This window comes from Allobosea sp. R86505 (assembly GCF_042466375.1).
Classification (GTDB): domain Bacteria; phylum Pseudomonadota; class Alphaproteobacteria; order Rhizobiales; family Beijerinckiaceae; genus Allobosea.
In genome coordinates this window covers 339,010-394,349 of sequence record NZ_JAXHPY010000001.1, presented here as the reverse complement: position 1 = coordinate 394,349, position 55,340 = coordinate 339,010, and the positions used below count along the sequence as shown (strand labels likewise).

At 68.6% G+C, this 55,340-nt stretch carries 54 protein-coding genes and 1 pseudogene (2 of these 55 only partly in view); 25 read left to right on the top strand and 30 right to left on the bottom strand.

Features of this window, described 5'->3' with window-relative positions:
- Positions 1-158 carry the 5' portion of a cold-shock protein gene (locus SJY11_RS01875; protein ID WP_066718201.1) on the bottom strand. Its footprint begins 52 nt before the window's first position, so only the first 158 of its 210 coding nucleotides appear in the window; it begins with the start codon at positions 156-158; its stop codon lies beyond the left edge, outside the window.
- Between the two features lie 240 nt (positions 159-398).
- Here SJY11_RS01875 and SJY11_RS01870 point away from each other — a divergent pair, with 240 nt between their 5' ends.
- From SJY11_RS01870 to SJY11_RS01840, 7 genes are all read left to right on the top strand, one after another.
- The gene (locus SJY11_RS01870) at positions 399-1,085 is read left to right on the top strand and encodes a fumarylacetoacetate hydrolase family protein (protein ID WP_376984775.1); all 687 of its coding nucleotides are present in this window, start codon (positions 399-401) and stop codon (positions 1,083-1,085) included.
- Between the two features lie 181 nt (positions 1,086-1,266).
- Positions 1,267-2,196, top strand: coding sequence for a dihydrodipicolinate synthase family protein (locus SJY11_RS01865; RefSeq protein ID WP_376984774.1), 930 nt, complete (start codon positions 1,267-1,269; stop codon positions 2,194-2,196).
- A 110-nt stretch (positions 2,197-2,306) separates the two neighbouring features.
- Positions 2,307-5,357 (top strand): DNA polymerase I, encoded by a 3,051-nt coding sequence (polA, locus tag SJY11_RS01860; RefSeq protein ID WP_376984773.1) that lies wholly within the window; start codon positions 2,307-2,309, stop codon positions 5,355-5,357.
- A gap of 78 nt (positions 5,358-5,435) precedes the next feature.
- A complete protein-coding gene (locus tag SJY11_RS01855; RefSeq protein ID WP_376984772.1) occupies positions 5,436-6,566 on the top strand; it encodes an AI-2E family transporter in 1,131 nt (376 codons plus the stop codon).
- 131 nt (positions 6,567-6,697) lie between these two features.
- The gene (locus SJY11_RS01850) at positions 6,698-7,057 is read left to right on the top strand and encodes a DUF883 C-terminal domain-containing protein (RefSeq protein ID WP_326912345.1); all 360 of its coding nucleotides are present in this window, start codon (positions 6,698-6,700) and stop codon (positions 7,055-7,057) included.
- A gap of 4 nt (positions 7,058-7,061) precedes the next feature.
- Positions 7,062-7,496, top strand: coding sequence for a hypothetical protein (locus SJY11_RS01845; RefSeq protein ID WP_326912344.1), 435 nt, complete (start codon positions 7,062-7,064; stop codon positions 7,494-7,496).
- 67 nt (positions 7,497-7,563) lie between these two features.
- Positions 7,564-8,940: a sensor histidine kinase gene (locus tag SJY11_RS01840; protein ID WP_376984771.1), complete on the top strand. Its 1,377-nt coding sequence runs from the start codon at positions 7,564-7,566 to the stop codon at positions 8,938-8,940.
- Positions 8,941-8,990: 50 nt separating this feature from the next.
- Here the strand turns inward: SJY11_RS01840 and cysK are convergent, their stop codons facing one another.
- The 4 genes from cysK to SJY11_RS01820 form a co-directional block, all read right to left on the bottom strand.
- Positions 8,991-9,977: a cysteine synthase A gene (cysK, locus tag SJY11_RS01835; RefSeq protein WP_376984770.1), complete on the bottom strand. Its 987-nt coding sequence runs from the start codon at positions 9,975-9,977 to the stop codon at positions 8,991-8,993.
- A 91-nt stretch (positions 9,978-10,068) separates the two neighbouring features.
- Positions 10,069-10,521 (bottom strand): RrF2 family transcriptional regulator, encoded by a 453-nt coding sequence (locus SJY11_RS01830; protein ID WP_376984769.1) that lies wholly within the window; start codon positions 10,519-10,521, stop codon positions 10,069-10,071.
- Entirely contained in the window at positions 10,518-11,024 is a 507-nt protein-coding gene (dut, locus tag SJY11_RS01825; protein WP_376984768.1) for a dUTP diphosphatase, read from the bottom strand. The genes SJY11_RS01830 and dut overlap by 4 nt, the downstream gene beginning before the upstream one ends.
- Positions 11,021-12,298 carry a phosphopantothenoylcysteine decarboxylase domain-containing protein gene (locus SJY11_RS01820; RefSeq protein ID WP_376984767.1) on the bottom strand — a complete coding sequence of 426 codons (1,278 nt, stop codon included), beginning with the start codon at positions 12,296-12,298 and terminating at the stop codon, positions 11,021-11,023. The genes dut and SJY11_RS01820 overlap by 4 nt, the downstream gene beginning before the upstream one ends.
- Before the next feature lie 475 nt (positions 12,299-12,773).
- Between SJY11_RS01820 and SJY11_RS01815 the strand changes: the two genes are divergently transcribed.
- The 4 genes from SJY11_RS01815 (at position 12,774) to SJY11_RS01800 (ending at position 15,808) form a co-directional block, all read left to right on the top strand.
- Entirely contained in the window at positions 12,774-13,034 is a 261-nt protein-coding gene (locus SJY11_RS01815; RefSeq protein ID WP_376984766.1) for a hypothetical protein, read from the top strand.
- A gap of 7 nt (positions 13,035-13,041) precedes the next feature.
- A complete protein-coding gene (locus tag SJY11_RS01810; protein ID WP_376984765.1) occupies positions 13,042-14,151 on the top strand; it encodes a methionine ABC transporter ATP-binding protein in 1,110 nt (369 codons plus the stop codon).
- Complete coding sequence (locus SJY11_RS01805) at positions 14,141-14,821, top strand: methionine ABC transporter permease (protein ID WP_376984764.1); 681 nt, start codon at positions 14,141-14,143, stop codon at positions 14,819-14,821. Before SJY11_RS01810 ends, SJY11_RS01805 begins: the two co-directional genes overlap by 11 nt.
- 186 nt (positions 14,822-15,007) lie before the next feature.
- Positions 15,008-15,808 carry a MetQ/NlpA family ABC transporter substrate-binding protein gene (locus SJY11_RS01800; RefSeq protein WP_376984763.1) on the top strand — a complete coding sequence of 267 codons (801 nt, stop codon included), beginning with the start codon at positions 15,008-15,010 and terminating at the stop codon, positions 15,806-15,808.
- A 198-nt stretch (positions 15,809-16,006) separates the two neighbouring features.
- Here the strand turns inward: SJY11_RS01800 and SJY11_RS01795 are convergent, their stop codons facing one another.
- Together SJY11_RS01795 and SJY11_RS01790 are read right to left on the bottom strand one after the other, a co-directional pair.
- Positions 16,007-18,208, bottom strand: coding sequence for an esterase-like activity of phytase family protein (locus SJY11_RS01795; protein ID WP_376984762.1), 2,202 nt, complete (start codon positions 18,206-18,208; stop codon positions 16,007-16,009).
- Between the two features lie 74 nt (positions 18,209-18,282).
- Positions 18,283-18,714, bottom strand: a complete 432-nt coding sequence (locus SJY11_RS01790; protein WP_376984761.1) for a hypothetical protein — start codon at positions 18,712-18,714, stop codon at positions 18,283-18,285.
- Positions 18,715-18,846: 132 nt separating this feature from the next.
- Between SJY11_RS01790 and SJY11_RS01785 the strand changes: the two genes are divergently transcribed.
- Both SJY11_RS01785 and SJY11_RS01780 read left to right on the top strand, forming a co-directional pair.
- Positions 18,847-19,677: a helix-turn-helix domain-containing protein gene (locus tag SJY11_RS01785; protein ID WP_376984760.1), complete on the top strand. Its 831-nt coding sequence runs from the start codon at positions 18,847-18,849 to the stop codon at positions 19,675-19,677.
- A gap of 92 nt (positions 19,678-19,769) precedes the next feature.
- A complete protein-coding gene (locus tag SJY11_RS01780; protein WP_054210530.1) occupies positions 19,770-19,961 on the top strand; it encodes a CsbD family protein in 192 nt (63 codons plus the stop codon).
- Positions 19,962-20,021: 60 nt separating this feature from the next.
- Here SJY11_RS01780 and dnaJ read toward each other — a convergent pair whose 3' ends face one another.
- Complete coding sequence (dnaJ, locus tag SJY11_RS01775; protein WP_267520553.1) at positions 20,022-21,149, bottom strand: molecular chaperone DnaJ; 1,128 nt, start codon at positions 21,147-21,149, stop codon at positions 20,022-20,024.
- Positions 21,150-21,303: 154 nt separating this feature from the next.
- Positions 21,304-23,229 carry a molecular chaperone DnaK gene (gene dnaK, locus SJY11_RS01770; protein WP_326912332.1) on the bottom strand — a complete coding sequence of 642 codons (1,926 nt, stop codon included), beginning with the start codon at positions 23,227-23,229 and terminating at the stop codon, positions 21,304-21,306.
- Between the two features lie 332 nt (positions 23,230-23,561).
- Here dnaK and SJY11_RS01765 point away from each other — a divergent pair, with 332 nt between their 5' ends.
- The 3 genes from SJY11_RS01765 to SJY11_RS01755 all read left to right on the top strand — a co-directional run bounded on the left by SJY11_RS01765 (position 23,562) and on the right by SJY11_RS01755 (position 27,422).
- Entirely contained in the window at positions 23,562-24,455 is an 894-nt protein-coding gene (locus SJY11_RS01765; RefSeq protein WP_376984759.1) for a hypothetical protein, read from the top strand.
- Positions 24,456-24,587: 132 nt separating this feature from the next.
- Positions 24,588-26,744 carry a protein-disulfide reductase DsbD family protein gene (locus SJY11_RS01760; protein ID WP_376984758.1) on the top strand — a complete coding sequence of 719 codons (2,157 nt, stop codon included), beginning with the start codon at positions 24,588-24,590 and terminating at the stop codon, positions 26,742-26,744.
- A 36-nt stretch (positions 26,745-26,780) separates the two neighbouring features.
- Positions 26,781-27,422, top strand: a complete 642-nt coding sequence (locus tag SJY11_RS01755) for a redoxin domain-containing protein (protein WP_376984757.1) — start codon at positions 26,781-26,783, stop codon at positions 27,420-27,422.
- A 113-nt stretch (positions 27,423-27,535) separates the two neighbouring features.
- On the opposite strand, the gene SJY11_RS01750 is transcribed toward SJY11_RS01755, so the two are convergent.
- From SJY11_RS01750 to ugpB, 4 genes are all read right to left on the bottom strand, one after another.
- Positions 27,536-28,615, bottom strand: a complete 1,080-nt coding sequence (locus SJY11_RS01750; RefSeq protein ID WP_376984756.1) for a sn-glycerol-3-phosphate import ATP-binding protein UgpC — start codon at positions 28,613-28,615, stop codon at positions 27,536-27,538.
- A 7-nt stretch (positions 28,616-28,622) separates the two neighbouring features.
- Positions 28,623-29,471 (bottom strand): sn-glycerol-3-phosphate ABC transporter permease UgpE, encoded by an 849-nt coding sequence (ugpE, locus tag SJY11_RS01745; protein WP_326912327.1) that lies wholly within the window; start codon positions 29,469-29,471, stop codon positions 28,623-28,625.
- Positions 29,471-30,352: a sn-glycerol-3-phosphate ABC transporter permease UgpA gene (gene ugpA / locus SJY11_RS01740; RefSeq protein WP_326912326.1), complete on the bottom strand. Its 882-nt coding sequence runs from the start codon at positions 30,350-30,352 to the stop codon at positions 29,471-29,473. Before ugpA ends, ugpE begins: the two co-directional genes overlap by 1 nt.
- Positions 30,353-30,415: 63 nt before the next feature.
- Positions 30,416-31,738: a sn-glycerol-3-phosphate ABC transporter substrate-binding protein UgpB gene (ugpB, locus tag SJY11_RS01735; protein ID WP_376984755.1), complete on the bottom strand. Its 1,323-nt coding sequence runs from the start codon at positions 31,736-31,738 to the stop codon at positions 30,416-30,418.
- A 205-nt stretch (positions 31,739-31,943) separates the two neighbouring features.
- On the opposite strand from ugpB, the gene SJY11_RS01730 reads away from it, so the two are divergent.
- The 3 genes from SJY11_RS01730 to SJY11_RS01720 are packed head-to-tail and all read left to right on the top strand — an operon-like array spanning position 31,944 to position 35,079.
- Positions 31,944-33,122 (top strand): fumarylacetoacetate hydrolase family protein, encoded by a 1,179-nt coding sequence (locus SJY11_RS01730; RefSeq protein ID WP_376984754.1) that lies wholly within the window; start codon positions 31,944-31,946, stop codon positions 33,120-33,122.
- Complete coding sequence (locus tag SJY11_RS01725) at positions 33,119-34,048, top strand: carbohydrate kinase family protein (RefSeq protein WP_376984753.1); 930 nt, start codon at positions 33,119-33,121, stop codon at positions 34,046-34,048. The genes SJY11_RS01730 and SJY11_RS01725 overlap by 4 nt, the downstream gene beginning before the upstream one ends.
- Before the next feature lie 11 nt (positions 34,049-34,059).
- Complete coding sequence (locus SJY11_RS01720) at positions 34,060-35,079, top strand: proline racemase family protein (protein WP_376984752.1); 1,020 nt, start codon at positions 34,060-34,062, stop codon at positions 35,077-35,079.
- A 36-nt stretch (positions 35,080-35,115) separates the two neighbouring features.
- Here the strand turns inward: SJY11_RS01720 and SJY11_RS01715 are convergent, their stop codons facing one another.
- The 4 genes from SJY11_RS01715 to SJY11_RS01700 all read right to left on the bottom strand — a co-directional run bounded on the left by SJY11_RS01715 (position 35,116) and on the right by SJY11_RS01700 (position 37,576).
- Positions 35,116-36,012, bottom strand: a complete 897-nt coding sequence (locus SJY11_RS01715) for a methylated-DNA--[protein]-cysteine S-methyltransferase (RefSeq protein ID WP_376989229.1) — start codon at positions 36,010-36,012, stop codon at positions 35,116-35,118.
- A 187-nt stretch (positions 36,013-36,199) separates the two neighbouring features.
- Positions 36,200-36,580, bottom strand: coding sequence for a GNAT family N-acetyltransferase (locus SJY11_RS01710; protein ID WP_376984751.1), 381 nt, complete (start codon positions 36,578-36,580; stop codon positions 36,200-36,202).
- Positions 36,581-36,684: 104 nt separating this feature from the next.
- Positions 36,685-36,972: a type II toxin-antitoxin system TacA family antitoxin gene (locus SJY11_RS01705; RefSeq protein WP_376984750.1), complete on the bottom strand. Its 288-nt coding sequence runs from the start codon at positions 36,970-36,972 to the stop codon at positions 36,685-36,687.
- 58 nt (positions 36,973-37,030) lie between these two features.
- The gene (locus SJY11_RS01700) at positions 37,031-37,576 is read right to left on the bottom strand and encodes a DUF2244 domain-containing protein (protein ID WP_376984749.1); all 546 of its coding nucleotides are present in this window, start codon (positions 37,574-37,576) and stop codon (positions 37,031-37,033) included.
- Between the two features lie 20 nt (positions 37,577-37,596).
- Between SJY11_RS01700 and nth the strand changes: the two genes are divergently transcribed.
- The 4 genes from nth (at position 37,597) to SJY11_RS01680 (ending at position 41,534) form a co-directional block, all read left to right on the top strand.
- Positions 37,597-38,298, top strand: coding sequence for an endonuclease III (gene nth, locus SJY11_RS01695; protein WP_376984747.1), 702 nt, complete (start codon positions 37,597-37,599; stop codon positions 38,296-38,298).
- 116 nt (positions 38,299-38,414) lie between these two features.
- Positions 38,415-39,452, top strand: coding sequence for a D-xylose ABC transporter substrate-binding protein (gene xylF, locus SJY11_RS01690; RefSeq protein ID WP_376989228.1), 1,038 nt, complete (start codon positions 38,415-38,417; stop codon positions 39,450-39,452).
- Positions 39,445-40,749 (top strand): sugar ABC transporter permease, encoded by a 1,305-nt coding sequence (locus tag SJY11_RS01685; protein ID WP_465247432.1) that lies wholly within the window; start codon positions 39,445-39,447, stop codon positions 40,747-40,749. Before xylF ends, SJY11_RS01685 begins: the two co-directional genes overlap by 8 nt.
- Before the next feature lie 5 nt (positions 40,750-40,754).
- Positions 40,755-41,534 carry an ATP-binding cassette domain-containing protein gene (locus SJY11_RS01680; RefSeq protein WP_324132666.1) on the top strand — a complete coding sequence of 260 codons (780 nt, stop codon included), beginning with the start codon at positions 40,755-40,757 and terminating at the stop codon, positions 41,532-41,534.
- A 105-nt stretch (positions 41,535-41,639) separates the two neighbouring features.
- Here SJY11_RS01680 and SJY11_RS01675 read toward each other — a convergent pair whose 3' ends face one another.
- Complete coding sequence (locus SJY11_RS01675) at positions 41,640-42,296, bottom strand: hypothetical protein (protein ID WP_376984746.1); 657 nt, start codon at positions 42,294-42,296, stop codon at positions 41,640-41,642.
- 231 nt (positions 42,297-42,527) lie between these two features.
- On the opposite strand from SJY11_RS01675, the gene SJY11_RS01670 reads away from it, so the two are divergent.
- Positions 42,528-43,379 carry an SDR family NAD(P)-dependent oxidoreductase gene (locus SJY11_RS01670; protein WP_376984745.1) on the top strand — a complete coding sequence of 284 codons (852 nt, stop codon included), beginning with the start codon at positions 42,528-42,530 and terminating at the stop codon, positions 43,377-43,379.
- 6 nt (positions 43,380-43,385) lie between these two features.
- Here the strand turns inward: SJY11_RS01670 and SJY11_RS01665 are convergent, their stop codons facing one another.
- The 9 genes and pseudogenes from SJY11_RS01665 to SJY11_RS01625 all read right to left on the bottom strand — a co-directional run bounded on the left by SJY11_RS01665 (position 43,386) and on the right by SJY11_RS01625 (position 52,602).
- On the bottom strand, positions 43,386-44,330 hold the full coding sequence (locus tag SJY11_RS01665; protein ID WP_376984744.1) for a 2-hydroxyacid dehydrogenase: 945 nt from the start codon (positions 44,328-44,330) through the stop codon (positions 43,386-43,388).
- Positions 44,327-45,656 (bottom strand): annotated as a pseudogene (deoA, locus tag SJY11_RS01660) (thymidine phosphorylase). The gene SJY11_RS01665 and the pseudogene deoA overlap by 4 nt, the downstream one beginning before the upstream one ends.
- Before the next feature lies 1 nt (position 45,657).
- Complete coding sequence (deoC, locus tag SJY11_RS01655; protein ID WP_376984743.1) at positions 45,658-46,422, bottom strand: deoxyribose-phosphate aldolase; 765 nt, start codon at positions 46,420-46,422, stop codon at positions 45,658-45,660.
- Positions 46,422-47,234, bottom strand: coding sequence for a purine-nucleoside phosphorylase (locus tag SJY11_RS01650; protein ID WP_376984742.1), 813 nt, complete (start codon positions 47,232-47,234; stop codon positions 46,422-46,424). Before SJY11_RS01650 ends, deoC begins: the two co-directional genes overlap by 1 nt.
- Before the next feature lie 103 nt (positions 47,235-47,337).
- A complete protein-coding gene (locus SJY11_RS01645; RefSeq protein ID WP_376984741.1) occupies positions 47,338-47,757 on the bottom strand; it encodes a cytidine deaminase in 420 nt (139 codons plus the stop codon).
- Positions 47,758-47,760: 3 nt separating this feature from the next.
- Entirely contained in the window at positions 47,761-48,735 is a 975-nt protein-coding gene (locus SJY11_RS01640; RefSeq protein ID WP_376984740.1) for an ABC transporter permease, read from the bottom strand.
- Between the two features lie 2 nt (positions 48,736-48,737).
- Positions 48,738-49,838: an ABC transporter permease gene (locus SJY11_RS01635; protein ID WP_376984739.1), complete on the bottom strand. Its 1,101-nt coding sequence runs from the start codon at positions 49,836-49,838 to the stop codon at positions 48,738-48,740.
- A gap of 175 nt (positions 49,839-50,013) precedes the next feature.
- Complete coding sequence (locus tag SJY11_RS01630) at positions 50,014-51,540, bottom strand: ABC transporter ATP-binding protein (RefSeq protein ID WP_376984738.1); 1,527 nt, start codon at positions 51,538-51,540, stop codon at positions 50,014-50,016.
- A gap of 60 nt (positions 51,541-51,600) precedes the next feature.
- A complete protein-coding gene (locus SJY11_RS01625) occupies positions 51,601-52,602 on the bottom strand; it encodes a BMP family lipoprotein (RefSeq protein ID WP_376984736.1) in 1,002 nt (333 codons plus the stop codon).
- 180 nt (positions 52,603-52,782) lie between these two features.
- On the opposite strand from SJY11_RS01625, the gene SJY11_RS01620 reads away from it, so the two are divergent.
- Positions 52,783-53,562: a HesA/MoeB/ThiF family protein gene (locus tag SJY11_RS01620; protein ID WP_376984735.1), complete on the top strand. Its 780-nt coding sequence runs from the start codon at positions 52,783-52,785 to the stop codon at positions 53,560-53,562.
- Between the two features lie 28 nt (positions 53,563-53,590).
- Here SJY11_RS01620 and gshB read toward each other — a convergent pair whose 3' ends face one another.
- The 3 genes from gshB to rsmI all read right to left on the bottom strand — a co-directional run.
- Positions 53,591-54,538, bottom strand: a complete 948-nt coding sequence (gene gshB / locus SJY11_RS01615; protein WP_376984733.1) for a glutathione synthase — start codon at positions 54,536-54,538, stop codon at positions 53,591-53,593.
- A 143-nt stretch (positions 54,539-54,681) separates the two neighbouring features.
- Positions 54,682-55,062, bottom strand: coding sequence for a YraN family protein (locus SJY11_RS01610; protein WP_376984732.1), 381 nt, complete (start codon positions 55,060-55,062; stop codon positions 54,682-54,684).
- Positions 55,059-55,340: the 3' portion of a 16S rRNA (cytidine(1402)-2'-O)-methyltransferase gene (gene rsmI, locus SJY11_RS01605; protein WP_376984731.1), read on the bottom strand. 633 nt of this gene lie beyond the right edge of the window; the window shows 282 of its 915 coding nt (coding positions 634-915); its start codon lies beyond the right edge, outside the window — the gene reads right to left on this strand; the stop codon is at positions 55,059-55,061. The genes SJY11_RS01610 and rsmI overlap by 4 nt, the downstream gene beginning before the upstream one ends.

Sequence of the window (55,340 nt, the reverse complement as noted above, 5' to 3'; positions counted from 1 at the left end):
TCGAGATCATAGCTGATCTTCTGGCCTTCGTTCAGGCCGCGCATGCCGGAGCGCTCGACTGCGCTGATGTGCACGAACACATCCTGCCCACCCTGATCAGGGGTGATGAAACCATAACCCTTGGTTTCGTTGAACCATTTCACAGTACCTGTGGCCACGTGACGTTCCTTTGGTCTCAGTTCAGCCCGGCACATGCCGAGCCGAACCTACTGTAGGGGGCAAATCACTCCGGTTGCAATGACGCGCCGCACAACGGGAATTTGAGTCGCAGGGGCGAGCTGCCGCGGCCGCCGGGCGCGACATGCCGCAGGAGCAAGGCCGGGCGCAGGCGGGGGCCTTGCCCGCCGCGCCGCGCTCACGCATGAACGACACCGACGAGAGCGCAGGAGAGCCTTCCCATGACGACGTATGTGATCGATCCGCCGGCGGTGACGGCCGTGCCGGTGGCGGGCGGCGGGATGTTCCCAGTGCGCCGGGTCTTCTGTGTCGGCCGCAACTATGCCGAACACACCCGCGAGATGGGCGGCGATCCCGACCGCGAGGAGCCCTTTTTCTTCACCAAGCCCGCCGACGCGCTGCTGATCAACGGCGCCGACATGCCCTATCCGACCAAGACCGCCGATCTCCACCACGAGATGGAACTGGTCGTGGCCATCGGCACCGGCGGCAGGGACATCGCCGAGGCCGATGCGCTCGCCCATGTCTTCGGCTATGCCGCGGGCCTCGACATGACCCGCCGCGATCTCCAGGCCGCTGCCAAGAAGGCCGGGCGCCCCTGGGACATGGCCAAGGGCTTCGATCTCTCAGGACCCGTCGGCGAGATCGCCCCTGCGAGTCAGATTGGCCATCCGGCCGCCGGCAAGATCGAGCTCGTCGTCAATGGCGTGCCGCGCCAGAGTTCGGACCTCGCCAAGCAGATCTGGAACGTGCCGGAGACGATTTCCTATCTCTCCGGCCTAGTCGAGCTCGCCCCGGGCGACCTGATCTTCACCGGCACGCCCGAGGGCGTCGCCGCCGTCGTCAGCGGCGATGTGCTCGAAGGCGAGATCGCCGGCGTCGGCACGGTGCGGACCCGAATCGTCTGAGGCCCATGAACCTCCGCCGTCATCCCGGACAAGCCGCTTAGCGGCGCCGCTCCGGGATCCATCGTAGGGCTCGAGAGTACTCTGTGATGGATCCCGGAGCCCCGCTGCGCTGCGCCCGGGATGACGGGGAGGGCATTATTGATGCCGTTTCCAGAACACCACCCAAGCCGGGAGCCCTGCCATGACCCTGACCGCCGACGCCGCTGGCGTCTTCCCGATCGCGCCGACCGCGTTCAACCCCGACGGCTCGGTCGACTGGGCTTCCACCGAGAAGCTCTTCGCCTTCTATGACGAGATCGGCTCGGACGGCACGACGGTGCTGGGCATCATGGGCGAGGCGCCCAAGCTCGAGCCGGAGGAATCGCTTCGCATCGTCAAGACGGCGGTGGCTGGCATGCCGGGCAAGCCGGTCATCGTCGGCGTCTCGGCGCCGGGCTTCGCCGCCATGCGAACCCTGGCGCGCCAGTCGATGGAGCTGGGCGCCGCGGGCGTCATGATCGCGCCGCCGCCGAGCTTGCGCACCGACGACCAGATCACCGGCTATTACGCCCAGGCCGTCGAGGCGATCGGCAGCGACATCCCCTTCGTCATCCAGGATTATCCGCTGACGCTCTCGGTGGTGATGACGCCCGCCGTGATCCGCAAGATCGTCACCGAAAACCCCTCCTGCGTCATGCTCAAGCACGAGGACTGGCCGGGGCTGGAGAAAATCTCGACTCTCCGCAAGTTCCAGAAGGAGGGCTCCCTGCGCCCGATCTCGATCCTCACCGGCAATGGCGGCCTCTTCCTCGATTTCGAGATGGAGCGCGGCGCGGATGGCGCCATGACCGGCTACGCCTTCCCGGAGCTGCTGATCGACGTCGTGAAACTGCAGAAGGCCGGCAAGCGCGACGAGGCGCATGACATCTTCGACGCGCACCTGCCGCTGATGCGCTACGAGCAGCAGCTCGGCGCCGGCCTCGCGGTCCGCAAATACACGCTGATGAAGCGCGGCATCCTCGCCAGCGACGCCCAGCGCAAGCCGGGTTCCGCCATCAGCGCGATGGCCAAGACCGAGGTCGACTATCTGCTGGCGCGCGTGGCGAAGACCGACAAGCGCGCCGCGCTCTAAAGCGGCAGCCGGGGCCGTCCCACGGGGCGGCCCCGCTCCTGACAGCATCTTGCGGATCGGCCGCCCGCGCCGATGGACACAGGTTGCGCCGGGCCACTATGGTCCGCGCCATGAGCGAGACAGCCAAACCCACCGCCGGTGCCGCCGCAGGCCCCGCCCTGAAGCCCGGTGACCATCTCTTTCTGGTCGACGGCTCCAATTTCATCTTCCGGGCCTATTTCCAGTCGATCAATCAGGACCGGAAATACAATGTCCGCTCGGACGGTTTGCCCTCCGGCGCGGTGCGGCTCTTCGCCACCAAGCTCTTCCAGTTCGTGCGCGACGGCGTGCTCGGCGTCCGCCCGACGCATCTCGCCATCGTCTTCGACAAATCCGAGAACTCCTTCCGCAAGGCGATCTACCCTGCCTACAAGGGCAACCGCTCGGACCCGCCGCCCGATCTGATCCCGCAATTCCCGCTGATGCGCGAGGCGGTGCGCGCCTTCGGGCTGCTGCCGGTCGAGCAGGATGTCTACGAGGCCGATGACCTGATCGCGACCTATGCGAAACAGGCGCGCGAGGCTGGCGCCGACGTGCTGATCGTCTCGGCCGACAAGGATCTGATGCAGCTCGTGCGGCCGGGCGTGGCGATGTACGACCCTGCCTCCGGCGACGCCAAGAAGGGCGCGGGCTTCCGGGCCGAGCGCAAGATCGGCGAACCCGAGGTCGTCGAGTATTTCGGCGTCACGCCCGACAAGGTCACCGATGTCCAGGCGCTGGCCGGCGATGCCACCGACAATGTGCCCGGCGCGCCCGGCATCGGCATCAAGACCGCCGCCCAGCTCATCGGCGAATATGGCGACCTGGAGACGCTGCTGGCGCGGGCCTCCGAGATCAAGCAGCCCAAGCGCCGGGAGACGCTGACCAATCCCGAGATCGTCGAGAAGATCCGCATCTCCCACAAGCTGGTCTGCCTGGTCGACGACGTCGCCGTCGAGACGCCGCTCGAGAACCTGACGCTCGGCCAGCCCGATCCCGTCCGGCTCGTCGCCTTCCTCAAGGCGATGGAGTTCACCACCATCACAAAGCGCGTGGCTGAGGCTTATGAGGCCGATGTCGCGGCCATCGACGCCGATGCCGATCTGGCGCCGGGCGGCGCGCGTGCGGCCGAGCTCAAGGCGCTCCATGTCGGCGCGGACGCTGGCGAGGGCGGGCCTTCGCTCGGGCAGGCGGCCAGCGCGGCCGTCACCCAGCCGACGACGGCCTCCGAGAGCGATGGCTGGCTGAAGCCCTCGGACCTCGCGGCCTCGCGCAAGAACGAGGCGATCGCGGCGAAGATCGACCGCACGGCCTATGAATGCGTGCGCGATCTCGAGACCCTGCAGCGCTGGATCGGCTGGGCCTATGAGGCCGGGCAGATCGCGATCGACACCGAGACCAGCGCCATCGATCCTATGCAGGCCGATCTCGTCGGCGTGTCGATGGCGGTCGCGCCGGGCAAGGCCTGCTACATCCCCCTGCAGCATCGCGGCGGCACGGACCTGTTCGGCGGTGGCATGGTCGAGGGCCAGATCCCGCTGGCCGATGCGCTGGCGGCGCTAAAACCCCTGCTCGCCGACCCCGGCGTGCTCAAGATCGGCCAGAATCTCAAATACGACCTCGTGCTCCTGGCGCGCTATGGCCTCGACGTCGCGCCGGTTGAGGACACGATGCTGATCTCCTATGCGCTCGATGCCGGCAACAACAGCCACGGCATGGACCGCCTCTCCGAGTTGCATCTCGGCCATGAGACGATCACCTTCGGGCAGGTCGCCGGCACCGGCAAGGCGCAGGTCACCTTCGACAAGGTCGCGCTCGACAAGGCGACGGACTACGCCGCCGAGGACGCGGACGTGACGCTGCGGCTCTGGCGCACACTGAAGCCGCGCCTCGCCGCAGAAGGCCGCACCACCGTCTACGAGACGCTGGAGCGCCCGCTGATCGCCGTGCTAGCCCGCATGGAAGCGCATGGCATCTCGATCGACCGGCAGATCCTGTCGCGGCTGTCGGGCGACTTTGCCCAGTCGCTGGCGCGGCTCGAGGACGAGATCTACGAGATCGCCGGCGAGAAATTCACGATCGGCTCACCCAAGCAGCTCGGCGACATCCTCTTCGGCAAGATGGGGCTGTCCGGCGCCAAGAAGACCGCGACGGGGCAATGGGCCACCGGCGCCGGCGTGCTCGAGGAGCTGGCCGAGCAGGGCCACCCGCTGCCGTCGAAAATTCTCGAATGGCGCCAGCTCGCCAAGCTGAAATCCACCTATACCGACTCGCTGCCGGCCTATGTGAACCCGCAGACGCAGCGCGTGCACACCTCCTTCGCGCTGGCGGCGACGACGACCGGGAGGCTCTCCTCCTCCGAGCCCAATCTCCAGAACATCCCGATCCGGACCGAGGCCGGCCGCAAGATCAGGACGGCCTTCGTCGCGGAGAAGGGCTACAAGCTCGTCTCGGCCGATTACAGCCAGATCGAGTTGCGTCTGCTCGCCCATATCGCCGAGATCCCGCAGCTGCGGCAGGCCTTTGCCGACGGCATCGACATCCATGCGATGACGGCCTCCGAGATGTTCGGCGTACCCGTACAGGGCATGCCGAGCGAGGTGCGGCGCCGCGCCAAGGCGATCAATTTCGGCATCATCTACGGCATCTCGGCCTTCGGCCTCGCCAACCAGCTCGGCATCGGCCGCGAGGAGGCGAGCGCCTATATCCGCAAGTATTTCGAGCGCTTCCCCGGCATCCGCGACTACATGGACGCGACCAAGACCTTCGTGCGCGCCAACGGCCATGTCGAGACGATCTTCGGGCGCATCTGCCACTTCCCGGCGGTGGCCTCGAAGAACCCCTCCGAGCGCGCTTTCGTCGAGCGCCAGGCGATCAACGCGCCGATCCAGGGTTCGGCGGCCGACATTATCCGCCGCGCCATGATCCGCATGGAGGATGCGCTGGCGGTGGCGAGGCTCGATGTCCGCATGCTCTTGCAGGTGCATGACGAACTCGTCTTCGAGGTTCCGGACGCTCAGGTTGAGGCGGCGCTGCCGGTGATCACCAAGGTGATGGTCGAGGCGCCGCATCCGGCGGTGCAGCTACGGGTCCCGCTCCAGGTCGATGCCCGCGCGGCGGGCAACTGGGACGAGGCGCACTGACGGGAACATTCGCCGGCCAGAGCACGTTGTCGCTGCACACGCGCCGGGGGGCGCTGCTGCGCGTCGGAACCGGACATCATGCTCAACTCGTCTGCCTGGAGGCCGTTTCCGCGCTATATGGCGGAGCCCGAAGTCGAGGCTGAGGACCTGCACGAGGACGTCACTCCGTCCGAGCATGATCTGATCGTCCGCTATGCCATCATCGGCATCTTCGTCATTCTGCTGACGGCCGCGCTCTATCTGACCCGTGTCATCGCGCTGCCCATCACCGCCGGCATCATCTTCGGCCTCGTGCTCGGTCCGGCCGTCGACGGGCTCGTGCGGCGCAACGTGCCCCAGCTTCTCGCTGCTGCGATTGTCGTGCTGCTGTTCCTCGGCGTCATCGTGACGGCGATCACCGTGCTAGCCGTCCCCGTCGCCAGCCTGAGCGACCAGGGTCCGGCAATGATGGCCGCGCTCAAGACCAAGCTCGCCGGCATCTTCGTCATGATGGACGAGGCGAAGGCGGCGATCGGGACGCTCATGGGCAAGACCGGCGCCGAACTCAACGTCTCGCAGGGCAACCCGCTGATCGACCTCGCCATGTCGTCCTCCGCGATCGCGGGCGGCATGCTGATCTTCGTGGCCACCGTCTATTTCTGGCTCGCCACGCGCCGCCACCTCAAGGCCCGGGCCCTGCGACTCTGCCTCGGCCGGGGCGCTAGGAAATCGGCCGGCGTCTTCTTCCAGGAGATCGAGACGCGCGTGGCCCGCTATTTCGGCCTGGTGACCTTGATCAATCTGGGGATGGGCGTCCTCACCATGGGCATCGCCTGGCTGGCCGGCCTGCCCTATCCGATTTTCTGGGGGGCGCTCGCCTTCGTCCTCAACTATCTCGCCTTCATCGGTCCGATCATCGTCACCGCCCTGCTGTTTGCAGGCGCACTGGTCGATGCGCCCAACGTGCTGACGGCGGTCGGGCCGGCGGCGGCCTATTTCGTCGTTCATCTGATCGAGGGCAATGCGGTGACGCCGGTCTTCGTGGGAAGCCGGCTGACGGTGTCGCCCTTCCTGGTCTTCATCGGCTTCATCTTCTGGCTGTGGCTCTGGGGGCCGGTCGGCGCGGTGCTCTCGACTCCGATCCTGCTCGTCGCCATGGTGGCCCAGGAGGAATTTGCGCGCTATCGGGCGGCGCAGGCCGAGGAGCAGGCGGAGGCGAAGCCGGCCTGAATCGGCGCAGGAGGGAACCGGCATGCGGTGCAGGCGTTGGCCCCAGCATCGGACCCGGACCGATGCCGCCAGCCGGGGCGGATCGTCGAACGATCGATCGAGTTGATTCACGCAAGGACAGGATGACCGACATGGCCAACAGCACCACTGCAACCGAAGGCGCAGCCGCTTCCGCGAAGCGGGCCAAGGACGAGGTCGTCGCCGGCGGCGCGGAACTCGCAGGCGAGGCCCGGGAAACCGCCGCCCGCGCCAAGCGCGAGGCCAATGCGATCGAGGACAGCCTCACCCGCGGCGCCGAGGATCTGGTCGCCACCGTCAACGAGAAGCTCCGCTCCGTCGGCGTCGACACCGACCGCATGGCCGATGTCGCGAAGGAGCAGGCCACCGAACTCCAGCGCCTGATCGAGGAGGAAATCCGCGAGCGGCCGCTGCGCGCGCTCGGCCTCGCGGCGGCGGTCGGCCTGTTCGTCGGCTTCCTCTCGGCGCGCTGACGTCATGATCGGTGGCATCGGCGCCTATATCGCCGGCGAAATCTCCGGTGCGGTCCGTCGCAACGTGACGGTCGGCGTCTTCATGGGATTCGGCGTCCTCCTCCTGCTCTGCGCCGGCGGCTATCTGGTGGCGGCCCTGCATACCGCCCTGGCCCTGCGCTATGGGTCGGTCGAGGCCAGCCTGTTCGTGGCGGGCGGCCTGTTCGTGGCGGGGCTGGTGGCGATCGCCATCGGCTTCTACGTCAAGAACCGCCCGCGACCCGCCCGCCCGATGGCTGCCACGGCTCTGGTTGCGGCGCCGCTGGCGGCCAAGCTGGTCGGGTCCGGTCTGACGTCGAAGAAGGGCTGGCGCGTCGCCCTCATCGGCGGTGTCGTCGTCCTCGGCGCGCTGCTGGGCCGGCGGTTCCTGACCGGGGAGGATTCCGATGGCGAAGCCTGAGGCGCGCCGGACCTTGCTTGTGTCATTTTACATAGGTGGGGCCGGCCATTCGCGCTAGACCGGGCTCATGTCGACTCAAGCGCGTCCGCGCATCAGGTTTCTCGCGCCCGCAATTCCAGCCCTGCGGGCGCGCCTTCGGGCCGCGACAACGACCGTCATCGCCATCGGCGTCGTCGCGATCGCGATCCTGCTGGCGGCCTGGATCAACCGGCAGGCGCAGCAGACGGCCGAACAGGTCTCGCGCGCGATCGCAGTGCGCGAGAGCGCCGAGCGCTTCCTGGGCCATCTGCGCGACGCCGAGACCGGCCAGCGCGGCTACCTTCTGACCGGGCTGGCGAGCTATCTGCCGCCCTTCACGGAAGGCCGTGGCGCGGCCGTGCCGGCCCTCGAGGCGCTCGAGGGGCTCGTCGGGGAAGACCCCGCCCAGCGGGAGCGGATTGCCGCTCTGCGCGTACAGATGCAGCTGAAGCTCGACGAACTCGACGCCACCATCGGACTGATGCGGGATGGACGTCAGGCCGAGGCGCTCGCGCTGATTCGCCGTGGACAGGGCATCGGCGCCATGGAGGCGTTGCGCGACCTCGTCCAGCAGATCCAGATCGCCGAAAATGTCCGCCTCGTCTCGCTCAATCGCTACGAGGAACGCCGGCGGCTGCTGGCCAGCATCGGCATCGTCGTCGCGCTGGCTGGCCTGGCCTTCGCCGCCTGGCAGCAATTGCGCCTGCGCCAGCGCCGCAGCACATCCCTCGCCGAGAGCAATGCGGAGCTGGAGCGGATCATCAGCGAGCGCACCCGCGAACTCGAGAACGAGCGGCTGCGCATCGAGGCGCTGCTGCGCGACGTCAACCACCGTGTCGGCAACAACCTCGCCATGGTCTCGGCCCTGCTCAGCGTCCAGAGTCGCCAGAGCCGGGAGCCGGCGGTGCGGGCGGCGTTGCAGCAGGCGCAGTCGCGCATCCAGGCGATCGCGGCCGGGCAGCGCCGCCTGCGCCTCGATCTCGACACCGACGAGATCGAGGCGCGGCCCTATATGGAGGATCTGCTGGCCGAGATCGGCAAGGCGGCCGAGGGCCGGCCGATCGAGATCGCGCTCGCCATGGACGAGATTCGCCTGCCCGGCCGCGACGCGGTGTCCTTCGTCGTGATCGTCAACGAGCTCGTCACCAATGCGATCAAGCACGCTTTCGCCGATGGCGGGCCGGGTCGCATCGTCATCCGCTTCGAGGAGGCGTTCGCTGACGATGCACCCGCGCTCGCCCTGACGGTCGAGGATGACGGGGTCGGCCTGCCCGCTGAGGTCGAAACCAAGGGGCTCGGCCAGACGGTTCTCGCCAGCCTGCTGCGGAGCATGCAGGCGACGATGACCGCCGCCCCGCTCACGCCCGACAGCAGGCGCCCCGGAACCTGCATCACCCTGCGCTTTCCAAAGCGCGACGCAGCCTGAATGCAAAAAGGCCCGGCGCGCAGCCGGGCCTTGGTCGATGGCTGGGTCCGTCAGAGGCCTTCGAACAGGGCGCTGGAGATGTAGCGCTCGGCGAAGGAAGGGATGATCACCACGATCGTCTTGCCCGCGTTCTCAGGCCGTGCCCCGACCTCGAGCGCCGCCGCGATGGCGGCACCCGACGAAATGCCGCCGGGAATGCCCTCGCTCTTCGCGAGCGCCCGCGAGGTCTCGAAGGAGGTCTGGTTGCCGACGGTCACGACCTCGTCAATCACCGAACGATCGAGGATGCCGGGCACGAAGCCGGCGCCGATACCCTGGATCTTGTGGGGCCCCGGCGCGCCGCCCGACAGCACCGGCGAATCCTCCGGCTCGACGGCGATGATCTTCACGCCCGGCTTCTTCGCCTTCAGCACCTGGCCGACGCCGGTGATGGTGCCGCCCGTGCCGACGCCTGAGACGAAGATGTCGACCGCCCCTTGCGTGTCGTTCCAGATCTCCTCGGCCGTCGTCTTGCGATGGATCTCCGGGTTGTGCGGGTTCTCGAACTGCTGCGGGATGATCGAGCCTGCAATTTCGGCCTTGAGCTCCTCGGCCCGCGCCACCGCGCCGCGCATGCCGCCGGGGCCTGGCGTCAGCACGAGCTCGGCGCCCAGCAGCGCCAGCATCTTGCGCCGCTCCAGCGACATTGTCTCGGGCATCACCAGGATCAGCCGGTAGCCGCGCGCCGCCGCCACGAAGGCGAGCGCGATGCCGGTGTTGCCCGAGGTCGGTTCGATCAGCGTGCCGCCCGGCTTCAGCGTGCCCGACGCCTCCAGCGCATCGATCATGTTGACACCGATGCGGTCCTTGACGCTCGAGATCGGGTTGAAGAATTCGAGCTTGGCCAGGATCACCGCCTTGACCCCGCGCTCGGCCGGCAACCGGTTGAGCTTGACCAGCGGCGTATCGCCGATCGTGTCGGTGATCGATTCATAGATGCGGCCGCGCCCGGGCAGCTTGCCCTGGCCTGGATCCTGTCTGCGCGCTGCCTCGGTCATGACGTGCTCCTTATGTCGCCGGCGAAGCCGAACGAGCCCGCAGGCTAGAGCATTTCACATGCAATGTCGATAAATCGAATAAATAACATTTCTATATTGTAAAATCAGAGGTGACCCGGTCTCTGCCCAGCCCCGGCAGGACCTGGGCCCGCCGGCACAGCTCATCCACGGTCACCTCGTCCAGAATGGTGAGAAAGGCGCGCGAGGCCCGCAGCACCTCCGGCCCGACGATGGCGTCGACCAGCGCTGATTGCGGCGCCGGCCCGATCCCATCGTCACCGGATTCCTGCATGGCGGCGCGCGCAATGTCCCCGGCCGTGATCTTGCGCCGCTCGCGCGCCAGCTCGTAGCCGCCGCGCGGGCCGCGCACGCCCTTGAGGATGCCGACCCTGACGAGGGCCTGCAACATGGTTTCGAGATGGCGCGGCGGCAGGTCGTGCCGCGCCGCCAGCAGCTTGGCCGCCACCGGGGAGGGACGGGCATGGAGGGCAATATCGACGACGGCGGCGATGGCGAGCTGGCTACGCCGAGAGAGAAGCATCATGCCGTTTGATCCGCGATAGGGGTAACGCTATGGGGGGGTGCGCCGGAGACGCCGGTCGAGCCGAACCCCGCCGCGCCACGCTCGGTGCCGGGCAGCGCGGCCTGCTCGCGCGCGACCACGCGCGACACCGCTGCGACGACCAGCTGGGCGATTCGGTCGCCTCGCTTGATCGAGAAGGGCTCCTGCCCGTGATGGATCAGGATGACCTTGATCTCGCCGCGATAGTCGCTGTCGACGGTGCCGGGCGCGTTCAGAACGGTGATGCCGTGGCGGGCCGCGAGCCCGGAACGAGGCCGCACCTGGGCCTCGTATCCCTCGGGCAGATGAAGGCAGAAGCCGGTAGGCACCAGGGCGCGCTCTCCCGGCGCCAACTCCAGCGTTTCGCCCTCCGGGAGGGCCGCGGGCAGATCCATCCCCGCGGCGCCGGCGCTCGCATAGCCAGGCAACGGCAGCCCCGTCGCATGAGCCAGCCGCAGGAACGCGACCTCGACCGGCCCGCTCATGCGCCGGACCGCGCCGCAGACAGCCGCGCGAGATAGGCGACGAGACGGGTGGCGACATCCGCCTTGGCGAGCGTCGGCCAGCTCTCGACGCCATCCTGCGTCACCAGATGCACCGTGTTGGCATCGCCGCCCATCACGCCGGTGCCGCCGACATCATTGGCGACGATCAGGTCGCAGCCCTTCCGGGCGAGCTTGGCCTGGGCATGGGCGACGACGTTCTCGGTCTCGGCCGCGAAGCCGACGACGAGCTCCGGCCGGCCCGAGCTGCGCCGCGCGATCGCCGCGAGGATGTCGGGGTTCTCCACCAGCGCGAGCGGCGGCAGGGCGCCGCCGTCCTTCTTCATCTTCTCCGGCGCTTCCGCCGCCACGCGCCAGTCGGCGACGGCGGCGGCGAAGATCGCGATCTGCGCCGGCAGGGCGGCTTCGACCGCCGCCAGCATCTCGCGGGCCGATTCGACATGCACCGTCTCGACCCCCTCCGGATCGGGCAGGGCGACCGGCCCCGAGACGAGCGTCACGCGCGCTCCGGCCGCTGCGGCGGCCGCCGCGATGGCGTGGCCCTGCTTGCCGGAGGAGCGGTTGGCGATGTAACGCACCGGATCGATGGCCTCATGCGTCGGGCCCGATGTCACCAGCACATGCTGACCGGCGAGGAGGCCGGGGGCCTCGCCGCCGCCTCCGGGCAGGCGGCCGAGAAAGCCGATCGCCCGCTGCGGCGCAGGCGCTTCGCCCGCGAGGGCCAGTTCGATGGCGGCCAGGATCTCGGCGGGCTCCGCCATGCGACCGACGCCGCTTTCGCCCCGCTCGGCCATGGCGCCGGAATTGGGGCCGACGACGAGCACGCCGTCCTTTTCGAGCTGCGCCATGTTCCGGCGCGTCGCCGGATGCTGCCACATCCGCGGATTCATCGCGGGCGCGATCAGGACGCGCTTGTCGGTCGCCAGCAGCGCCGTCGAGGCGAGGTCGTTCGCCAGCCCGTTCGCCATCTTGGCGATCAGGTCCGCCGTCGCGGGCGCCACGACGAGCAGATCCGTCGAGCGCGACAATGCGATATGGCCGATATCGGCCTCGTCGGTCAGCGAGAACAGATCGGTGAAGCAGCGCTCGCCGGCCAGCGAGGAGACCGAGAGCGGCGTCACGAACTCTTCGCCCGCCTTGGTCAGGATGCAGCGCGAGGCGATGCCGCGATCCTTGAGACGCCGGATCAGCTCGAGGCACTTATACGCGGCGATGCCGCCGCCGATGATCAGCAGGATGGAGCGGGAGGCAGACAAGCGGCGGTTCCTGAAACCCGGGACGCTGCTTCCTAGCACCGCATGGGGCGACCTGTCATGAGGGCCGTTCCCCTGGGGCAATCGGGCCGGTCAGGAGGGCGCACCGGTCGCGCGGAGAAGATCGGTCCTCTCTGCCCTCGCCGCGGGTCGCGGACCATCTCCCGAAGGGCGTTTCTTTAAAAGAACGATTATGTTGACAAACAGGACGAATTTGGGGAGAGTGCCGGCGTCGTCGGCTCTGCCGATGGCCGCGGGGATTTGAGCGAGCAGCTTGCGCCGCGTCACCAAACGCTAAAGCGCCACGACGCGGTCGTGGGCTCCATCGACAGGAGAAGACCATGATCGAAGCGACCCCGCATCCCCTTTGCTCCCTCATCGAATCCGGCCGCTGTCGACACTGATCGTCGAGACGCTCGCCAGGCGAGCTTTCCAAACCAGTGTCCATTAGCGCCGCGGTTGCGGCGGGAGCTTCACCATGAATGCCAATCTGTCCGGCGCGGGCCGGCCCAACCGGGGCCTGCCGCCGCGCGATCCGCAGGCCTATGTCATCGAGATCGGCGAGACGCAGGCCGGTCTCGTCAGCCGCCGCGGCGAAGAGCGCTTCTTCACCTTCATCGCCGCCTCGCCTGTCTTCCATGCGATCGAGGGTCATCGCTTCGCCACGCCGGACGCCGCCGAGCGCGCGGCAAGGCAGCTGGCTTCGCTCCGGCGCCGCCCCAACCAAATCCCGTCCTGAGGCTAAAATGAACGCTCCCCTCAAACCCGACGCTTTCCGCGTCGAACCCGGCCCCGTGCCGGAGCAAGCCCCGCCGATCATCCGCTTCGCGCAGATCGGCAAGACCTATGCCGCCCGCGGCGGGCAGGGCTCCGTGTCGGCCCTGTCGGGCGTCGACCTCGACGTGCCCGCAGGCGCCATCGTCGGCGTGATCGGCCGCTCGGGTGCGGGCAAATCCACGCTGATCAGGCTCGTCAACGGGCTGGAGCGGGCGACCTCGGGCCGTCTCCTGATCGAGGGCGAGGACGTCACCGACCTCACCGAGGCCGGCTGGCGCAGCCGCCGGCGGGCGACCGGCATGATCTTCCAGCACTTCAACCTGCTGTCCTCGCGCACGGTCTTCGACAATGTCGCCCTGCCGCTGGAGATTGCGGGCACGCCGAAGGCTGAGATCGAGGCAAAGGTCGCGCGGCTGCTCGATCTCGTCGGCCTCGCCGACAAGCGCGGGCGCTACCCGGCCGAGCTCTCCGGCGGCCAGAAGCAGCGCGTCGGCATCGCCCGCGCCCTGGCGACCGACCCCAGGGTGCTGCTCTGCGACGAGGCGACATCCGCGCTCGATCCCGAGACGACCAAGTCGATCCTGGCGCTGCTAAGACAGGTCAATCGCGATCTCGGCATCACCATCCTGCTGATCACCCACGAGATTCCCGTCATCAAGGAAATCTGCGACCGCGTCGCGGTGATCGAGGATGGCCGCATCGTCGAGGAGGGCGACGTCTTCTCGGTGCTGACGCGCCCTCGGCATCCGACCACGGCACGTTTCGTCGAGGCGGTGACCGGCGTCGAATTGCCGGCCTATCTCACTGGTCGCATCCGTAAGGACCCGCAGCCGGGCGACGACACCGTGCTGCGCATCACCTTCACCGGCGAGAACGCGACGGCACCCGTGATCAGCCGGTTGAGCTCCACCATCGGCGTCGACGTCAACATCCTCGCCGGCCGCATCGACGCCATCGCCGGCAAGCCCTTCGGCAGTCTGCTGGTCTCGGTGCCGACCCGCGAGCCCGAACTCGCCGCCGTGCTCGGCGCACTCAACAGCCTCGAACTCAAGGCGGAGGTCATCGGCCATGTTTCCTGAGATCATCTCGCCCCAGATTCTCGCCCTGATCGGGCAGGCGACGCTCGACACGCTGCAGATGGTGGCGGTCGCCACCGGCCTCGGGACGGTGCTCGGCCTGCCGCTCGGCGTCTTCCTCGCCACCAGCAAGCGCGGCGAACTCTTTGCCGCGCCCCTCGTCAACACGCTGCTCGGCGCGCTCGTCAACGCCACGCGCTCGACGCCCTTCATCATCCTCGTCGTCGCGATCATCCCCTTCACCCGGCTGATCGCGGGCACCTCGATCGGCACCCAGGCCGCGATCGTGCCGCTGACGGTGGCGGCGACGCCCTTCATCGCCCGCCTGATCGAGGGCGCGATCCGCGAGGTCGACCAGGGCCTCGTGGAGGCCGCCCGCGCCATGGGCGCAACGCCGCTGCAGATCGTCCGCAAGGTGCTGGTGCCCGAGGCGCTGCCGGCGATCGCGCTCGGCCTCACGCTCGCCATCGTCAGCCTGATCGGATTCTCGGCCATGGTCGGCGCGGTCGGCGGCGGGGGCCTGGGCGATCTCGGCATCCGCTACGGCTACCAGCGCTTCATGCCCGAGGTCATGGCCGCCGTCGTCGCCGTGCTGATCGTGCTGGTCCAGACCGTCCAGACCATCGGCGACCATGTCGCCCGCCGGCTCAACAAGCGCCTGCGCCACGCCTGAAGAATCCGGGGCTTTCACCCCGGTCATCACCCCTCAGCCATCATCCTGAGGAGCAGGCGGAGCCTGCGTCTCGAAGGATGGTCCAGAAGGCTCCTGCGCAGGCTGGAGCATCCATCGGGACGCCGCGTGCCGCGGCTCTTCATGATGAGGGCTGGGATTTTCGCTCCAAGCAAGGGAACTGCCTCCATGACAGCCATCACCCGCCGCGCCGCCCTCGCCGCCACGGCCCTCGCCGCTCTCGCTCTCTCGGTCCCGGCGCTGGCCCAGGCCCCGCAGATCGTCCGCATCGGCGTCTCGCCCGGCCCCCATGCCGAAATCCTCGAGCAGGTGAAGCCGCTGCTGGCCAAGAAGGGCATCGACCTGAAGATCGTCGAGTTCTCGGACTATGTCGTCCCCAATCAGGCGCTCGACGCGGGCGAGCTGGAAGCCAACTCCTTCCAGAACCAGCCCTATCTCGACAACCAGGTGAAGGACCGCGGCTTCAAGCTGGTCAGCGTCGGCCTGACCGTGAACTTCCCGCTCGGCATCTACTCGGCCAAGCACAAGACCTGGGCCGATGTGCCGGACGGATCCGCGATCGCGATCCAGAACGACCCGACCAATGGCGGCCGCTCGCTGCTGCTGCTTCAGGACAAGGGCGTGATCAAGCTGAGGGACGGCGTCGGCTTCAAGCCGGGCCCGGTCGACATTGTCGCCAACCCCAAGAAGCTGAAGTTCATCGAGGTCGAGGCGGCGCAGACCCCGCGCACGCTGGCCGACGTCGCCGCCGCCGCGATCAATACCAACTACGCCGTCGACGCCAGGATCGAGCCGACCTCCGCGATCCTGCGCGAGGATCCGAAGGGGCCCTATGTGAACGTCATCGCCGTGCGCGCTGCCGACAAGGACAAGCCCTGGGTGAAGACGCTGGTCGAGACCTACCAGTCGCCGGAGATCAAGGCCTTCGTCGCCGAGCGCTTCAAGGGCAACGTGCTCGCCGGCTGGTAATCCCGTTCCTCCCCACCTGGCTTTCATCTCGCCAGGAGCCTGCCCCGGATGCGAACAGCGTCCGGGGCTTTTTGTTGGCCATCGTCATGCTCGGGCTCGACCCGAGCATCTCATGACCAGATGGCCCCTTGCCGTGTTCGGCCTGAGATTCTCGGGTCTGCGCTTCGCTTCGCCCGAGAATGACGCGTGAGCTGGCTGTCAGTTGGCGATCTTGCCCAGCGCGAAGAACTGCGTCTCGCCGGAGGAATTGTCGACGCCGTCATTGTCGGTGACGACGAAGAGATTGCCGTCCTTGTCGAGCGCCATGCCCTCGACCTTGTCGAGGCCGTAGCCATTGAGCGCCATCAGGCCCGGGGTCAGGTCGCGCAGCAGCTTTTTCTCGACGGTCGGGATCGAAGCCGCGCCGAGCGGCGCCGGCGTCAGCCCCTTGACCGAGAAGGTCGCCAGCGTCTTGACGGCCTTCGCGCCGAAGCGATTGTCGCGCTCGATCACCGCGAAGCGGTCATCACCCAGTGCGGTCAGCTCGGACAGGCCCATCCAGGCGCCCGCAGTCGGAGTGGTCAGCGGGTAGTGCAGCACGCCCCAGGTCTTCGTCGCGGGCTTGTAGGCCAGGATCTTGGCCTTGCCCTTGGGGTCGTCCTTCCATTCGCGCTGCACCGCCAGCCAGATCGTCTCGTCCGCCCCGGAGCCGGTCACGGCCACGCCCTCGAAGCCGAAGCGGGTCGCCTGCTTCGCCAGCTCTTCCGGCAGCCGGATTTCCTCCTCGACCTCGCCCTTGGCCGAGACCCGCAGCAGCATGCTCTGGGTCGGCTTGTCCTTGTGCTCGGGGTTGCCCTCGGAGGCCAGCCAGAAGCCGCCGCCGGTGCGGGTGGCGATGCCCTCGAGGTCATAGGCGGCCGGCTTGCCGTCCTTGGTCACGGTGATGGCAGCGGTGATGCGGGCCGGCTTCTGCGTGGCGTCGATCTCGAGGATGCGCGAGGGCGTATAGGCGCTGTCGGTGACCGCGTGGAGCCGGCCGGCCAGCGTCGGATGCGCCGACAGGCCCGAGAGCGCGCCCCAGCCGATCGGGGCGCCGTCGACCTCGCCCGAGACGAGCGTCGGATAGGCCGCCGGAGCTTCGCTGCGCTGGTAGATCGTCACGGCGGATCGCGGTCCGCCCTTGGCGACGAGGTCGGCCTCCGAGGCCGTGACGAGGAGATTGCGCTGCGGGATGGCGAGCAGCCCCTCCGGCGCGATGCCGCCCGACAGCGCCTGGAGATAGCGCGGGGCGCGGCCCGGGCCCTCGTCCTTGTAGACCAGCACCAGCGAAGCGCGCTCCAGCCCGACGAAGATCAGCCGGTCGTTGCCATAGGTCCCGACCTCCATGCCTTCCGGCTCGCTGCCCTTGGCGGCCGAGCGGCGCTCGGGATAATGACCGAGGCTGATCGCGAGATGGTCGGTGGTCGCGCCCGAATCGAACTCGACGGTGCCGTCCTTGCGGAAGATCGTGAAGCCGCGCGAGCCGCCCTTCCAGTCGCCCTCATTGGCGGTGACGAAGCGGTCATTGTCGAGCCAGCGCACCGAATCGGGCTCGCGCGCCACGCCCTTGAGTTCCTCGACGGGCCGGATCTGGCCGTCGCGGGTCTTGTCGATGCCCTTGAGATCGACCGCGCCCGCCGGGAAATGCGCCACCAGCTTGCCGGTCTTGGTGTCGACGATGGCGATGTGGTTGTTCTCCTGCAGCGTCACGACCGCCAGCCCGTCGGCGTTGACGTCGACGAATTCGGGCTCCGGATCGGTCGGTTCGACCGCCGCGATGCCGGTCAGGTCGACGATCTGACGCGAGGCGCAATCGACGGCGCCGTCCTTGAGGCCGATCAGCGTCAGGTTACCGGCCGGCAGCTGCGGCAGGGCCCCCTTGTTGAGCTTTTCATCGCGCTCGTTCTCCATCGCGATGACGATCTTCGCCTTGTCCTTGCTGAGCGTGATCGAATCCGGCTGGCCGCCGAGATCGCAGGTCGCCACGACCTGCTTTGTCTTCAGGTCGACCGTGGCGAGATGACCGGCCGGCTCCTTGAAATTGTCGCCCGAGGTCACGACGGCGACGAAGGCCTTGTCGCGCAGAACCACGACCGAGGTTGATTCACCACCGAGCGGGATGAAGCCGGCGGGCTTGGGCGCGGCGGGCGTGGTGATGTCGATCAGGCCGAGCGCCTTCTGCTCGCCATCGGTATAGGCGAGCAGCGTGCCGTCCTCATTGGCGGCGATGATCTCGGCCACCGTCTTCTTCGATGCGTCGCGATCCGCGGGAAGGTTCAGCGGCACCTGGAAGGTGGCGATGCGGTTGAACATCGGCTCGGCGAGCGCAGTGCCCGAGAGCATCAGGGTGGCGAGCGCGGCGAGAACCAGGGGCTGGCGCATGGGGGCAATCCTCGGGCCGGAATGGCGTGGGCTCTTTCGGTTATTGGCCCCTCATGACGGTTGCGTGACAGTCGTCACGACGCGGTACCACTCTGCGTCGCCAAGACCGGTCTACCGCTGGTCGAGCGCTTCAGCCCCGTCATTTCCAGCGTCGTGATGGCGAGGACGGCCGCCGCCTGCATCAGGACGAAGCCGACGCCGAGCCCCGTCGGGTCAAACCAGCCGAGCATGAGCAGAGCGAGGCTGTCCGCGACCCAGAGCAGGTTGAGCCCAATGACCGCGAGAACCGCCAAGCGCGGCACGGTCGCATGGGCGGCGAGCCATGCCAGCAGCGCCGCGCAGGGCAGCAGCAGGAGGCCGGCCCCTCTGAGAAGGTCGGGTGGCAGCGCAAACAATCCGGATAGCGGACCCGCAGCGACGCTCAGCAGTGCGCCTATGCCGGCGCAGGCGGCGGCGTCGAGCGCGAGGGCACGGCGCAGCAGCGGCGAGGACTGGATCATGGTCATCGATGTCTCCCTGGTAGGAGGCGCCACCGGGACGCCTCGGTTGGATGGCGAAAGGGTGGCGGGCGCAGCTCGGGCCGTCGATTAAGCCGAAGGTAATTGGAACGACGCCGGGGGCCCGGTAGCGTGCCGAGCATGAACAGCCATCGCTCCGCGGCTATCGGCCCCCTCATCCGCGACTGGCGGCAGCAGCGCCGCCTCAGTCAGCTCGAACTCGCGCTCGAGGCGGAGATCTCGCAGAAGCACCTCTCCTTCGTCGAGAGCGGCCGCTCGCAGCCCAGCCGCGACATGGTGCTGCTGCTGGCCGAGCATCTCGGCGTGCCTCTGCGCGAGCGCAACACGCTGCTGCTCGCGGCCGGCTATGCTCCGGTCTATCTGGAACGGGCGCTGGAGGATCCGGCGCTGCAGGCCGCCAAGGCGGCGGTCGATCTCGTTCTGACGGGGCACGAGCCCTATCCGGCACTGGCGGTCGACCGGCACTGGACGCTGCTCGCGGCGAATGCGGCCGTTGCGCCGCTGCTGGCGCTGGTCGGCGATGCCGACCTGCTGCGCCCGCCCACCAACGTCCTGCGGCTGGCGCTTCATCCCGGGGGGCTCGCCCCGGCAACCGTTAACTTCGACGAATGGCGCGCCCATCTCCTGGCTCGGCTGCGACAGCAGGTGCGGCTCGCGGCCGATCCGGTTCTCGCCGACCTCCTGGCCGAGTTCCTCGCCTATCCCGCGACCCCGGTGTCGTCCGCGGCCAGCGCGGTATCGGCGCCTGTCATGGAACCCGCTATCGCGGTGCCACTCCGGCTGCGCGTCGGCGAGGCGGTGCTCTCCTTCATCTCGACCACCACGGTCTTCGGCACCCCGGTCGACATCACCCTGTCGGAGCTGGCGCTGGAGACCTTTTTCCCGGCGGATGCGGCGACGGGCCAGGCGCTGCGCGCGATGGCCGCGACCCGATGCGGGGCCCCTGACTGACCCTCGATTCACCGGGAACCTTTCCGCCGGGTCGCCGGTTGTTGAAACGAAGCCGCTGGGGCGGCAACGAATTCAACAGAAGGAGCACCACGATGGGCAGCACCATGGACAAGGTCAAGGGCATGGCCAACGAGGCCACCGGCAACGTCAAGCAGGCCGCTGGCAAGGCGATGGACAAGCCCGAGCTCGAGGCCGAGGGCTTCGCTCAGGAGCGCAAGGGCGAGGCCCAGCAGGCGCTGGGCAAGGGCAAGGATGCCGTCAAGAAAGTGGTCGACAAGGCCTGATTTCGATCAGAGTCTGACCAAGAACGGGCTGCCGCAAGGCGGCCCGTTTTGCCATGCGCCTCAGGCGGTGCCGCCGATGCCGCCCAGGAAGTCCTTGACGCGGCCGAAGAAGCCCGCCGCCTCGGGATGGGTGGCACCCGAACTCTCGCGCTCGAACTCCTGCAGCAGTTCGCGCTGGCGGGCGGTGAGCTTCTGCGGGGTTTCGACCACGACCTGGATATAGAGATCGCCGACCTCGCGCGAGCGTAGCACGCTCATGCCCTTGCCCTTGAGGCGGAACTGCTTGCCGGTCTGCGTGCCCTCGGGGATCTTCACCCGCGCCTGTTCGCCGGTCAGTGTCGGCACTTCGATCTCGCCGCCGAGCGCCGCCTGCACCAGTCCGATCGGCACGCGGCAGAACAGGTCGGCCCCGTCGCGCTGGAAAATCGCGTGCGGCTGGATCGACAGGAAGATGTAGAGGTCGCCCGCCGGCCCGCCGCGCAAGCCCGCCTCGCCCTCACCCGCGAGGCGGATGCGCGTGCCGTCCTCGACACCGGCGGGGATGTTGACCGAGAGCGTGCGGTCGCGCGTGACGCGGCCGGCGCCCTGGCAGTTCTTGCAGGGGTCGTCGATGATCTCGCCGCGACCGGCGCAGGTCGGGCAGGTCCGCTCGACCGAGAAGAAGCCCTGATTGGCGCGGACCTTGCCGTGGCCGCCGCAGGTCGGGCACTGGCGCGATTTCGAGCCGGGCTTGGCGCCGGTGCCCGAGCAGACCTCGCAGGCGATCGAGGTCGGCACGCGGATCGAGGCGTTCTTGCCGGCGAAGGCGTCCTCCAGCCCGATTTCGAGATTGTAGCGCAGATCGGCGCCGCGTTCGCGGCCATTGGCGCTGCGCGGCCCGCCGCGGCGGGCGTCGCCGAAGAAGGAATCGAAGATGTCCGACATGAAGTCGGAGAAGTCGGGATTGCCGCCGCCCCCGCCCTGTTCGAAGGCCTGATGGCCGTAGCGGTCATAGGCGCCGCGCTTCTGGCCGTCCGAGAGCACCTGATAGGCCTCGTTCAGCTCCTTGAACTTGGCCTCTGCCGCGGTGTCCCCCGGATGCCGGTCGGGATGGCACTGCATCGCCAGCTTGCGGAAGGCGCTCTTCAGCTCCGCCTCACTGGCGGTCTTCGAGACGCCGAGGATTTCGTAGTAGTCGCGCTTGGACATCAAACAGCGGCCCCTTCGCTCCTGCGGGCGGCAGCGGGTCTCAGGCCCGTCGCCGCAGCGCGCAAGAACGAGATTGTTGCGTCACGACGCAATCCCGTAACGCGATGGCCGGGTCAAGCCCGGCCATGACGTCGTCGTCGAGGAAGAGGAGCGCTCAGGCGCTCTTCTTCTTGTCACCCTTGTCGTCGCTGACATCCTTGAAGTCGGCGTCGATGACGTCGTCCTCCTTCTTGGCGTCGGCGGCAGCGGGCTCGCCTTCAGCGGCGCCATCGGCCTGGCTGGCGGCATACATCGCCTCGCCGAGCTTCATCGAGGCCTGCATGACGTCCGTGGTGCGCGCCGTGATGGTCTCGGCGTTGTCCTCGGCCAGCGCCGCCTTGAGCGCGTCGAGCGCGGTCTCGATCGCCGTCTTGTCGGCGGCGGAGACCTTGTCGCCATAGTCCTTCAGCGACTTCTCGGTCGAATGCACCAGGCTCTCGCCCTGGTTCTTCGCCTCGACCAGCTCGCGGCGCTTCTTGTCCTCCGTGGCGTTGGCCTCGGCGTCCTTGACCATCTTCTGGATGTCGGCCTCGGAGAGCCCACCGGACGCCTGAATCCGGATCTGCTGCTCCTTGTTGGTGGCCTTGTCCTTGGCGGTCACCGAAACGATGCCGTTGGCGTCGATGTCGAAGGTCACCTCGATCTGCGGCATGCCGCGCGGGGACGGCGGAATGCCCATCAGGTCGAACTGGCCGAGCATCTTGTTGTCGGCCGCCATCTCGCGCTCGCCCTGGAAGACGCGGATCGTCACCGCGTTCTGATTGTCCTCGGCGGTGGAGAAGACCTGGCTCTTCTTGGTCGGGATCGTGGTATTGCGGTCAATGAGACGCGTGAACACGCCACCCAGCGTCTCGATGCCCAGCGACAGCGGGGTCACGTCCAGCAGCAGCACGTCCTTGACGTCGCCCTGCAGCACGCCGGCCTGGATCGCGGCGCCGATGGCGACGACCTCGTCCGGGTTGACGCCCTTGTGCGGCTCCTTGCCGAAGAACTGCTTCACGACCTCCTGGACCTTCGGCATGCGGGTCATGCCGCCGACGAGAACGACCTCGTCGATCTGCCCGGCCGAGAGCCCGGCATCCTTGAGCGCCTTCTTGCAGGGCTCGATCGTGCGCTGGACGAGATCGTCGACCAGGCTCTCGAACTTGGCGCGCGAGAGCTTGATGGCGAGATGCTTCGGCCCCGAGGCGTCGGCCGTGATGTAGGGCAGGTTGATCTCGGTCTGGGCCGTGGTCGAGAGCTCGATCTTGGCCTTCTCCGCGGCTTCCTTCAGGCGCTGCAGCGCAAGCTTGTCCTTCTTCAGGTCGATGCCCTGCTCGCGCTTGAACTCGTCCGCGAGATACTCGACGAGGCGCATGTCGAAGTCCTCGCCGCCGAGGAAGGTGTCGCCATTGGTCGACTTCACCTCGAACACGCCGTCGCCGATCTCGAGGATCGAGACGTCGAAGGTACCGCCGCCGAGGTCATACACCGCGATCGTGCCGGCCTGCTTCTTGTCGAGGCCGTAGGCGAGCGCGGCCGCCGTCGGCTCGTTGATGATGCGCAGCACCTCGAGGCCGGCGATGCGGCCGGCATCCTTCGTCGCCTGGCGCTGGGCGTCGTTGAAATAGGCCGGGACCGTGATGACGGCCTGCGTCACGGGGGAGCCGAGATAGGCTTCCGCCGTCTCCTTCATCTTGGTCAGCGTGAAGGCCGAGATCTGCGACGGCGAATAATCGGTGCCGTCGGCCTCGACCCAGGCGTCGCCGGACGAGGCCTTCTTGATCTTGTAGGGAACGAGCTTCAGGTCCTTCTGCGTCATCGGATCTTCGAAGGTGCGACCGATGAGGCGCTTGATCGCGAAGAAGGTGCGTTCCGGATTGGTGACCGCCTGGCGCTTGGCCGGCTGGCCGACGAGACGCTCGCCATCATCCGTGATCGCGACGATCGACGGCGTGGTGCGGGCGCCTTCAGAGTTCTCGATGACCTTAGGCGTCGTGCCTTCCATGACCGCGACGCAGGAATTGGTCGTGCCGAGGTCGATACCGATGACTTTACCCATGGAGGGGATCCCTTTTGAACTGAGCAGATCGCCGGCCTTCGGCGTTGATCGCCTCTGCCCGGCCCATGGACCGGCCCGCCCCCACCTGTTGCGGCGAACGAAACCGGCATTCCACGTTCGACGGTCGTGAAACCGTCCCTTGGCGCCGTATATAGGGAGCCGGTTCCCGCCCTTGCAAGACAGGCGAGCCGATTAAGAATCAGGGTCGGCGTGCTTTCCGGCGACAGGGTTGACGGCACTCATTGCCGCCGAGTGTTGCGGATGTGCCCTTGCGTCGTCGGGCGCGACATTTCATGCAAAACGGGCTGAATCCCTTTTCGAGCTGGCTTTTCGTGATCCGACCGCCCCATGCCGCCCTCCGCCTCGCTTTGCTGGTCCTCGCCGGCACGATGCAGGCCGCGCTGGCGCAGCCACTGCAACTGCCGGGAGCGCAGCCCTTCAATGCACCTGGCACGCAGCAGGCGGCGCCACCCTCCAGCGGCGGACCGGCTGCGCCGAGGCCCCCTTCGATGCCCGCGATCAAGGTGGCCGGCGAGGACGCCATCCTGGGACGCGTGCTGCGTCACAATGGCGGTCTGGGCGAAGCCGTCTTCGAGAAGACGGCGGCCGGCTACGGGCTCAAGCTGACCGCGGACGGCTTCCAGTCCGGCAATCTGGTCGAGCCCTGCGCGGTCTCTTTCGGCGAAACCCCGGTGCCGGTGACATCGCTCGGCCGGCCTGCCGGCGTGCCGCGCTACCGGCTCGAAGCCTCGATCTGCCCCATGGTCTTCGACGTGCTGGACGGTGCCTTCCTCGTCGTCGAGCCGGCCCAGCCCTGCGTGATCGAAGCCGCCGCCTGCCGCATCGACCCGCGCGGCCTGTGGGGGCCCGACGCCCGCACCCTGGCCACACGCGCCAAGGAGATCGAGGCAGCGCGCGGCGCAGCCGAGCGAGCGGTCCGCGAGGGCTATCGCGTCCTGACCGCCCGCGCCGATGCGGTCGAGCAGCGCGGCGTCGCGCGCGAGCAGGCCGGCTTCTCCGCCGAGCGGGAACTGGTTTGCCGCACCTATCAGCGCGAGGGCCAGTACGGCTTCTGCGGCGCGCGCCTGACGGAGGCGCGTGCCGCCTCGATCCGGGCGCGGCTCGGGCTGGCCAGCGAGCCGGCCAAGGCCGCGCCACGGCCTGCCCGGCCACGCCCCACGCCACCGGCAGGCGGAGCCGGCCCGCTGCCGCTGATGCCGCAATAGGGTCTCCCCCGCCCGCATTCGCGGCCTGGAGCCTCGGATCGGCGTTGGAGCACCTTCACTGCCTTGTCATTGGCGTTGCGGGCTGCGATCGGTCACTCATCGCGACCAGTTGCAAGGATGATGACGCGGATCATGGCCTACGCCCTCAACCGACAGCTCTGGCGCCAAGCGGCGCTCGCTCTCGCCCTGCTCGTGCCGAGCCTGGCGCAGGCGGCGGAATCGGCCGCGGTGACGAGCCCGCGGGTGACGGCGACGCTTCTCTCCAGCCGTGACGCCGTGGCGCCGGGCGAGCGCTTCCAAGTCGGGCTCGTCCAGAAGATCGCGCCCGGCTGGCACACCTACTGGGCCAACCCGGGCGATTCCGGCGAGCCGACCCGCATCGCCTGGACATTGTCGCAGGGTGCGACCGCAAGCGAGATCCAGTGGCCCGCCCCCAAGGCGATCCCCGTCGAGCCGCTGGTCAATTTCGGCTTCGAGGGCACGGTCCTGCTGCCCGTGGAGATCGCGGTCCCGGCCGAGGCGAAGATCGGCGAGCGCCTGACACTGCAAGCTGCCGCCACCTGGCTCGTCTGCGAGAAGATCTGCATTCCCGAGGAAGGGACGCTGACGCTCAACCTGCCGGTCGCGCCGGCCGCCATCGTCGCCGAGGCGGCCCAGTCCCGGATCGAGGCCGCCCGTGCGGCCCTTCCGGCGCCGGCCGGCTTCCGCGGCAGGCTCGCCGCCGAGGGCGAAGCTCTCGCTCTGACGCTGCCCGGCCTGCCGGCCGCGGCGACCGAACTGCGGGTCTTCCCGCTGTCCGACACGCTGATCGACCATGCCGCCGCGCAGGAGGTTCGCACCGCCGACGGGGCAACCCGGGTGCGGCTCGCCCGCTCCAGCGCCTTCAAGATCGCCGCCGGCGAGATCGCGGGCGTCCTGACCTATCGCGAGGGCGGGCTCTCGCGGGCGCTGACCTTCGCGGCCGACGTCGATCCCGCTCTCGTCGGGGCGGCCGCGGGCCCAGCCGCTGCGCCGGCTGTGCCCCGGATTCCGCTTCCGGCCGAGGGCGTCGACCTGACGCTGTGGGCGGCGCTGCTCTTCGCCTTCGCCGGCGGGCTGATCCTCAACCTGATGCCCTGCGTGCTGCCGGTGCTCTTCATCAAGGCGCTGGGCTTTGCGCAACTGGCCCGGGCCAGCCGTTCGCAGGTCCGCGAGCAGGGGCTGCTCTTCCTCGCGGGTGTGCTCGTCACCTTCATGGCGCTGGCGGGGCTGGTGATCGCGCTGGGGGCGTTCGGCACGAGCGTCGGCTGGGGCTTCCAGCTGCAGTCGCCGCCGCTGGTGATCGCGCTCGCCGTGGTGATGACGCTGATCGGCCTCAACCTGCTCGGCGCCTTCGAGGTCGGGACCTCGGCGGCTGGCGTCGGCCACGGCCTCGCCGGCCGGGGCGGGCGGCTCGGGGCCTTCATGACCGGTGCGCTGGCGGTGGTCGTCGCGACGCCCTGCACGGCGCCCTTCATGGGCGCGGCCATCGGCTATGCGGTGACGCAGCCGCCTGCGCTGGGCCTCTCCGTCTTCCTGTCGCTGGCGCTGGGCTTTGCGCTGCCGGTGGTGGCCCTGTCCTTCGCGCCGGGCCTGCTGCGCCTGCTGCCGAAGCCCGGCCGCTGGATGCTGATCCTGAAACAGGCCTTCGCCTTCCCGATGTTCGCCACCGCGATCTGGCTGATCTGGGTCGCCTCGGTCCAGGCCGGGCCGGGCGGCGTTCTGGCGGCGCTCGTCGCGGTGCTGGCCGCGGGCTTCATCGTCTGGCTGGTCGGGGTCGCACGGAACAGCGGAAGGGGGCGGCTCGCCTCCTCGCTCGTGGCGCTCTTGATCGCCGTCGGTGCCGGCTGGTTCGTGACGCAGAGCGCCGTGCCGGAGCTGGCGCAGGCGCGCGCAGGCGACACCCAGGTCTGGTCGCCGGAGCGGGTCGCGGCGCTGCAGGCCGAAGGGCGGCCGGTCTTCGTCAACTTCACCGCCGCCTGGTGCATCACCTGCCTCGCCAATGAGCGCGTCGCGCTGTCGCGGCAGGAGGTCAAGGACGCTTTCGCCGAGCTCAAGGTGGTCTATCTCAAGGCCGACTGGACGAACCGCGACAGCCAGATCGCCTTCGCGCTCGCCGAGCAGGGTCGGGCGGGCGTGCCGCTCTATCTCTTCTACCCCGGCCGACAGGGCGCCCAGCCGGAGATCCTGCCGCAGCTCCTGACACCCGACATGGTCGTGACAGCCGCGACCCGCGCGGCGGGCAAAGAGGTCAGGACCGCAAACCGCTGACGCCTTTCACCTCACGCAGACCCAAAGGAGACAGACGTGAAGGCCAACCTGACCCGCCAGACCTTTATCGCCGGCCTCGCCCTCGCCGGGTTTTCTCTCGCGGCAGCCCCCGCTCTGGCCCAGTCCGCCGCCAGGATCGGTGCCCCGGCCCCGGCTTTCGAGGCGGTGGATTCCGACGGCAAGACCCGCAAGCTCTCCGAATTCGCCGGCAAGACGGTGATCCTCGAATGGACCAACCATGACTGCCCCTATGTCCGGAAGCACTACACCAGCGCGACCATGCAGACGCTGCAGAAGGACATGGCGAAGGAGGGCGTCGTCTGGCTCTCGGTGATCTCATCACCGGTCGGTGAGCAGGGCCATGTCGACGGCGCCAGGGCCAACGAGCTGACCAGGAGCCGCGACGCCGCGCCGGCCGCCGTCCTGCTCGACCCCAACAGCAGGATGGCCCGCGCCTATGGCGCCACCACGACACCGCACATCTACATCGTCGATCCCAAGGGCACGCTGGCCTATATGGGCGCCATCGACGACAAGCCCTCCGCCAGCGCCGCCAGCCTCACCGGCGCCAGGAGCTATGTCCGCCAGGCGGTCGCCGAGCTCAAGGCCGGCAAGCCGGTCTCCGAGGCGAGCACCAAGGCCTATGGCTGCGCGGTGAAATACGCGCCGGTGAGCTGAGGGCGGCCTCAGGCGTCATACTCGGGCTTGACCCGAGCATCTCGTCAACCAGTGTCCTGTCTTGGATGAGATTCTCGGGTCTGCGCTTCGCTTCGCCCGAGAATGACGCTTCGCTAGACCCGCCCCAGCCGCGCGCCCGTCTGGCTGTCGAAGACATGGACACGGTCGGGGTCGACCGTGATCCAGATGCGACCGGCCTGCGCCGCGATGACGTCGGTCGCCGCCTGCATCACGAAGGGCAGGCCTGCGAGCTGGCCGTGGAAGAGCTGGGTGGCGCCCAGCTCCTCGATGAACTCGACATCGAAGGGCAGCGAGCCGGCCTCGCCCTCGGAGGCGATCTCGACATCCTCCGGCCGCAGGCCGACCTCGACCGCGGTCTGGGCCGGCAGGTCCAGGCGCAGGTCGCGCGCCTCGAGAATCGCATCGCCCAGCGCCACGATGCCGGGTCCGTCGATCGTGCCGGGCAGAATGTTCATCGGCGGCGAACCGATGAAGGTGGCGACAAACTTGCTCGCCGGCTTCTTGTACACGTCGGCCGGCAGGCCGATCTGCTCGACCTCGCCGCCATTCATCACGACGAGCTTGTCCGACAGCGTCATCGCCTCGACCTGGTCATGCGTGACGTAGATCGCGGTGACGCCGAGCGCGCGCTGCAGCTTCTTGATCTCGACGCGCATCTGCACGCGCAGCTTGGCGTCGAGATTGGAGAGCGGCTCGTCGAACAGGAAGACCTGGGGCTTGCGCACGATCGCGCGGCCCATCGCGACGCGCTGGCGCTGGCCGCCCGAGAGCTGCTTCGGCCGCCGCTCCAGCAGCCCCTCGATGGCCAGGATCCGGGCGGCTTCCTTGACGCGCCGGTCGATCTCGTCCTTCGGCGTGCCGCGGTTGCGCAGGCCATAGGCCATGTTGTCGTAGACGCTCATATGCGGGTAGAGCGCGTAGTTCTGGAACACCATCGCGATGTCGCGATCGGCCGGGCCGATCTCGTTGACGACGCGTTCCCCGATCGAGACCTCGCCCGCGGAGATCGTCTCCAGCCCGGCGACCATGCGCAGCAGCGTGGATTTCCCGCAGCCGGAGGGACCGACGAGCACGCAGAAGCCGCCATCGGGAATGTCGAAGGACACGCCCTTCACCGCCTCGACGCCGCCGGCGTAGACCTTCTTGACGTTGGTGAGAGTAACCTGGGCCATCGGCGACTTATTTCTCGGTTTCGACCAGGCCCTTCACGAAGAGCCTCTGCATGACGATGACGACGAAGACCGGCGGTAGCATCGCCAGCATGGCGGTCGCCATCGCCAGCGGCCATTCGGTCAGCGCGTCGGAGGTGACGATCATCTTGCGGATGCCGATCACGATGGTCTGCATCGAGTCCTTCGTGGTGATCAGCAGCGGCCAGAGATACTGGTTCCAGCCATAGATGAACTGGATCACGAACAGCGCCGCGATCGTGGTGATCGAGAGCGGGATGACCGTGTCCTTGAAGAAGCGGAACGGCCCGGCACCGTCGATGCGCGACGCTTCCAGCAGTTCGTCGGGGATCGTCATGAAGAACTGTCGAAACAGCAGCGTGCCGGTCGCCGAGGCGATCAGCGGGACCGCGAGCCCCTGATAGGTGTCCAGCATGTTCAGGTCGGAGACGACCTTGAAGGTCGGGAAGATGCGCACCTCCACGGGCAGCATCAGCGTGACGAAGATGATCCAGAAGGCCGCCATCCGGAAGGGGAAGCGGTAATAGACCACCGCATAGGCCGACAGCACCGAAATCACGATCTTCCCGATCGCGATCGCCATCGCCATCACGAAGGAGTTCAGCATCATGCTGGCGACGGGTTCGCGGGTCGAGCCGGACGTGCCGACGAACAGGATCCGGTAGTAGTTGTCGAACAGGTAGGGCCCCGGGTAGAGCGGCAGCTGACCGTTGATGACCGTCGCATTGTCCCAGCTCGAGGCGACGAAGGTCAGCCACACCGGAAAGGCGACGATCAGCACGCCGATCGACAGGATGACATAGGCGATCGCATCGCCCAGGCGGCGGTCCTCGACCATCAGTAGCTCACCTTGCGCTCGATGAACTTGAACTGCACGGCGGTCATCGCGATCACCATGACCAGCAGTATGACCGACTGCGCCGCCGAGCCGCCCAGGTCCGAGCCGCCCTTGCCATCCGAATAGACCTTGTAGACGAGGGTCTCGGTCGCGCCCGAAGGCCCGCCGCCGGTCACCGTGTCGATGATGCCGAAGGTGTCGAAGAACACGTAGACGATGTTGACCACGAGCAGGAAGAAGGTCGTCGGCGACAGCAGCGGGAAGACGATCGTCCAGAAGCGCCGCATCGGCCGCGCCCCGTCGATCACGGCGGCCTCGATCACGCTCTTGGGGATCGACTGCAGCCCCGCCAGGAAGAACAGGAAATTGTAGCTGATCTGCTTCCAGGTCGCGGCCAGGATCACGAGCAGCATGGCGTCATTGCCGTTGAGGCGCGGGTTCCATGCGATCCCGAGCGACTGCAGGCCTCGGGCCAGCATGCCCAGCGAGGGATCGAACATGAACAGCCAGAGCACGCCCGCAATGGCCGGCGCGACCGCATAGGGCCAGATCAGAAGGGTCTTGAAGGCCTCTGCCCCGCGCAGTTGCCGATCGGCCATGACCGCGAACAGCAGCGCGATCGACAACGACAGGATGCAGACGAAGGTCGAGAAGATCGCCGTATTGACGAAGGCCTTGTAGTAGCCGGGGTTCGAGAACAGCGTGACGTAATTCTCGAACCAGACGAAATCGGTCGAGATGCCGAAAGCGTCCTGCAGCAGGAAGCTCTGCCAGACCGCCTGGCTCGCGGGCCAGTAGAAGAAGACGAGCGTGATCGCCAGCTGCGGCAGAAGCAGCAGAGCCGGCACCGTCAGCCCGCTGAAATAGGCGTTCTTCTGCATGGCGTGTCCGAAACGAACCGCCGCCCCGGGGAGGGGGCGGCGGCGATGGTGGTGGGAAACGGATCAGCGACCGGCCGTCCGCTCGAACTGGCGCAGCGTCTGGTTGCCACGCGCGGTGGCGGCGTCGAGCGCTGCCTTCGGGGTCTTCTGGCCGTTCAGGGCCGCTTCGATCTCCTCGGCCCAGATGTCGCGGATCTGCACCAGGCTGCCGAAGCGCACGCCGCGCGAATTGTCCGTCGGCGCCTTGTTGTTGAGCGAGAGCAGCGGCGTCTCGAGGAACGGCTTGTCCTTGTAGAAGCCCGACGCCTTGACCTTCTCATAAGCGGCCTTGGTGATCGGCAGATAGCCGGACTCGGTGTGCAGCTTCACCTGCCGGTCGACGTTGGAGAGGAAGGAGAAGAACTTGGCCACGCCCTTGTACTCGTCGGCCTTCTTGCCGCCCATCACCCACAACGAGGCGCCGCCGATGATCGAGTTCTGCGGCGCGCCCGCCGCATCGGGGTAGTACGGCATCGGCGCATTCGCCCATTCGAACTTGGCGTTGGCGCGGACATTGCCGAAGAAGGCCGAGGAGGTCAGGAAGATCGGGCATTCACCCGAGGTGAAACGACCCTCGCCGGTGTTGGTGCGGCCGGAATAGTCATAGGTCTTGTCCTTCTGCATCTCGACCAGATTGGTCAGGTGCTTCAGGAAGACGCCCTTGTTGAAGACGAATTCGGTGTCGAAGCCATCGAAGCCGTTGGACTTCGTGCCGACCGGCTCGTTGTGCCAGGCGCCGAGCTGCTCGATGTTGACCCAGGTCACCCAGCCATTCGAGAAGCCGCACTTGTCGTAGCCGGCGGCCTTGAGTTTCTTGGCGGCGTCGAACACCTCGGGCCAGGTCTTGGGCGGCGCGTCGGCGTTCAGCCCGGCCTTCTTGAAGGCGTCCTTGTTGTACCACATCACCGCGGAGGACGAGTTGAAGGGGAACGACAGCATCTCGCCCTTGGTCGTCGAATAGTAGCCGGTGATGGCTGGCAGATAGCTCTTCGGATCGAATGTTTCGCCGGCTTCCTTCATCAGGTCCTGGACCGGCTTGATGGCGCCCTTGGCGGACATCATCGTCGCGGTTCCGACCTCGAAGACCTGCATGATGTGCGGCGCATTGCCGGCGCGGAAGGCGGCGATGCCGGCGTTCAGCGTGTCGGCATAGGAGCCCTTATAGGCGGGGACGACCTTGAAGTCCTTCTGGGAGGCGTTGAATTCCTCGGCCAGCTTGACGACGACGTCGTTGTTGGCGCCGGTCATGGCGTGCCACCACTGGATCTCGGTCTGCGCCAGCGCAGGCGCGGCGCCGCCCAGCACGAAAGCCGCGACGGACATCAGGATGCGTGATTTCACTGTCATCTCTTTCTCCCTTCCGCCCTCGGTTCGCTTGGGCGGCTGTTCTTGTTGGTGCGCAAGCTAGCATGAAGGGCCGGCGACGTTTCAATGACAAAATGATGACGGACGCAAGCGCGCGTCCGGGCTGCTCCTGTGTGCAAGCCCTTGCGTAATCGTCCGGAAGGCGCTGTTCTCGCCGTCCCCTGCCCGCCTTCGATGGATCATCGCCATGCCGCGCCTGTCCCTGACGCCCGAACGGACCCTCCCCCAGGACGCACCGGCCGCGGCCCTGCTCGGGCGCATCTGGCGGCCTGATGTCGCAGGCCCCGCGATCGTCACGTTGCGCGACGGAATGGTCGTCGACATCACCCGCGCTTTTCCGACCAGCCGGGACCTCTGCGAGGCGCCCGGTCCCGCCGCCGCTTTGCGGGCCGCTCCGGGCGAGCCGGTCGCGACGCTCGCCGACATCCTCGCGAACACGCCGGTCGACGGCCGCGACCCCGCACGGCCCTGGCTGCTCTCGCCGCTCAACCTGCAGGTGGTCAAGGCCGCCGGCGTCACCTTCGCCGTCTCGATGCTGGAGCGCGTCATCGAGGAGAAGGCGCGTGGCAACCCCGCTGCCGCCGCCACGATCCGCGGCGAGATCGGCAAGCTGATCGGTGACGATCTCTCGAAGCTGAAGCCGGGTTCGCCCGAGGCGATGCACCTCAAGGAGGTGCTGATCAGGCAGGGCGCCTGGAGCCAGTATCTCGAGGTCGGCATCGGACCCGATGCCGAGATCTTCACCAAGGCGCCGCCGATGTCCTCGGTCGGCACCGGTTTCGACGCCGGGCTGCACCCGTCGTCGACCTGGAACAATCCCGAGCCCGAGATCGTGCTCGTCGTCGCCTCCGACGGCCGCATCGTCGGCGCCACGCTCGGCAACGACGTCAATCTGCGCGATGTCGAGGGCCGCTCGGCGCTCCTTCTGGGCAAGGCGAAGGACAACAACGCCGCCGCCGCGGTCGGCCCCTTCATCCGCCTCTTCGACGCCGGCTTCACGCTCGACCATGTCCGCAACACCACGGTCACGCTGACGGTCGAGGGCGAGGACGGCTTCACGCTGGAAGGCTCCTCCTCGATCGCGAAGATCAGCCGCGATCCCGCCGATCTTGCCGCGCAGATGATCGGTCCCCATCACCAGTACCCGGACGGGGCGGCGCTCTATCTCGGCACCATGTTCGCGCCGATCAAGGATCGCGACACAGCCGGAGGCGGCTTCACCCATAAATACGGTGACATCGTCACCATCGCGGCCCCGGAACTCGGGGCGCTGGTCAACCGGATGAAGCGCACCGACCATTGCGAGCCCTGGACCTTCGGCACCTCGCATCTGATGCGCAGCCTGGCCAAGCGCGGGCTGCTGTGAGCCCAGGCGAGATCCTCGTCGTCGGCGAGGCGATCGGCGATTTCATCCCGCGCGACCCAGAGGGTCTGCGCTACGAGGCCGTGCTCGGCGGCTCGGCCTTCAACGCGGCCATCGCGCTCGCCCGTTTCGGGGCGAGGCCGGCCTATGCCGGCGCGCTCTCGACGGATGCACTCGGCCGGCGCTTCCGCGCCGCGCTGGCGGCCGAGGGCATCGATAGGCGTTTCATCCAGGACAGCGCACGCCCGACCGCCGTGGCGATCGTCTCGCCGCTGGGGCCCGACGGCACGCCGGAATTCGCGCTTCATCTCGACGGCACGGCCCATGCGGAGGCGGCCCGCACCCCGCGGGCGATGCCGCACGGCGTGGTCCATCTCCACGCCTCCTCTTTCGGCGCCACCACCGGGCCCTCTGGGGAGGCCGCCGCGATCCTGGCGGCGAGCGCCCGCGCCTCTGGTGCCACCGTCAGCTACGACATCAACATCCGCGCCGCCGTCCTGCCCGGGCGAGAGCGGGCGCGTGAGTTGATCGAGGCCCGCATCGCCCAGGCCGACATCGTCAAGGCCAGCCTCGAGGATCTCGCCTGGCTCTATCCCGGGGAGCCGGTCGAGGGCGTGGTTTCGCGCTGGCGGGGATGGGGCGCGTCGCTCGTGCTCATCACGAGAGGCGCCGATGGCGCCGTCTGTCACGGTCCGGGGCCCCCTCTCACCGCGGCCGCCGCCCCCGTCGCGGTATCGGACACGATCGGGGCCGGCGACACCTTCATCGGCGGCTTCGTTGCCGTACTGGCGGCAAGGGGGCTGCTGGGACGCGGCTTCGCCGGGGCCGGCCGCGACGATCTTCAGGCGGCGCTCGACTTCGCCTGCGCAGTGGCGGCCGACAATTGCACCCGCCCCGGCTGCGATCCGCCGCGCCGCATCGCCGTCTGACGGGAGGTCCGATGCAGATCCGCTATCTCGACTATCACACCTGCGGCGAGCCGGTTCGCATCGTCACGGGGGGCTACCCCCTGCTCAGGGGTGCGACGATCCTGGAGAAGCGCCGCGACGCGCGCGAGAATCACGACCATCTGCGCCGGGCGATGATGCTGGAACCGCGCGGCCACGCCGGGATGTATGGCGTCATCCCCGTCGTGGCCGCTCACCCGGAGGCCGCCTTCGGCGTGCTCTTCACCCATAACGAGGGCTACTCGACCATGTGCGGCCACGCGACCATCGCGCTCGGCCGCTACGCGATCGAGCATGGGCTCGTGCCGGCGGTCGAACCGGTGACCCGCTTCTGCATCGAGGCCCCCTGCGGCCTGCTGCGGCTGGAATGTGCGGTGCGCGACGGCAAGGTGGGTAGCGTCGTCTTCGAGAGCGTGCCGGCCTTCGTCTTCGCCCGCGATCTCGTCGTCACCCTGCCGGGCTATGGCGAGGTCGTCACCGACATCGCCTATGGCGGCGCCTTCTACTGCATCCTCCCGGCCTCGCGCTTCGGGCTCGACCTGTTCGAGACGCCGGTCTCGGCCCTGACCGACGCGGCGGCTTCGCTGACCGACCATCTGCGCGCGAGCCTGCCGGTGACGCATCCGACCGAGCCCGAACTCGGCTTTCTCTACGGCACGATCATCACCGACGAGGCTCAAGCCGACGAGGAGAGCTTCAACCTCTGCATCTTCGCCGAGCGGCAGATCGACCGCTCCCCGACGGGCTCGGGCGTCACGGCGCGGATGGCGCTGGACCATGCCAAGGGCCTCGCCGAGACCGGCGCGACGCGCCACTTCCGCAGCATCACAGGCGGCACCTTCACCGGCCGCGTGGTGGGGGCAGCCGCAGGCTTCGCGGATGACGCTGTCACGGTTGCGGTCGGCGGCACGAGCCACTTCGCTGGCGAAGGAACCTTCACGATCGAGGAGGATGATCCGCTAGGCCATGGCTTTGCGCTGCCTGGGCGCTTTGCCGAAATCGCGCACAACTGACGTCGTGCGGGGCGCGGACGGCGCCCTCGTCGCAGCTCAGTCTGCGGCCGTCTGCCCGGCCTCCCAGCCGAGGATCGCGCGCTTGCGCGTCAGCCCCCAGTGATAGCCGGTCAGCGCGCCCGATTTCCCGATGACGCGATGGCACGGCACGACGAAGGAGATCGGGTTCTTGCCGACCGCCATGCCGACCGCCCGCGAAGCCGAGGGCTTCCCGATCCGGCTGGCGACGGCGCCATAGGTGGTGGCACGGCCGACCGGGATCCGCAGCAGCGTCTCCCAGACCCGGACCTCGAAATCCGTGCCGATCAGCACGACGCGCAGCGGCGTCTCCGCCGACCACGCTTTCGGATCGAAGATGCGTGCGGCATACGGCGCCGTCGCCTGCGGGTCGAAGCGGTACTCCGCATGCGGCCAGCGCCGCATCATGTCCGCCAGCGCCTCCGCCCGCCCGCCAACGACCTTGCCGCCGTCGAGCCCGTCCGAGACCCAGCCCAGCCCGGCCAGCCCGCGCGGCGTCGCGACGATGAGCGCCTCGCCGAAGGGGGACGGGTGGAAGCCATAGGCGAGGGCGAGCCCGCCGCCGCCGGCCTTCCATTCGCCGGGCGACATCGCCTCATGCGTCACGAAGAGATCGTGCAGCCGCCCCGGCCCCGACAGCCCGACGTCGAGTGCCGTGTCGAGCACGCTCGCGGAGGCGCCGAGCAGCCCCTTGGCATGGTCGAGCGTGATCGCCTGCAGGAAGGCCTTTGGGGTGAGCCCGCACCAGCGCCGGAACAGGTGGTGGATGTCGGTCGGCGTCGCACCGGCGGCTTCCGCGATCGCCTCGATCGACGGCTGGGCGCGCCAGTTCTCGGTGATATAGGCCAGCACGCGGCGCACCGTGTCATAGTCCGAGCCGGGTGCGACCGTCGGGAACGCGGCCGCCGCCGGCATCGCCTCGGCTGCGCGCGCCAGAACCGCATCGGAAAACCGGGTCCGCTTCATCGCGCCGAGCTTCTGCAGGGGAGCGTTCATCGCCGTCACCTTCGCATCTTCGATCATACGGTGACATTAGGGGCGCCCGAAGACGGTCTCCACCCGAAAGCTGGCAGGGCGAGCAGCCCGCAGAACGCTTCCGACATCAAAGCGCCGCGCCGAGATCGGGCAGCGTGATCATCAATGTCATCGGAGCCAGTGGCGACGGCTCGAACCCGACACGCTGGTAGAAGGCTTTGGCGTCTTCCGACAGCGCATGCACGAGGAGCCCTCGGATACCGATCAAATCGGCTGCATCCAGGACCCGCAGGCCGGCATCGCGTATAAGTGCCCGTCCCAACCCTTGTCCCTGAGCACCGATGTCGATGGCGAGACGGCCGAGGACGACGACGGGTATGGGGTCGGGCATGTTGCGGCGAAGGCGACCGGTCGCCATCGCCGCCGTGACGGCGCCCGACGCCAGCGCATAATAGGCGAGGGCGCGGGTTCCCTCGCAGGCGACAAAGGTCCGCGAAGCGCCGGTCATCTGATTCTTGAGCGCGCGTTGCCGCAGCCAGTCATCGAGTGTCGGGACGCCGCAGCGGAAGCCGGTGAGATCATGGCTGTCTGAGAGCGGCTCTGGCGCCGAGATCACGGCTTGTCCCAGGGGGCAGGGGTTTGCATCGTCTTGCGCAGCCGTTCGTTCGGATCGGGCTGCTGGTCGAGCCTGGCCAGGAACTGTGCGTATGCTTCAGGGCTGACGGTGAGGACGACCTGACTGAGCAGGGCCTCTTCGGCGGCCAATCGTGCGGCGTCCAGAATGAAGTCCGTACGGTTCTTGCCCTGGCTCTGGGCTGCCCGGTCGATCAGGCCGCGCTCCTCGGGTTTGATGCGGATGTTGAGCGTCTCGCGCTTCGGTGATGCCGTCGCAGTCGTCATGACAGTCCTCCGGATCGGAGAGCTATCCTACGGCGCCGCAATGACGTTGTCATTACCGCTATTGTGGCAGGCGCTCGTAATCCGGCCCGCGCCGCGCCGTCGCCAGCGCCCGGCCGAGCGCGTCGGCAAAGCCCTCGCGTTCGCCCGGCGACAAAGCGGCTGCAACGGCGACCCGCCGGCCGCGCGACACCAGGTCGAGCCCGAGCAGGCCGTAATCCTCGTCGGTCTGGCGCTCCAGCTTCGTCCAGGCCGGATTCGAGCGCCAGACGGCCTCCTGCCCGTGATGCGACACCTTCCGCAGCCGCACCTCGAGCGGTGTGACGACGACGCGCTCGAAGGCGCGTGCATGCCGGAAATTCACCTGGAAGGCGATGAACAGCGCGACGACGTCCAGCCCCATGAAGCCCGCCACCGGCCAGGCGCCGAGCACCATGAAGGGGATCGAGGAGGCGATGGCGGCGATGCAGACCAGCGTCATCACGATGCGAAAGGCGTTGCGGTTGAGCGAGCGATGCGGCGTGATCGTGGCGTCGAAGACCGGCCGCTCGGCCCGCGCCAAGGCGTCCTCATCCGCTGCGGTGGCATGGCGCTTGCCGAGGTCCATGGCGCGACTATAACGCCCGCATGACGCCAGAGAACAGGGCCAAGCGCCGCGCCCCGGCCGCGCCGCGGATCACGAAGCCGCGCGCCAGGAGCGCCGCTGGCGTGCGCGAGATCTTCGCGCGCTTCGAGGCCGCCAATCCCGAGCCCAAGGGCGAGCTCGACTACGTCAATCCCTTCACCCTGCTGGTCGCGGTCGTGCTCTCGGCACAGGCGACCGATGTCGGCGTCAACAAGGCGACGCGCAAGCTGTTCGCGATCGCCGACACGCCAGAGAAGATGCTCGCGCTCGGCGAGGACGTGGTGCGCGACCATGTCCGCACCATCGGGCTGTTCCGCACCAAGGCCAAGAACGTGATCGCGCTCTGCGAGAAGCTCATTGCGCAGTTCGGCGGCGAGGTGCCGACGACGCGCGAGGCGCTGGAGAGCCTGCCGGGCGTCGGCCGCAAGACGGCCAATGTCGTGCTCAACATCGCCTTCGGCGCGATCACCCACGCCGTCGACACCCATGTCTTCCGCGTCGCCAACCGGCTGCGGATCGCGCCGGGCAAGAATGTGCTGCAGGTCGAGATGGGGCTGGAGAAGGCCGTGCCGGCGGAATTCGGCCGCCATGCCCATCATTGGCTCATCCTGCACGGCCGCTACACCTGCAAGGCCCAGCGCCCCGAATGCGGGCGCTGCCTCCTCAACGATCTCTGCGACTTCCCCGACAAGAGGGTCGCTTGACGCTCGTCCCGCGATAGGTTCACCTCTTGGGCTCAGGCGCTCCGGACGCTGACGAAGCGATCCCAGAAGAGAGCGCAAGGTCAGAGGAAACGCGGGAGATCTCCATGTTCAGACAGATGTTGTTTGCTGCCGGTGCCGCTTTGGCGGTTTCGGCTTTTTCGTTGCCGGCGCTGGCCCAGGCCAAGGGCCCGATCATCGGCGTGAGTTGGTCCAATTTCCAGGAAGAGCGCTGGAAGACCGACGAGGCCGCGATCAAGTCGGCGATCGAGAAGGTCGGCGGCACCTATCTCTCCGCCGACGCGCAATCGTCGCCGGCCAAGCAGCTCACCGATGTCGAGAGCCTGATCGCACGCGGCGCCAAGGCGCTGATCGTGCTGGCGCAGGATGCCCAGGCGATCCGGCCCGCCGTCCAGAAGGCCGTCGACGAGGGCATCGCGGTCGTCGGCTATGACCGGCTGATCGAGATCCCACAGGCCTTCTACCTGACCTTCGACAATGTCGAGGTCGGGCGCATGATGGCGCGCGAGATCCTCAAGGCCAAGCCGGAGGGCAACTACGTTTTCATCAAAGGGTCGTCGACCGATCCCAATGCCAATTTCCTCTACCAGGGCTCGATCGAGGTTCTCAAGCCCGCGCTCGACAGCGGCAAGATCAAGAATGTCGGCGAGGCCTCGACCGATGGCTGGCTGCCGGCCAATGCCCAGAAGAACATGGAGCAGATACTGACGCGCAACGCCAACAAGGTCGATGCCGTGATCGCCGCCAATGACGGTACGGCGGGCGGCGCCATTGCCGCCATGGCCGCGCAGGGCCTGGCCGGCTCGGTGCCGGTCTCCGGGCAGGACGCCGACCGCGCCGCGCTGAACCGGATCGCGCTGGGCACGCAGACGGTGACGATCTGGAAGGATGCGCGCGATCTCGGGCGCACAGCCGCCGAAATCGCGATCAAGCTCGCAGGCGGCGCCAAGCTGACCGAGATCGCGGGCGCCGCAAGCTGGAATCAGGGTCCGGCCAAGCAGGCCATGACGGCCTTGTTCCTCAAGCCGGTGCCGGTGACGCAGGAGAATCTCAAGGTCGTGATCGACGCCGGCTGGGCGCCGAAATCGGCCGTCTGCCAGGGCGTCGCGGCCGGCAAGGTCAAGGCTTGTGACTGACGTCGCGCCGGCTCCGGCCAAGCCGGGACCGAGCAGCAGGGGCCTGGCCGACCATCTGCGCGAGATCGAGTTCGATCCGCGCATGATCGGCATGATCGCCGCACTGGCGGCGATCTGGCTCGGCTTCGACGCGTTGTCCGGCGGCGCCTTCCTGTCGCCGCGCAACCTCTGGAACCTGCTGGTCCAGTCGGCTTCCATATCGGTGATGGCCTGCGGCATGGTGCTGGTCATCGTCACCCGCAACATCGACCTGTCCGTCGGTTCGATGCTGGGCTTCATCGGCATGGTCGTCGGGCTGATCCAGGTCCGGCTGCTGCCGGAGGTCTGGGGCTTCGAGCATCCCGCGACCTGGATCCTCAGCCTCCTCGCCGCGGTGGCGCTCGGCGGCGTCATCGGCCTGATGCAGGGCGCGCTGATCGCTTGGCTCGCCATTCCCTCCTTCATCGTCACGCTGGGCGGGCTTCTCGTCTGGCGCGGCGCCGCCTGGTGGGTGACGCAGGGCCAGACCATCGCGCCGATGGATTCGCGCTTCCGCCCGCTCGGCGGCGGCATCGAGGGAGCGATCGGCACCAGCGCCTCCTGGGCGATCGGCCTGGCGATCTGCGCCGTTATTGCCGGCGGCAGCGTCGTCGCGCGCCGCCGGCGCCGGCGTTTCGGCTTCTCGCTGCGCCCGCTCTGGGCCGATCTCGTCATCGCCGCTCTGGGCTGCGGCGCGGTGGTCGCGACCGTGATGGTCGCCAATGCCTATGCGCTGCCGACGGGGATCGCGCGCCGACTGACCGAGGCCCGCGGGCAGGTCTGGCCGGAAGGCGGGCTCGTCATCGGCCATGGGCTGGCCGTGCCGGTGCTGCTGGCGCTGGCCGTCGGCGTCGCCATCACCTTTCTGGCGACGCGGCTGCGCTTCGGCCGCTATGTCTTTGCCATCGGCGGCAATCCCGAAGCGGCGCAACTGTCCGGCGTCAACACCCGCAAGGTGGTGATGCTGGTCTATGGGTTGATGGGCGCGCTCGTCGGCATCTCCGCCTGCATCGCGACGGCGCGGCTGAACGCGGCGACGAACTCCGCCGGCGCGCTCGACGAGCTTTACGTCATCGCCGCGGCCGTGATCGGGGGCACCTCGCTCGCCGGCGGCGTCGGCACCATCGCAGGCGCGATGCTCGGCGCGCTGGTGATGCAGTCGCTGCAGTCGGGCATGGTGCTGATCGGCGTCGACACGCCGCTCCAGAACATCGTCGTCGGCCTCGTGCTGGTCGTCGCAGTCTGGCTCGATGGCCTCTATCGCAAGCGGTTCGGGTGAGCGCCATGGACATCGCCAGCCCTCTCGTCGAGATGCGGGAGATTTCGATCGCCTTCGGCGGCATCAAGGCGGTCGACGCGGTCAGCGTCGATCTGCATCCCGGCGAGGTCGTTGGCCTTCTCGGGCACAACGGCGCCGGAAAATCGACCCTGATCAAGATTCTGTCGGGCGCCTACCGGGCCGATTCCGGCGAGATCCGGGTCAATGGCGAGCCGGTCTCGATCGCCAGCCCGCGCGACGCCAAGCGCCATGGCATCGAGACGATCTACCAGACGCTCGCGCTCGCCGACAATGTCGACGCCGCCGCCAACATCTTCCTCGGGCGCGAATTGCTGACGCCCTGGCGAACGCTCGACGATGCGACGATGGAGGCCGAGACCCGCAAGGTCATGGGCCGGCTCAACCCGCATTTCCGCCGCTTCAAGGAGCCGGTGAAGGCGCTCTCTGGCGGTCAGCGCCAATCGGTGGCGATCGCCAGGGCGATCTATTTCAACGCCCGCGTGCTGATCATGGACGAGCCGACGGCGGCGCTAGGGCCCGCCGAAACCCGGCAGGTCGCCGAGCTGATCCTCGAGCTCAAGCGCCAGGGCATCGGCATCTTCCTGATCAGCCATGACCTGCACGACGTTTTCGATCTCGCCGACCGCGTCAGCGTGATGAAGAACGGCCGTGTCGTCGGCAATGCCCGAACGAGCGACGTCACCCAGGATGAGGTCCTGGGCATGATCATCTCGGGGAAATGCCCGGCCGGGGCTGTGCCCGGGCCCGGCGCGCTGCGTGGATAGGACACGCCGTGTCGACGCCTGCACGTTGCGAGGGCCGGAATGCGGGCGCTGCCTCCAGTTCGATTTCTGCGATTCGCCTGACAAGCGCCTCGCCTGAGCGGTCGTCTACTGGCTGGTCGTGGTGCAGGCGCCGTTGACGCAGGTCGTTGTCACCGTCTTGCAGACGCCGTTCACGCATTCGCGCCGGGACTGGCTCGTGGTCCGGCCCTGCGGCTGGGTCGACTGCGTCGGGATCGTCAGCGACGGCGCCGGCCGCATCGGCGTCGGCTGGATGCGCGTCGGCTGGAAGGTCGTGCTGGGGATCCGTATCGTCGGCGTCATCGGCAGCGGCGAGGGGCGCGGGGGGCCGGGCGGGTCGACGCGGCCGCGGATCGCGGCGGCCATCGCAGCGTCGGCCCGGCGCTGGTCGGCCCTGTCGCGCGCCTCGGCCTGGAGATCGGCATCGGGAACCGGCTGGCCCAGCCGTGCCAGAGCCTCCGCAGCCTGCAGGCTGCCCCAGCGCGCGCCTTGCGTGTAGTAGAACAAATACACGTTCTCCTCCTTCGGGAAGCCGGCGATCCCGAGTTCATGGCAGCGCCCGGTGGCGAACAGGTTCGAGCCGGAGTTGGGAGCGAGCGACTTCGCGGCCGCGCACCATTCCGGCGAATAGGCCGGAGACGAGGCGAGCGTCAGCTGCGGCGTCGCCTGGCAGGCCCCGAGCAGGGCGGCCACGACGAGAACGGCGGTGAGGCGGGGACGAGGCAGGCTGGAGAAGCGGGTCACGGGCAGGTCTCGCGAAGCGTCTCCGAGAATGTCTAGCGCTCGCCATGCGGCAGGCAAGGTCCAAAATCTGCAACGATCGCCTCATGCGGCCTTGGGCGGCGGCCGATCCCGGCGCGTCCTGGCGCGAGCGCTGCGATCCGATCCCGCGCCATCATCGCGCCCGCATCGGGTGACACGACGGCCGCAGACATGACGGCGGCCTGGCCGTTCGCGCACCCCGAAAGGTTCGACATGACGACGACAGCGATGGACATTCTCAGCCCCGGCCATGTGGCGGTCGTCACGGGCGCCGCCTCCGGCATCGGTCTGGCCGCAGCCCGCGCCTTCGTCCACCGCGGCATGAACGTCGTGCTCGCCGATCGCGACGAGACCACGCTCGCTCTGGCGATGGCGGAATTCGCGGGCGCCGAGGCGTCCGTACTCGCGCGGCCGGTCGACGTCTCGGATCGCGGTGCGCTGGAGACGCTGCGCGACGAGGTGATGGGCCGCTTCGGGGCCGTGCATCTGCTGATGAACAATGCCGGCATCCAGCCCGGCAGCGCCCTGTTCTCGCCCGTCGAGGACTGGCAGCGCATCCTCGCGGTCAATCTCTGGGGCATCATCAACGGCACCCAGGTCTTCGTGCCGGCCATGCTGGAGAGCGGCCAGCCCGGCATCGTCGTCAACACCGGCTCGAAGCAGGGCATCACCACCCCGCCGGGAGACCCAGCCTACAATGTCTCGAAGGCGGCGGTGAAGGCCTTCACCGAGGCCCTGCAGCACGATCTGCGCGGTCGCGCCGGCTGCCGGATCAGCGCCCATCTGCTGATCCCCGGCTTCGTCTTCACGCGCCTGACGGCGAAGGGCCGGCTCGACCAGCCGGACGGCGCCTGGACGCCCGACCAAACGGTCGCCTTCATGCTCGAACGCATCGAGGACGGCGACTTCTACATCCTTTGCCCCGACAACGAGACGCCGCGCGCGCTCGACGAGAAGCGCATGGCCTGGGCGATGGGCGACATCATCGAGAACCGACCGCCGCTGTCGCGCTGGCACCCGGACCACGCCGAGGCGTTCAAGACCTTCCTGACGCGCGACCGCTAACGTGTCTCAGTAACCCCGGGCGGGATCGACGACGTGTTCCAGCGGCTCGCCGGCCTCGAGCCGGCGGATCTGCGCGGCGATCAGTGTCGCGATCGCCTCCGGCTCCGACATCGCCGCATTGTGCGGCGTGACGGTAACGGCCGGATGCGACCAGAGCGGCGAGTCGCTCGGCAGCGGCTCGGTCTCGAAGACGTCGAGGGTCGCACCCTTCAGCGTGCCGGCCTCCAGCGCGGCCAGAATGTCGGCCTCGACCTGAAGTCCGCCGCGGCCGGCATTGATCAGGAACGGTCCGCCGAGGCGGCCGCCCTGGGCCAGCCCGGCGAGCAGCTTGGCGTCGATCAGGCCACGCGTGTCCGGCGTCAGCGGCAGCAGGCTGACAAGGATGTCGGTGCGCGCCAGGAAGTCCACCATGCCGTCGCTGCCGGCGAAGGTCGCGAGACCGTCGATCGTCTTAGGGGAACGGCTCCAGCCGGCGACATCGAAACCCATCACCTGGAGCTTGCGGGCGGCGTCCTGCCCGAGCTCGCCGAGCCCCATGATGCCGACGCGCACCGAGCGCGCGGCGGGCTGGTTGCGATCGTCGTCCCAGATCGTCTCGCGCTGCTGCCTGTCGTAGCGCGGCTGCTGGCGCAGATAGCGCAGGCAGTGCAGCACGACATATTCGCTCATCCGCGTCGTCAGGTCGGGATCGACCACGCGCGCGATCGGCACCTCCGGCAGACGCGTATCGGCGAAGAGATGGTCGACACCGGCGCCGAGCGAGAAGACAGCCGCGAGGTTCGGCAGGCCCGACAGGCTGCCCTCGGGATGTTTCCAGCTCGCGACGTAATGCACCGAGCGCCGGTCGAAGGGTTCGCCCAGGATCACCACCGGCATGTCCGGCAGCAGCGCCGCGAAGCGCGCGCGCCAATCCTCGACATGCCATCCCGTCATCGCCAGCAGCAGGCTCATGCGTTCGTACTCTCCGTGATCCGTTCGGCGATCAGCGCACCGCGCCGCGGCGCACCCTCTCCCAGGCGATAGGCCTCGCGCAAGCGCCTCTCGGCCATGGCATAGCCGGCCTCGTCGCGTGCATGAACGATGCCGAGCGGCCGGTCGGGGCCGACCGCCTCGCCGAGGCCTGCGAGATCGACGAGGCCGACGGCATGGTCGATCGCATCCTGCGGCCGCGTCCGCCCGCCGCCCAGCGCCACCACCGCCAGCCCGACGCCGCGCGTGTCGATCGCCTGGACGAGGCCGGGCGCGGTCGGAAAGACCGGCCGCACGATCGGCGCCCGGGCGAGATGGCGCTCCGGCCTCTCCAGCAGATCCGCCGGCCCGCCCAGCGCCGCGATCATCTTCGCGAACCTCTCAGCCGCCGCCCCGCTGGCGAAAGCCGCCTCGATCTTCGCTGTCGCGTCGTCGATGTCGGCGGCGAGCCGCCCGAGCAGCAGCATCTCGGCGCCGAGCGCGACCGTGACCGCGTGGAATCGCGGCTCGCGCCGTATCCCGCTCAGATGGTCGAGCGCGTAAGCAACTTCGAGCGCATTGCCGGCCGCGCTCGCCAGCGGCTGGTCCATGTCGGTCAGCAGCGCCGTCGTCGGCAGGCCGGCCCCGTTGGCGACGCCGACCAGAGCATCGGCGAGCGCGCGCGCCTTCATGGGATCGGGCAGGAAGGCGCCCGAGCCGAATTTCACGTCCATCGCCAGCCCGTGCAGCCCGGCGGCGAGCTTCTTCGACAGGATCGAGGCCGTGATGAGCGGGATCGCCTCGACCGTCGCAGTGACGTCGCGGATGGCGTAGAGTCGCTTGTCGGCGGGGGCGAGATCGGCGGTCTGGCCGATGATGGCGCAACCCTGCTCGCGCACCACCTTGCGGAAGAGATCGTTGTCGGGCTGCGTGACATAGCCCGGCACCGCATCGAGCTTGTCGAGCGTGCCGCCGGTATGGCCGAGGCCCCGTCCCGAGATCATCGGCACATAGCCGCCGCAGGCCGCCACCGCCGCCGCCAGCGGCAGGCTGACCGTATCGCCGACGCCGCCGGTTCGAGTGCTTGTCGAGCGCGGGGCCTGGCAGATCGTCCCAGTTCAGCACCGTGCCGGAGTCCCGCATCGCGAGGGTGAGTGCGACGCGCTCCCTGGCGCTCATGTCGCGGAAGAACACCGCCATGGCGAAGGCGGCGGCCTGCCCCTCGCTGACGCCGCCGTCGCTGATGCCGGCGATGATCTGGCGGATGTCGGCCTCGGGCAGCTCGGCGCCGTCGCGCTTGGCCGCGATGATTTCCTGCGTCAGCTTCATCTCAGTAGGACCCGCTCGCGGTGCCCGATGCCCCGCCCGCGATCGCGTCGACCAGCACCTGATGCAGCCCGCTCGCGCCGAAGCGGAAGGTCTCGGGCGTTGCCCAGCCCGGCCCCATGATGGCGTCGGCCAGTTCCAGATAGCCCGCGGCATCCGCGAGCGTGCGAATGCCGCCCGAGGGCTTCAGCCCGACCGGTTGCCCAGCCGCCGCGATCACCTCCAGCATCGTCCGGGCCGCCGGGAGGCTCGCCGAATGCGCGGTTTTGCCGGTCGAGGTCTTGATGAAGTCGGCCCCGGCCGCGATGGCGAGTTCGGAGGCGGCGCGGACCTTGTCCAGATCGGGATACTCGCCGGTTTCGAGGATGACCTTCAGCCGCTTGTCGCCGCACGCCTCCTTCACGGCACCGACCATGGCCTCGGCCCCCGCCGCGTCGCCGGCCAGAAAAGCGCGCCAGGGCAGGACGAGGTCGATCTCGTCGGCTCCCGCCGCGACCGCGCCCTGCGTCTCAGCCAGGACCTCGGCGCCCGTCGCCTCGCCCTGCGGGAAATTCACGACCGTCGCGATCCTGACGGGCGCTCTCCCCAGCATCGTGCGCGCCTGCGCCACGAAGCGCGGCCAGATGCAGATCGCCGCGACCGGTACGGGTTCCCCGACCGCGCGCGCGCAGAGCGCAGCCAGTCCCGCCTCGTCGGCATTGTCGGAGAGATCGGTGAGGTTGAGCAGGGACAAAGCCCGCCGCGCGGTCGCGAGGGTGGAGGCCGACATCACAGGCTCCTCAGGAAAGCGCGCAGCAGGCGGGCGAGGTCGGCCGCCGCCCGGCCGGCCACGTCCTTGGTCTCGTCGTGATGCGGCGCCCCGCCATGCAGGCCCGCGCCCATATTGGTGACGATCGACAGCCCCGCGACGCGCAAGCCTTGCCGCCGCGCCAGGATGACCTCGGGCACGGTCGACATGCCCACCAGATCGGCGCCCATCACCTGCGCCATCCGGATCTCGGCCGGCGTCTCGAAGCTCGGGCCGGAGAACCACATATAGACGCCCTCGCCCAGCGACAGCCCTTCGGCCGCCGCGGCGCGCGCCAGGCCCGCCCGAAGCGACGGGTCATAGGCGTCGACCATCGGCACGAAGCGCCCGTCGCCGGCGTCGCCGACGAGCGGGTTCGGCCCGTTCAGATTGATGTGGTCGGTGATGACAGCGAGGCTGCCCGGCGGCATCTGCGGCTTCAGCGAGCCGGCGGCATTGGTCAGGATCAGCGGCGGCGCCCCGAGCTCGCAGAGCATGCCGAGCGGCACCCGCATCACCGCGGGGTCGCCGCCCTCATAGTAATGCGCCCGGCCCTGATAGATCAGCACCGTCTTGCCCTCGAGACGGCCGATGCAGAGCTGCCGCGCATGGCCGGAGACGCCGCCCGCGGGAAAGCCGGGGATCGCGGCATAGGGAATGCGGATCGCATCCCCGAGCTGGTCGGCCAGTCCGCCGAGCCCTGTGCCGAGCACGATGGCGCAGTCGATCGGGGCCGTCGCGCCATGGGCGCGGACGGCTTGCGCGGCTTCGGTGAAGGCAGTGTCGGTGCTCATTCCGTTACAGTCCAGTTCAGCCCTCATCCTGAGGAGCCGCGTAGCGGCGTCTCGAAGGATGGTCCAGTGCGCTCCGAAGCATCCTTCGAGACGCGGCCGCCCGTCACCGGCGCAGATTGTCCGGTCCGAAGGAGGCGGGCAACAGCTCCGCCAGCGAGAACATCTGGCGGATGCCGCCGGGCCCCGCGATCGCGACGGGCGTCTCCGGCGCGGCGAATTCGCGGATGCGCTGGCGGCAGGCGCCGCAGGGCGTCACCAGTTCCTCGCCGTCGCCGACGACGAGGATCGCGCGAATGCGTCGGCCGCCCCCGGCGATCATCGCCGAGATCGCGCCCTGTTCGGCGCAGCTTCCGGACGGATAGGCGGCGTTCTCGACATTGCAGCCGGGATAGACGACGCCGTCGTCGCCGAGGATCGCGGCGCCGACGCGAAAGCGCGAATAGGGGGCATAGGCGAAGGTCTGCACCCGCGCGGCGGCCGCAAACAGCGCCTCGAAATCGATCGCCTCGGTGCTTCCGGCCATGGCTCAGCGCTCCTTCACATAAGGCAGGCCGGCGGCCTTGGGCGGCGTCGACCTGCCGATGAAGCCGGCGAGCAGGATCACCGTCATCAGATAGGGCAGCGCCTGGATCGCCTGCACCGGCACCTGCCCGATACCGGGCAGCGCCACGCCCTGCAAACGGATCGCGACCGCGTCGAGCCCGCCGAAGAGCAGGCAGGCCCAGAGCGCCGGCCAGGGCCGCCAATTCGCGAAGATCACGGCGGCGAGCGCGATGAAGCCCTTGCCGGCGGTCATATGCGGCAGGAAGCCGGCCGATTGCGAGACCGCGAGATAGGTGCCGCCCAGCCCGCACAGCACGCCGCAGATGATCACGGCGCTGTAGCGCAGCCCGGCCACCGAGATGCCGGCGGTATCGACAGCCGCCGGGTTCTCGCCGACGGCGCGCAGCCGCAGGCCGAAGCGGGTGCGCTTCAGCACCAGCGCCGTGAGAACGACCGCCAACAGCGCGAGATAGGCCGGCGCGGACTGGCCCGAGATCACCTCGTCATAGATCAGGCCGAGTCCCGGGACCTGTTCCCCCAGCGTCTGCGCGAAGGGCAGGGTGATCTCGCCGAAGCGCGCGGCGCCCTCCAGCGTCGGCGTGCGCCCGCCCTGGCCGAACCAGGCATTGCCGAGGATCACGGTCAGCCCCGCCGCCAGCATGTTGATGGCGACGCCGGAGACGATCTGGTTGCCGCGCCAGGTGATCGCGGCAAAGCCGTGGACCAGCGACAGCATCACCGAGGCGAGGATGCCGGCGCCGAGCCCCGCCCAGGCCGAGCCGCTCTGCGCGGCGATGACGGCGGCGGCGAAGGCGGCGACCAGCATCTTGCCCTCGAGCCCGATGTCGACGACCCCGGCCCGCTCCGACCAGAGGCCCGCCATGGCCGCGCAGAGCAGCGGCACCGAGAGGCGGATCGCGGAGTCGAGGACGACGGCGAGGGTGGCGATTGCGTCCATGGTCAGGCTGTCCGTCCCGGCCGCAGCAACGCCGCCACCGCCCGCCGGAACAGCCCGTCGAGCGCGCCGGCGAAGAGGATGATGACCCCGCCGATCACCACCACCATGTCGCGGGTGATGCTCGGCTTGTCGAAGGAGAGTTCCGCCCCGCCCTGGTAGAGCACGCCGAAGAGCAGCGCCGCCAGCGCCACGCCGACCGGGTGCCCGCGCCCCATCAGCGCCACCGCGATGCCCACAAAGCCGTAGCCGGCGGTGAAATCGAGCAGCAGCCGGTGCTGCACGCCCATCACCTCGTTGACCGCGAGCCCGCCGGCGAGCGCCCCCGAGATCGCCATGGCGACCATGGTGATGCGCGCGGGCGAGATGCCGGCGTAAGTCGCGGCCCTCGGATTGGCGCCGACGGTGCGGATCGCATAGCCCAGCCGCGAGCGGAAGATCAGTGCCCAGACGGCGACGAGCGCGGCGAGCGCCAGCAGGAAGGCGCTGTTCAGCGGCGTCGAGGGCAGGGTGATGCCCAGCGGCGCCAGCAGCTTGTGCATGGGGGTCAGGACCGCATGGGCGGCGAATTCCGGCGTCTCCGGCTGCATCGAACCGGGTTTGCCGATAACTTCGACGAGCAGATAGACGGTCAGCGTCGCCGCCAGGAAATTGAACATGATCGTGGTGATCACGACATGGCTGCCGCGCGTGGCCTGGAGCCAGCCGGGGATGAAGCCGTAGAGCGCGCCGCCCGCCGCCGCCGCCAGGATCGCGAGCGGGACCAGGAGCAGGCCGGGCAGCGGGGCGAGCCACAGGCAGGCCAGCGCGGCGAAGATGCCGGCGATCGTCGCCTGGCCCTCGCCGCCGATGTTGAACAGCCCGGCATGGAAGGCGACGGCCACGGCGAGCCCGGTGAAGATGAAGTTCGTCGTGTAGTAGAGCGTAAAGCCGATGCCCTCGGCCGACCCGAGCGCGCCGCGCAAGAGCAGCGCGGTCGCCTCCAGCGGGCTCTCGCCGATGCCGATGACGACGAGCCCGGAGACGGCCAGCGCCGCCGCGACGGAAACCAGCGGCACCAGCGCCGTATCGGCCCAGCGCGGCAATTCGATGGGGGCGGCGCTCATGGGCGACCCGCCGCTTCGACGTCTAAGCGCGGGAGCCCCTCCCCCTTGTGGGGAGGGGTGGGGGTGGGGGTGGTTCCGCTCGGCGCGCGCTCATCATGCGGGACGACCCCCATCCCTCTCCCTTCCCCACAAGGGGGAAGGGAAGAGCCCGTCTCGCGAAGGCTTGTGCCTGCCATCACGCCGCCTGCTCCGTCACGCCGGCCATCAGCAGCCCGAGATCGCGCTCGTCGGCCTCGCCGGCCACGCGTTCGCCGGTGATGCGCCCACCGCACATCGCGAGAATCCGGTCCGACAGCGCCATCACCTCCTCGAGCTCGACCGAGACGAGCAGGATCGCGACGCCCGAATCGCACAGGGCGATCAGCCGGCGGTGGATGGCTTCAATCGCGCCGATATCGACCCCACGCGTCGGCTGGCCCACCAGCAGCACCTTCGGCGCCCGCTCGATCTCGCGGGCGAGCACGATCTTCTGCTGGTTGCCGCCCGAGAATTTCGCGGTTTTCAGGCCCGGATCCGGCGGGCGCACGTCATAGGCCGCGAAGGTCTCGCGCGCCCGAGCGGCGATCGTCGCCGGTGACAGAAAAGGACCGGGCCCCAGCACCGGATCGTCCTGATAGCCGAGGATCGCGTTCTCCGCGGCGGGAAATGCGGTGACGAGCCCGGTGCGCAGCCGGTCCTCCGGCACATGCATCAAGCCGAGCTTGCGCAGCCGCGCCGGATTGCGGTCGGCCGAGGTCAGGACCTGGCCGTTCAGCCGGATGACGCCGCGCGAGGGTTGGGCCAGGCCGGCCAGCACCTCGAGCAACTCGCTCTGGCCGTTGCCCGCAACGCCGGCGATGCCGACGATCTCGCCTTCATGCAGGGTCAGGTCTATCCCTGAGAGCAGCGCCACGCCGCGCGAATCGACGATGTCGAGCCCGACCGCCTCGAGCACCTTCGCCCCGCGCGGCCGCGCCTCCTTTTCGACGCGCAGCAGCACGCGCCGGCCGACCATCGCCTCGGCGATCTCCGGCGGCGAGGTCTCAGCCGTCGCCAGATGCGCAACCATCTCGCCGCGCCGCATCACCGAGACCCGGTCCGTGATCGCCATGATCTCGCGCAGCTTGTGGGTGATCAGGATGACCGTCTTGCCCTGCTCCCGCAGCGCCCGCAGCAGGGCAAAGAGCTGGTCGGCCTCCGGCGGCGTCAGCACGGCCGTGGGCTCGTCGAGGATCAGGATCTGAGCCCCGCGATACAGCGCCTTGAGAATTTCGACGCGCTGCTGCAGCCCGACCGAAAGGTCGCCGACGATCGCGTCCGGGTCGATCGCCAGCCCATACTGGTCCGACAGCCGCGCCAGTTCGGCCCGCGCGCGCTTGACGCCGCTGCTGAGCCAGGCGCCGCCCTCGGCCCCGAGCACGACGTTCTCGACGACGCTCAGCGTCTCCACCAGCATGAAGTGCTGGTGGACCATGCCGATGCCGAGCGCGATCGCGTCCGCCGGGGTGCGGATGCGGCAGACCTGGCCGTCGACCGCGATCTCGCCCGCATCGGCCTCGTAGAAGCCATAGAGGATCGACATCAGCGTCGACTTGCCGGCGCCGTTCTCGCCGACGATGCCGTGGATCGAGCCGGGCGCCACCGAGAGCGACACGTCGCGATTGGCCTGGACGGGGCCGAAGCGTTTCGAGATGCCGGTCAGTGCGATGGCGGGGGTGTTCATGGTGCGGTCGGCGCGACGCAACCCCCTCCCCACGGGGGGAGGGGGAACGGTCGGGCCGCCTTACGCCGCGCACTTCGAGTCCGACATGTAGTCGTGGACCTTCACAGCGCCGCTGATGATGTCGGCGCGGGCCTTGTCGGCGGCGGCCTTCAACTCGGGCGTGATCAGCGCCTTGTTGGCGTCGTCCAGCGCCCAGCCGACGCCGTCCTCCTTCAGGCCCAGCACCGAGATGCCCGCCTTCCAGTTGCCGTCGCGGGCCGCCTTGAACGACGAATAGGCGGCGACGTCGACGCGCTTGAGCATCGAGGTCAGCACCTTGCCGGGCTGCAGGCTGTTCTGGTTTGAATCGACGCCGATGCCGAGCTTGCCGGCGTCGGCCGCCGCGCGCAGCACGCCGATGCCGGTGCCGCCGGCGGCGTGGTAGATCACGTCGGCGCCGCGGTCGATCTGCGACTTGGCGAGCTCGCCGCCCTTGACCGGGTCGTTCCAGGCGGCCGGCGTCGAGCCGGTCATGTTCTGGAAGATCTCGGCGTCCTTCTTGGCCGCCTTGACGCCCTGGACATAGCCGCAGGCGAACTTCCGGATCAGCGGGATGTCCATGCCGCCGACGAAGCCGACCTTGCCGGATTTGGACGCCATGCCGGCGAGCAGGCCGACGAGATAGGAGCCCTCATGCTCCTTGAAGACGACCGACTGCACGTTCGGCAGATCGACGACCATGTCGATGATCGTGAATTTCAGCGCCGGGAACTCGGCCGCGACCTTCTGCAGCGCGGTCGCCTGCGAGAAGCCCACCGCGATGATCGGCGAATGGCCGTCGCGGGCGAAGCGGCGCAGTGCCTGCTCGATCTGGGCGTCGTTGGTCGGCTCGAAGTCGCGGAACGCGACCCCTGTCTCGGCCTTGAACTTCTCCGCGCCCGCGAGGACGCCCTCATTGAAGGATTTGTCGAACTTGCCGCCCTTGTCGTAGACGATGGCCGGCTTCACCACGGTCTGCGCCATCGCGACGACGGCCGAGAGGGCGACGCCGGCCAGCGCCAGCGCGAGCGATTTGAGCTGCATGCGAGATCCCCTGTCGATGGATGGGGGCGTTGGTCGCCCCGTCTGGCTGTCACGATGGCATGGCTTTCAGGCGCGGCCAAGCGGGTCCCGGGGGTCGATTCCGGACCTGCGTCTTCAAAGGGTCGTCAGTGCGGCCGGTGCGATTGCCCTGCGGGCGGGATCGGCCTAACCCTTCCGCCCATGAGCCTGAACGAGGACGAGATCGAGCGCTATGCGCGCCATCTGGTGCTGCCGGAGATCGGCGGCCCCGGCCAGCAGAAGCTCAAGCGCGCCCGGGTGCTCGTCGTCGGTGCCGGCGGCCTCGGGGCGCCGCTGATCCAGTACCTCGCCGCAGCGGGCGTCGGCCATATCGGCATCGTCGACGACGACACCGTCGCGCTGTCGAACCTGCAGCGCCAGACGATCTACGGAACGGACGATATCGGCGCCCACAAGGCGGTGGCGGCCGCGGCCTTCGTCAAGCGGCTCAACCCGCATGTCGTGGTCGAGGAGCATGTCACGCGGCTGGACCCGCACAATGCCCGCGCCCTCATCGCCTTCTACGACGTCGTCGCCGAGGGCTCGGACAATTTCGCCACCCGCTATGCCGTATCCGACGCCTGCTTCCACGAGCGCAAGCCGGTCGTCATGGCGGCGCTCGGTCGCTTCGACGGCTCGCTCACGACGATCCGGGCGCATGAAACGGGGGCGGACGGCCGCCCTAATCCGACCTGGCGCTGTCTGTTTCCCGATGTGCCGCCGCCGGGTACGGTGCCGACCTGCGCCGAGGCCGGCATCCTCGGTGCGCTGCCGGGCGTGATGGGCTCTCTGATGGCGCTGGAGGTCATCCGCGCCATCACCGGCTTCGGCGAGCCGCTGGTCGGCAAGCTCCTGCTCGTCGACGCCCTGACGATGCGCTTCGAGACGATGCGCTATGGCTGGGACGAGACCAACAGCCTGAACGGCGCAACGGCCGGATAGCGGCTCCCGTCGTGGCGCGCCGGCCGCCTCAGCTGCGCGCGACCTTGCTCTCGATCACGTCGAAGAGCTGCGCCGCCAGATCCGGCCCGCCGAGCTTCTTGATCGCCCGCACGCCGGTCGGTGCGGTGACGTTGATCTCGGTCAGCTTGCCATGGATCACGTCGATGCCCACGAGCAGCAGCCCGCGCTCGCGCAGCGAAGGGCCGATCGCCTCGCAGATTTCGAGTTCCTTCGCCGAGAGGTCGGTCGGCCGCGCCGCGCCGCCGCGCACCATGTTGGCGCGCAGGTCGCCGACCGCCGGCACACGATTGACCGCACCCGCCGCCTCGCCGTTGATCAGGATGATGCGCTTGTCGCCCTCCGAGATCTCCTTGATGTAGGCCTGCACCACCCAGGGCTCGCGGAAGAGATTGGCGAAGAGATCGTAGAGCGAGCCGAAATTCGGGTCGTCCTTGCTGGTCTTGAACACCGTCGCGCCACCATGGCCGTAGAGCGGCTTCATCACGATCTCGCCGAACTCGTCGCGGAAGGCCTCGATCTCGGCCTTGTCGCGGGTGATCAGCGTCGGCGGCATCAGCTCCGGGAAATGCGTGACGAAGATCTTCTCGGGCGCATTGCGGACATGGGAGGGGTCGTTGACCACCAGCGTCTTCGGGTGGATGCGCTCCAGCATATGCGTGGTCGAGACATAGGCCATGTCGAAGGGCGGATCCTGCCGCAGCAGCACGACATCCAGCGTCGAAAGATCGGTGCGGACCTCGGCACCGGCCGTGAAGTGGTCGCCCTCGACGTCGCGCACCGTGACCGGGCGGATCGGCGCCGTGACCTTGCCGTCGCGCATCGAGAGCTTGTCGGGCGTGTAGGTGAACAGCGTGTGCCCGCGCGCCTGCGCCTCCAGCATCAGCGCGAAGCCGGTGTCACCGGCGACCCGCAGGCGCTCGATCGGGTCCATCTGGATGGCGACGCTGAGGGTCATGATGTGCGCTCCGGTTCTGGAGCGACCTTATCGACTGATGGGCGGGTGATCGGCAAGGGCCCGCGCCCGCGTTGCGCGACGCGCCATCGTGAACGGGAAACATGCGTCAGGCGAGAGGGCGCTGGCCGGAGCTGCCCATCTCCCTACAGCCCCAGTTCAGCGACCGCCCGCACATGGCGCGGCCAGCGCCAGGGGGCGAGAAAGACCGCGTCCGCGCGCAGGTGATGATCCATGGCCCAGGGATTGAGCGCCAGCCATTGCCGAATCCGCGCCTCGACCAGCCGGTTCTTCTCGGGGGTGATCGCGATCAGCGCTTCGTGCATCGCCCCGCGCGCCTTGACCTCGACGAAGGCGATGGTTCGCCCGCGCTTCATGATCAGGTCGATCTCGCCGCCCTTGCCGCCAAAGCGCCGCGCCAGCGGACGATAGCCCTTCAGGCCGAGCCAGAGGATCGCGAGCCACTCCGCGCGCCGCCCCGTCACGCCGGAGCGGCGCGCGCGGCGGCTGCGGGCCTCGCCTGTCACGGCTCCCCGCGCGTCAGCTCCAGCGCGCGGGCATAGACCTTGCGCCGGGGCTGGCCGGTCTCGGCCGCGACCTGCGCGACCGCTTCCTTCAGCGAGAGGTCGGCCAGCGCGATCCGCAGGCGCTCGCCGACCGCGTCGCCCGCGGCGCCTTCCGTTTCGGCACCGGGCGGGCCGATGACGACGACGATCTCGCCGCGCGCCTCTTCCTCGCCCTCGTAATGCGCCGCCAGCGTCGACAGCGGCCCGCGCCGCACGGTCTCGTAGAACTTGGTCAGTTC

Bases quoted from the DNA above. Each gene is read 5' to 3' on its own strand.
- SJY11_RS01870 (WP_376984775.1), top strand. From the start codon at position 399: ATGACGACGTATGTGATCGATCCGCCGGCGGTGACGGCCGTGCCGGTG.
- SJY11_RS01865 (WP_376984774.1), top strand. From the start codon at position 1,267: ATGACCCTGACCGCCGACGCCGCTGGCGTCTTCCCGATCGCGCCGACC.
- polA (WP_376984773.1), top strand. From the start codon at position 2,307: ATGAGCGAGACAGCCAAACCCACCGCCGGTGCCGCCGCAGGCCCCGCC.
- SJY11_RS01855 (WP_376984772.1), top strand. From the start codon at position 5,436: ATGCTCAACTCGTCTGCCTGGAGGCCGTTTCCGCGCTATATGGCGGAG.
- SJY11_RS01850 (WP_326912345.1), top strand. From the start codon at position 6,698: ATGGCCAACAGCACCACTGCAACCGAAGGCGCAGCCGCTTCCGCGAAG.
- SJY11_RS01845 (WP_326912344.1), top strand. From the start codon at position 7,062: ATGATCGGTGGCATCGGCGCCTATATCGCCGGCGAAATCTCCGGTGCG.
- SJY11_RS01840 (WP_376984771.1), top strand. From the start codon at position 7,564: ATGTCGACTCAAGCGCGTCCGCGCATCAGGTTTCTCGCGCCCGCAATT.
- cysK (WP_376984770.1), bottom strand. From the start codon at position 9,977: ATGACCGAGGCAGCGCGCAGACAGGATCCAGGCCAGGGCAAGCTGCCC.
- SJY11_RS01830 (WP_376984769.1), bottom strand. From the start codon at position 10,521: ATGATGCTTCTCTCTCGGCGTAGCCAGCTCGCCATCGCCGCCGTCGTC.
- dut (WP_376984768.1), bottom strand. From the start codon at position 11,024: ATGAGCGGGCCGGTCGAGGTCGCGTTCCTGCGGCTGGCTCATGCGACG.
- SJY11_RS01815 (WP_376984766.1), top strand. From the start codon at position 12,774: ATGAATGCCAATCTGTCCGGCGCGGGCCGGCCCAACCGGGGCCTGCCG.
- SJY11_RS01810 (WP_376984765.1), top strand. From the start codon at position 13,042: ATGAACGCTCCCCTCAAACCCGACGCTTTCCGCGTCGAACCCGGCCCC.
- SJY11_RS01805 (WP_376984764.1), top strand. From the start codon at position 14,141: ATGTTTCCTGAGATCATCTCGCCCCAGATTCTCGCCCTGATCGGGCAG.
- SJY11_RS01800 (WP_376984763.1), top strand. From the start codon at position 15,008: ATGACAGCCATCACCCGCCGCGCCGCCCTCGCCGCCACGGCCCTCGCC.
- SJY11_RS01795 (WP_376984762.1), bottom strand. From the start codon at position 18,208: ATGCGCCAGCCCCTGGTTCTCGCCGCGCTCGCCACCCTGATGCTCTCG.
- SJY11_RS01790 (WP_376984761.1), bottom strand. From the start codon at position 18,714: ATGACCATGATCCAGTCCTCGCCGCTGCTGCGCCGTGCCCTCGCGCTC.
- SJY11_RS01785 (WP_376984760.1), top strand. From the start codon at position 18,847: ATGAACAGCCATCGCTCCGCGGCTATCGGCCCCCTCATCCGCGACTGG.
- SJY11_RS01780 (WP_054210530.1), top strand. From the start codon at position 19,770: ATGGGCAGCACCATGGACAAGGTCAAGGGCATGGCCAACGAGGCCACC.
- dnaJ (WP_267520553.1), bottom strand. From the start codon at position 21,149: ATGTCCAAGCGCGACTACTACGAAATCCTCGGCGTCTCGAAGACCGCC.
- dnaK (WP_326912332.1), bottom strand. From the start codon at position 23,229: ATGGGTAAAGTCATCGGTATCGACCTCGGCACGACCAATTCCTGCGTC.
- SJY11_RS01760 (WP_376984758.1), top strand. From the start codon at position 24,588: ATGGCCTACGCCCTCAACCGACAGCTCTGGCGCCAAGCGGCGCTCGCT.
- SJY11_RS01750 (WP_376984756.1), bottom strand. From the start codon at position 28,615: ATGGCCCAGGTTACTCTCACCAACGTCAAGAAGGTCTACGCCGGCGGC.
- ugpE (WP_326912327.1), bottom strand. From the start codon at position 29,471: ATGGTCGAGGACCGCCGCCTGGGCGATGCGATCGCCTATGTCATCCTG.
- ugpA (WP_326912326.1), bottom strand. From the start codon at position 30,352: ATGCAGAAGAACGCCTATTTCAGCGGGCTGACGGTGCCGGCTCTGCTG.
- ugpB (WP_376984755.1), bottom strand. From the start codon at position 31,738: ATGACAGTGAAATCACGCATCCTGATGTCCGTCGCGGCTTTCGTGCTG.
- SJY11_RS01730 (WP_376984754.1), top strand. From the start codon at position 31,944: ATGCCGCGCCTGTCCCTGACGCCCGAACGGACCCTCCCCCAGGACGCA.
- SJY11_RS01720 (WP_376984752.1), top strand. From the start codon at position 34,060: ATGCAGATCCGCTATCTCGACTATCACACCTGCGGCGAGCCGGTTCGC.
- SJY11_RS01715 (WP_376989229.1), bottom strand. From the start codon at position 36,012: ATGCCGGCGGCGGCCGCGTTCCCGACGGTCGCACCCGGCTCGGACTAT.
- SJY11_RS01710 (WP_376984751.1), bottom strand. From the start codon at position 36,580: ATGACCGGCGCTTCGCGGACCTTTGTCGCCTGCGAGGGAACCCGCGCC.
- SJY11_RS01705 (WP_376984750.1), bottom strand. From the start codon at position 36,972: ATGACGACTGCGACGGCATCACCGAAGCGCGAGACGCTCAACATCCGC.
- SJY11_RS01700 (WP_376984749.1), bottom strand. From the start codon at position 37,576: ATGGACCTCGGCAAGCGCCATGCCACCGCAGCGGATGAGGACGCCTTG.
- nth (WP_376984747.1), top strand. From the start codon at position 37,597: ATGACGCCAGAGAACAGGGCCAAGCGCCGCGCCCCGGCCGCGCCGCGG.
- xylF (WP_376989228.1), top strand. From the start codon at position 38,415: ATGTTGTTTGCTGCCGGTGCCGCTTTGGCGGTTTCGGCTTTTTCGTTG.
- SJY11_RS01680 (WP_324132666.1), top strand. From the start codon at position 40,755: ATGGACATCGCCAGCCCTCTCGTCGAGATGCGGGAGATTTCGATCGCC.
- SJY11_RS01670 (WP_376984745.1), top strand. From the start codon at position 42,528: ATGACGACGACAGCGATGGACATTCTCAGCCCCGGCCATGTGGCGGTC.
- SJY11_RS01665 (WP_376984744.1), bottom strand. From the start codon at position 44,330: ATGAGCCTGCTGCTGGCGATGACGGGATGGCATGTCGAGGATTGGCGC.
- deoC (WP_376984743.1), bottom strand. From the start codon at position 46,422: ATGTCGGCCTCCACCCTCGCGACCGCGCGGCGGGCTTTGTCCCTGCTC.
- SJY11_RS01650 (WP_376984742.1), bottom strand. From the start codon at position 47,234: ATGAGCACCGACACTGCCTTCACCGAAGCCGCGCAAGCCGTCCGCGCC.
- SJY11_RS01645 (WP_376984741.1), bottom strand. From the start codon at position 47,757: ATGGCCGGAAGCACCGAGGCGATCGATTTCGAGGCGCTGTTTGCGGCC.
- SJY11_RS01640 (WP_376984740.1), bottom strand. From the start codon at position 48,735: ATGGACGCAATCGCCACCCTCGCCGTCGTCCTCGACTCCGCGATCCGC.
- SJY11_RS01635 (WP_376984739.1), bottom strand. From the start codon at position 49,838: ATGAGCGCCGCCCCCATCGAATTGCCGCGCTGGGCCGATACGGCGCTG.
- SJY11_RS01630 (WP_376984738.1), bottom strand. From the start codon at position 51,540: ATGAACACCCCCGCCATCGCACTGACCGGCATCTCGAAACGCTTCGGC.
- SJY11_RS01625 (WP_376984736.1), bottom strand. From the start codon at position 52,602: ATGCAGCTCAAATCGCTCGCGCTGGCGCTGGCCGGCGTCGCCCTCTCG.
- SJY11_RS01620 (WP_376984735.1), top strand. From the start codon at position 52,783: ATGAGCCTGAACGAGGACGAGATCGAGCGCTATGCGCGCCATCTGGTG.
- gshB (WP_376984733.1), bottom strand. From the start codon at position 54,538: ATGACCCTCAGCGTCGCCATCCAGATGGACCCGATCGAGCGCCTGCGG.